General features: G+C 74.5%; 49 protein-coding genes and 1 tRNA gene (1 of these 50 only partly in view). 30 read left to right on the top strand and 20 right to left on the bottom strand.

Annotated elements, in window-relative coordinates:
• A protein-coding gene (locus tag IF45_RS0127245; protein ID WP_003950275.1) for a sodium:solute symporter family protein crosses the window boundary here: on the bottom strand, positions 1–1,392 show its 5' portion. Its footprint begins 282 nt before the window's first position; 1,392 of the gene's 1,674 nt are visible here — the first part of the coding sequence; it begins with the start codon at positions 1,390–1,392; its stop codon lies beyond the left edge, outside the window.
• A 229-nt stretch (positions 1,393–1,621) separates the two neighbouring features.
• On the opposite strand from IF45_RS0127245, the gene galT reads away from it, so the two are divergent.
• The 4 genes from galT (at position 1,622) to IF45_RS0127225 (ending at position 5,999) form a co-directional block, all read left to right on the top strand.
• Positions 1,622–2,689 carry a galactose-1-phosphate uridylyltransferase gene (gene galT, locus IF45_RS0127240; protein ID WP_018471542.1) on the top strand — a complete coding sequence of 356 codons (1,068 nt, stop codon included), beginning with the start codon at positions 1,622–1,624 and terminating at the stop codon, positions 2,687–2,689.
• Positions 2,686–3,690 carry a UDP-glucose 4-epimerase GalE gene (galE, locus tag IF45_RS0127235; protein ID WP_003950277.1) on the top strand — a complete coding sequence of 335 codons (1,005 nt, stop codon included), beginning with the start codon at positions 2,686–2,688 and terminating at the stop codon, positions 3,688–3,690. Before galT ends, galE begins: the two co-directional genes overlap by 4 nt.
• Positions 3,687–4,895: a galactokinase gene (gene galK, locus IF45_RS0127230; RefSeq protein WP_030310087.1), complete on the top strand. Its 1,209-nt coding sequence runs from the start codon at positions 3,687–3,689 to the stop codon at positions 4,893–4,895. Before galE ends, galK begins: the two co-directional genes overlap by 4 nt.
• 330 nt (positions 4,896–5,225) lie before the next feature.
• Positions 5,226–5,999, top strand: coding sequence for a LuxR C-terminal-related transcriptional regulator (locus IF45_RS0127225; RefSeq protein WP_030310085.1), 774 nt, complete (start codon positions 5,226–5,228; stop codon positions 5,997–5,999).
• A 537-nt stretch (positions 6,000–6,536) separates the two neighbouring features.
• On the opposite strand, the gene IF45_RS0127220 is transcribed toward IF45_RS0127225, so the two are convergent.
• Positions 6,537–7,034, bottom strand: coding sequence for a MarR family winged helix-turn-helix transcriptional regulator (locus IF45_RS0127220; RefSeq protein ID WP_003950280.1), 498 nt, complete (start codon positions 7,032–7,034; stop codon positions 6,537–6,539).
• 116 nt (positions 7,035–7,150) lie between these two features.
• Here IF45_RS0127220 and IF45_RS0127215 point away from each other — a divergent pair, with 116 nt between their 5' ends.
• Both IF45_RS0127215 and IF45_RS0127210 read left to right on the top strand, forming a co-directional pair.
• Complete coding sequence (locus tag IF45_RS0127215) at positions 7,151–7,981, top strand: trans-aconitate 2-methyltransferase (protein ID WP_030310083.1); 831 nt, start codon at positions 7,151–7,153, stop codon at positions 7,979–7,981.
• Positions 7,981–8,355 carry a VOC family protein gene (locus tag IF45_RS0127210; RefSeq protein ID WP_003950282.1) on the top strand — a complete coding sequence of 125 codons (375 nt, stop codon included), beginning with the start codon at positions 7,981–7,983 and terminating at the stop codon, positions 8,353–8,355. The genes IF45_RS0127215 and IF45_RS0127210 overlap by 1 nt, the downstream gene beginning before the upstream one ends.
• Before the next feature lie 77 nt (positions 8,356–8,432).
• Here the strand turns inward: IF45_RS0127210 and IF45_RS0127205 are convergent, their stop codons facing one another.
• Positions 8,433–9,110, bottom strand: a complete 678-nt coding sequence (locus IF45_RS0127205; protein ID WP_008415217.1) for a TetR/AcrR family transcriptional regulator — start codon at positions 9,108–9,110, stop codon at positions 8,433–8,435.
• Positions 9,107–10,096: an acyl-CoA desaturase gene (locus IF45_RS0127200; RefSeq protein ID WP_003950284.1), complete on the bottom strand. Its 990-nt coding sequence runs from the start codon at positions 10,094–10,096 to the stop codon at positions 9,107–9,109. Before IF45_RS0127200 ends, IF45_RS0127205 begins: the two co-directional genes overlap by 4 nt.
• 351 nt (positions 10,097–10,447) lie before the next feature.
• Between IF45_RS0127200 and ppc the strand changes: the two genes are divergently transcribed.
• The gene (ppc, locus tag IF45_RS0127195) at positions 10,448–13,126 is read left to right on the top strand and encodes a phosphoenolpyruvate carboxylase (RefSeq protein ID WP_050777441.1); all 2,679 of its coding nucleotides are present in this window, start codon (positions 10,448–10,450) and stop codon (positions 13,124–13,126) included.
• An 88-nt stretch (positions 13,127–13,214) separates the two neighbouring features.
• Here the strand turns inward: ppc and IF45_RS0127190 are convergent, their stop codons facing one another.
• The 3 genes from IF45_RS0127190 to IF45_RS0127180 all read right to left on the bottom strand — a co-directional run bounded on the left by IF45_RS0127190 (position 13,215) and on the right by IF45_RS0127180 (position 15,156).
• Complete coding sequence (locus IF45_RS0127190; RefSeq protein ID WP_026235445.1) at positions 13,215–13,745, bottom strand: hypothetical protein; 531 nt, start codon at positions 13,743–13,745, stop codon at positions 13,215–13,217.
• 114 nt (positions 13,746–13,859) lie between these two features.
• Positions 13,860–14,447 carry an aminoacyl-tRNA hydrolase gene (gene pth / locus IF45_RS0127185; protein WP_003950287.1) on the bottom strand — a complete coding sequence of 196 codons (588 nt, stop codon included), beginning with the start codon at positions 14,445–14,447 and terminating at the stop codon, positions 13,860–13,862.
• 118 nt (positions 14,448–14,565) lie between these two features.
• Positions 14,566–15,156: a 50S ribosomal protein L25/general stress protein Ctc gene (locus IF45_RS0127180; RefSeq protein WP_030310082.1), complete on the bottom strand. Its 591-nt coding sequence runs from the start codon at positions 15,154–15,156 to the stop codon at positions 14,566–14,568.
• A 250-nt stretch (positions 15,157–15,406) separates the two neighbouring features.
• On the opposite strand from IF45_RS0127180, the gene kilB reads away from it, so the two are divergent.
• Positions 15,407–15,871 carry a plasmid transfer protein KilB gene (gene kilB / locus IF45_RS0127175; protein WP_030310081.1) on the top strand — a complete coding sequence of 155 codons (465 nt, stop codon included), beginning with the start codon at positions 15,407–15,409 and terminating at the stop codon, positions 15,869–15,871.
• A gap of 75 nt (positions 15,872–15,946) precedes the next feature.
• Here kilB and IF45_RS0127170 read toward each other — a convergent pair whose 3' ends face one another.
• From IF45_RS0127170 to IF45_RS0127150, 5 genes are all read right to left on the bottom strand, one after another.
• The gene (locus IF45_RS0127170; protein ID WP_003950290.1) at positions 15,947–17,068 is read right to left on the bottom strand and encodes a PP2C family protein-serine/threonine phosphatase; all 1,122 of its coding nucleotides are present in this window, start codon (positions 17,066–17,068) and stop codon (positions 15,947–15,949) included.
• Between the two features lie 344 nt (positions 17,069–17,412).
• On the bottom strand, positions 17,413–17,730 hold the full coding sequence (locus tag IF45_RS0127165) for a hypothetical protein (RefSeq protein ID WP_030310079.1): 318 nt from the start codon (positions 17,728–17,730) through the stop codon (positions 17,413–17,415).
• Positions 17,731–17,885: 155 nt separating this feature from the next.
• Entirely contained in the window at positions 17,886–18,860 is a 975-nt protein-coding gene (locus IF45_RS0127160) for a ribose-phosphate diphosphokinase (protein ID WP_003950293.1), read from the bottom strand.
• Positions 18,861–19,004: 144 nt separating this feature from the next.
• Positions 19,005–20,450 (bottom strand): bifunctional UDP-N-acetylglucosamine diphosphorylase/glucosamine-1-phosphate N-acetyltransferase GlmU, encoded by a 1,446-nt coding sequence (gene glmU / locus IF45_RS0127155; protein WP_008415233.1) that lies wholly within the window; start codon positions 20,448–20,450, stop codon positions 19,005–19,007.
• 142 nt (positions 20,451–20,592) lie between these two features.
• Positions 20,593–20,663: transfer RNA gene (locus IF45_RS0127150), tRNA-Gln, on the bottom strand.
• 238 nt (positions 20,664–20,901) lie between these two features.
• On the opposite strand from IF45_RS0127150, the gene IF45_RS0127145 reads away from it, so the two are divergent.
• Complete coding sequence (locus IF45_RS0127145; protein ID WP_030310077.1) at positions 20,902–22,230, top strand: sensor histidine kinase; 1,329 nt, start codon at positions 20,902–20,904, stop codon at positions 22,228–22,230.
• A 210-nt stretch (positions 22,231–22,440) separates the two neighbouring features.
• On the opposite strand, the gene IF45_RS0127140 is transcribed toward IF45_RS0127145, so the two are convergent.
• Positions 22,441–22,947, bottom strand: coding sequence for an SUKH-3 domain-containing protein (locus IF45_RS0127140; RefSeq protein WP_018895349.1), 507 nt, complete (start codon positions 22,945–22,947; stop codon positions 22,441–22,443).
• On the bottom strand, positions 22,947–23,777 hold the full coding sequence (locus IF45_RS34480; RefSeq protein ID WP_003950297.1) for a YwqJ-related putative deaminase: 831 nt from the start codon (positions 23,775–23,777) through the stop codon (positions 22,947–22,949). The genes IF45_RS0127140 and IF45_RS34480 overlap by 1 nt, the downstream gene beginning before the upstream one ends.
• A 509-nt stretch (positions 23,778–24,286) precedes the next feature.
• Between IF45_RS34480 and IF45_RS0127130 the strand changes: the two genes are divergently transcribed.
• The 3 genes from IF45_RS0127130 to IF45_RS0127120 all read left to right on the top strand — a co-directional run bounded on the left by IF45_RS0127130 (position 24,287) and on the right by IF45_RS0127120 (position 28,987).
• Positions 24,287–25,264, top strand: a complete 978-nt coding sequence (locus tag IF45_RS0127130; protein WP_010643041.1) for an SMI1/KNR4 family protein — start codon at positions 24,287–24,289, stop codon at positions 25,262–25,264.
• A 5-nt stretch (positions 25,265–25,269) separates the two neighbouring features.
• Positions 25,270–27,768 carry an SUKH-4 family immunity protein gene (locus IF45_RS0127125; RefSeq protein ID WP_030310074.1) on the top strand — a complete coding sequence of 833 codons (2,499 nt, stop codon included), beginning with the start codon at positions 25,270–25,272 and terminating at the stop codon, positions 27,766–27,768.
• A 118-nt stretch (positions 27,769–27,886) separates the two neighbouring features.
• The gene (locus IF45_RS0127120) at positions 27,887–28,987 is read left to right on the top strand and encodes a MerR family transcriptional regulator (RefSeq protein WP_030310070.1); all 1,101 of its coding nucleotides are present in this window, start codon (positions 27,887–27,889) and stop codon (positions 28,985–28,987) included.
• A 21-nt stretch (positions 28,988–29,008) separates the two neighbouring features.
• On the opposite strand, the gene IF45_RS0127115 is transcribed toward IF45_RS0127120, so the two are convergent.
• Positions 29,009–29,416 (bottom strand): nuclear transport factor 2 family protein, encoded by a 408-nt coding sequence (locus IF45_RS0127115; RefSeq protein WP_003950301.1) that lies wholly within the window; start codon positions 29,414–29,416, stop codon positions 29,009–29,011.
• Positions 29,413–30,363: a phosphotransferase gene (locus IF45_RS0127110; RefSeq protein ID WP_008412101.1), complete on the bottom strand. Its 951-nt coding sequence runs from the start codon at positions 30,361–30,363 to the stop codon at positions 29,413–29,415. Before IF45_RS0127110 ends, IF45_RS0127115 begins: the two co-directional genes overlap by 4 nt.
• Positions 30,364–30,436: 73 nt before the next feature.
• Between IF45_RS0127110 and IF45_RS0127105 the strand changes: the two genes are divergently transcribed.
• The 3 genes from IF45_RS0127105 (at position 30,437) to IF45_RS0127095 (ending at position 33,501) form a co-directional block, all read left to right on the top strand.
• Positions 30,437–31,222: an SDR family NAD(P)-dependent oxidoreductase gene (locus IF45_RS0127105; RefSeq protein WP_008412103.1), complete on the top strand. Its 786-nt coding sequence runs from the start codon at positions 30,437–30,439 to the stop codon at positions 31,220–31,222.
• Positions 31,223–31,417: 195 nt separating this feature from the next.
• Positions 31,418–32,371, top strand: coding sequence for an LCP family protein (locus IF45_RS0127100; protein WP_030310068.1), 954 nt, complete (start codon positions 31,418–31,420; stop codon positions 32,369–32,371).
• A gap of 137 nt (positions 32,372–32,508) precedes the next feature.
• Positions 32,509–33,501, top strand: coding sequence for a hypothetical protein (locus IF45_RS0127095; protein ID WP_015507263.1), 993 nt, complete (start codon positions 32,509–32,511; stop codon positions 33,499–33,501).
• Positions 33,502–33,611: 110 nt separating this feature from the next.
• On the opposite strand, the gene IF45_RS0127090 is transcribed toward IF45_RS0127095, so the two are convergent.
• Positions 33,612–34,463: an alpha/beta fold hydrolase gene (locus IF45_RS0127090; protein WP_030310066.1), complete on the bottom strand. Its 852-nt coding sequence runs from the start codon at positions 34,461–34,463 to the stop codon at positions 33,612–33,614.
• A 160-nt stretch (positions 34,464–34,623) separates the two neighbouring features.
• Between IF45_RS0127090 and IF45_RS0127085 the strand changes: the two genes are divergently transcribed.
• Positions 34,624–35,592, top strand: coding sequence for a hypothetical protein (locus tag IF45_RS0127085; protein WP_030310064.1), 969 nt, complete (start codon positions 34,624–34,626; stop codon positions 35,590–35,592).
• On the opposite strand, the gene IF45_RS0127080 is transcribed toward IF45_RS0127085, so the two are convergent.
• On the bottom strand, positions 35,589–36,221 hold the full coding sequence (locus IF45_RS0127080; protein WP_030310063.1) for a histidine phosphatase family protein: 633 nt from the start codon (positions 36,219–36,221) through the stop codon (positions 35,589–35,591). The genes IF45_RS0127085 and IF45_RS0127080 overlap by 4 nt on opposite strands.
• A 176-nt stretch (positions 36,222–36,397) precedes the next feature.
• On the opposite strand from IF45_RS0127080, the gene IF45_RS0127075 reads away from it, so the two are divergent.
• From IF45_RS0127075 to IF45_RS0127065, 3 genes are all read left to right on the top strand, one after another.
• Positions 36,398–37,165 (top strand): NPP1 family protein, encoded by a 768-nt coding sequence (locus IF45_RS0127075; protein ID WP_008412116.1) that lies wholly within the window; start codon positions 36,398–36,400, stop codon positions 37,163–37,165.
• Positions 37,166–37,489: 324 nt separating this feature from the next.
• A complete protein-coding gene (locus IF45_RS0127070) occupies positions 37,490–38,050 on the top strand; it encodes a hypothetical protein (protein WP_008412119.1) in 561 nt (186 codons plus the stop codon).
• Positions 38,051–38,075: 25 nt separating this feature from the next.
• Positions 38,076–38,675 carry a hypothetical protein gene (locus tag IF45_RS0127065; RefSeq protein WP_003950311.1) on the top strand — a complete coding sequence of 200 codons (600 nt, stop codon included), beginning with the start codon at positions 38,076–38,078 and terminating at the stop codon, positions 38,673–38,675.
• Between the two features lie 77 nt (positions 38,676–38,752).
• Here IF45_RS0127065 and IF45_RS0127060 read toward each other — a convergent pair whose 3' ends face one another.
• On the bottom strand, positions 38,753–39,310 hold the full coding sequence (locus IF45_RS0127060; RefSeq protein WP_030310061.1) for a GNAT family N-acetyltransferase: 558 nt from the start codon (positions 39,308–39,310) through the stop codon (positions 38,753–38,755).
• A 118-nt stretch (positions 39,311–39,428) separates the two neighbouring features.
• Between IF45_RS0127060 and IF45_RS0127055 the strand changes: the two genes are divergently transcribed.
• Positions 39,429–39,980, top strand: coding sequence for a TetR/AcrR family transcriptional regulator (locus tag IF45_RS0127055; RefSeq protein ID WP_015507257.1), 552 nt, complete (start codon positions 39,429–39,431; stop codon positions 39,978–39,980).
• Between the two features lie 19 nt (positions 39,981–39,999).
• Here IF45_RS0127055 and IF45_RS0127050 read toward each other — a convergent pair whose 3' ends face one another.
• A complete protein-coding gene (locus IF45_RS0127050; protein WP_030310059.1) occupies positions 40,000–41,595 on the bottom strand; it encodes an MFS transporter in 1,596 nt (531 codons plus the stop codon).
• Between the two features lie 475 nt (positions 41,596–42,070).
• Here IF45_RS0127050 and IF45_RS0127045 point away from each other — a divergent pair, with 475 nt between their 5' ends.
• The 10 genes from IF45_RS0127045 to IF45_RS0127000 are packed head-to-tail and all read left to right on the top strand — an operon-like array spanning position 42,071 to position 56,781.
• A complete protein-coding gene (locus IF45_RS0127045) occupies positions 42,071–42,304 on the top strand; it encodes a hypothetical protein (RefSeq protein ID WP_003950315.1) in 234 nt (77 codons plus the stop codon).
• Positions 42,305–42,312: 8 nt separating this feature from the next.
• Entirely contained in the window at positions 42,313–44,199 is a 1,887-nt protein-coding gene (locus tag IF45_RS0127040; protein WP_030310057.1) for an AfsR/SARP family transcriptional regulator, read from the top strand.
• A 6-nt stretch (positions 44,200–44,205) separates the two neighbouring features.
• Positions 44,206–46,428, top strand: a complete 2,223-nt coding sequence (locus IF45_RS0127035) for a TOMM precursor leader peptide-binding protein (RefSeq protein WP_030310054.1) — start codon at positions 44,206–44,208, stop codon at positions 46,426–46,428.
• Positions 46,418–48,370 (top strand): TOMM precursor leader peptide-binding protein, encoded by a 1,953-nt coding sequence (locus IF45_RS0127030; protein ID WP_030310052.1) that lies wholly within the window; start codon positions 46,418–46,420, stop codon positions 48,368–48,370. The genes IF45_RS0127035 and IF45_RS0127030 overlap by 11 nt, the downstream gene beginning before the upstream one ends.
• A 52-nt stretch (positions 48,371–48,422) precedes the next feature.
• Positions 48,423–50,030 carry a SagB family peptide dehydrogenase gene (locus tag IF45_RS0127025; protein ID WP_030310050.1) on the top strand — a complete coding sequence of 536 codons (1,608 nt, stop codon included), beginning with the start codon at positions 48,423–48,425 and terminating at the stop codon, positions 50,028–50,030.
• A 26-nt stretch (positions 50,031–50,056) separates the two neighbouring features.
• Positions 50,057–52,792, top strand: coding sequence for a lantibiotic dehydratase (locus IF45_RS0127020; protein WP_242536788.1), 2,736 nt, complete (start codon positions 50,057–50,059; stop codon positions 52,790–52,792).
• Positions 52,789–53,856, top strand: a complete 1,068-nt coding sequence (locus IF45_RS0127015) for a lantibiotic dehydratase C-terminal domain-containing protein (RefSeq protein WP_030310046.1) — start codon at positions 52,789–52,791, stop codon at positions 53,854–53,856. Before IF45_RS0127020 ends, IF45_RS0127015 begins: the two co-directional genes overlap by 4 nt.
• Complete coding sequence (locus IF45_RS0127010) at positions 53,853–54,980, top strand: metalloprotease (protein WP_030310044.1); 1,128 nt, start codon at positions 53,853–53,855, stop codon at positions 54,978–54,980. Before IF45_RS0127015 ends, IF45_RS0127010 begins: the two co-directional genes overlap by 4 nt.
• A gap of 51 nt (positions 54,981–55,031) precedes the next feature.
• The gene (locus tag IF45_RS0127005; protein ID WP_003950322.1) at positions 55,032–55,979 is read left to right on the top strand and encodes an ABC transporter ATP-binding protein; all 948 of its coding nucleotides are present in this window, start codon (positions 55,032–55,034) and stop codon (positions 55,977–55,979) included.
• 46 nt (positions 55,980–56,025) lie between these two features.
• Positions 56,026–56,781, top strand: a complete 756-nt coding sequence (locus IF45_RS0127000; protein WP_003950323.1) for an ABC transporter permease — start codon at positions 56,026–56,028, stop codon at positions 56,779–56,781.
• Positions 56,782–56,922 lie beyond the last annotated feature (141 nt).

Raw genomic sequence — 56,922 nt, 5'->3', positions numbered from 1 at the left:
CAGCCAGAAGTAGTTCACCATGGCGGCGGCCGTGCCGGAGAGCAGGCCCCAGAAGCCGGCGGCCGGGGTGGTGCGCTTCCAGAACATGCCGATGATGAAGACCACGAAGAGCGGGACGTTGAAGAACGAGAAGAGCGTCTGCAGGTAGTTCATGATGTTGCTGAACCCGGCCGCGATGAACGCGGTCCCCATGCCGATCAGCACACCCACGGCCGTGACGACCCGGCCGACCTTCAGGTAGTAGCCGTCCTCCCGGCCCTTCTTCAGGTACGCGGCCCAGATGTCGTTGGTGAAGACCGTGTTGAAGGAGGAGACGTTGGCCGCCATGCCCGCCATGAAGGCGGCGAGCAGACCGGTCACCGCGATGCCGAGGACACCGTTGGGCAGCAGGTCGCGCATGAGGACGGGGATGGCGTCGTTGTAGTCGAGCCCGCTGCCGGCCTGGCCGATGGTCGGCTCCATGACCAGCGCGATGAAGCCGGGCACCACGACGACCATCGGGATGAGGATCTTCGGGAAGGCGGCGATCAGCGGGGTGCGCTTGGCGGCCGACAGGTTCTTGGCGGAGAGCGCGCGCTGCACCTCGGCGAAGTTGGTCGTCCAGTAGCCGAAGCTCATGACGAAGCCGAGGCCGAGCACGATGGTCAGCCAGTTGGCGCCCAGCGGGTTGGCCTCGCCGATGCCGGTGCCGTCCCAGGCGGTGAGGAAGTCGCCGCCCTGGGAGGCGGAGAGCGAGGAGGTGATGCCGTCCCAGCCGCCGACCCGCTTGAGGCCGACGATGGTGAGCGGGATCAGCGCCGCCAGGATCACGAAGAACTGGAGGACCTCGTTGTAGATCGCCGAGGAGAGCCCGCCGATCGTGATGTAGGCGAGGACGAAGAAGCCGGCGACGACGATGGCGACCCACTCGGGCCAGCCGAGCAGCGCCTCCAGCACGATCGCCATGGCGTAGAGGTTGACGCCCGCGATCAGCACCGAGGAGACGGCGAAGATCACGGAGGAGAGGAGGTGCGAGGAGGGACCGAACCGGTGGAGCAGGAACTCGGGGACCGACCTGACCTTCGACCCGTAGTAGAACGGCATCATCACCAGGCCCAGGAAGACCATGGCGGGGATGGCGCCGATCCAGTACCAGTGCACGGTGTACGCGCCGTACTGCACGCCGTTGGCCGCCATGCCGAGGATCTCGGTGGCGCCGAGGTTGGCCGCGACGAACGCGAGCCCGGTCACCCAGGCCGGCAGGGAACGTCCCGACAGGAAGAAGTCGAGGCTGGTCTTGACGGAGCGCCTGGCGGCGAAGCCGATGCCCAGGACCACGGCGAAGTAGATCGCCAGGATCGTGTAATCGAGCCCGTTGGTCGGGAGCCGGAGCCCCTCGGCGAGATGGAGCATGGGGGGAACTCGCTTCGTTGCGCGAACTGAACGAGACGGGAACCTACGCGCTAAGCGTCAAGATCTGAACAGTTTTGTTGATTTTCTTTGTTTGATCGTGATGGAGCCGGGTGCTTCCTCCCGGTTTCGCGTGCTTTTCCGGCGGCGCCCGACGGGTTGACGGTGCTGTTGCGCTGTGATTGGTTGTGTTCGGTTATGTTGATTGATAGGGGTGTGTGAGGGTGCTCGCGTGAAGAAGACCTCGACCCGGCTGTCCGACGGCCGCGAGCTCGTCTACTACGACCGGGACGACAGCAGGGAGCGCGACGCCCCCGACCCGCGCCCGGCCGACCAGGTGGCCACCGCCTCCGAGGTCCGCCGGGACCCGCTGCTCGGCGACTTCGTCGCCATCGCCTCGCACCGCCAGGGCCGCACCCACCTGCCGCCCGCCGACGCCTGCCCGCTCTGCCCGGCCCGGCCCGGCGGCCACCAGGGCGAGATCCCGGACAGCGACTACGACGTGGTGGTCTTCGAGAACCGCTTCCCCTCGCTCTCCGGCCCCACCGGCCGCTGCGAGGTCGTCTGCTTCACCTCCGACCACGACACCTCCTTCGCCGGCCTCGACGAGGACTCCGCCCGCCTCGTCCTCGAAGCCTGGCGCGACCGCACCGCGGAGCTCTCCCGGCTGGAGGCGGTCCGCCAGGTCTACTGCTTTGAGAACCGGGGCGTCGAGATCGGCGTCACCCTCGGCCACCCGCACGGCCAGATCTACGGCTACCCCGAGGTCACCCCCCGGACCCGGCTCATGCTCCAGTCCCTCGCCGAGCACCGCGCCACCACCGGCCGCAACCTCTTCGACGACCTGGTCGCCCGCGAACGCAAGGACGGCGAGCGGATCGTCCTCGAAACTGAGCACTGGACCGCCTTCGTCCCGTACGCCGCCCACTGGCCCTACGAGATCCACCTCTACCCCCGCCGCCGGGTCCCCGACCTGGTCGCGCTGGACGAGGCAGCGCGGGCCGAGTTCCCCGGGGTCTACCTGGAGCTGCTGCGCCGCTTCGACCGGATCTTCGGTGAGGGGCGGCCGCCCACGCCGTACATCTCCGGCTGGCACCAGGCACCCTTCGGGGAGCCCCGGCCCGGCGAGCCGGACGTGGCGCGCGAGGAGTTCGCCCTCCACCTGGAACTCTTCACCGTGCGACGCACCGAGGGAAAGCTGAAGTTCCTCGCCGGTTCGGAGTCCGGCATGAGTGTGTTCATCAACGATGTGCCGCCGGAGGCCGCGGCGCGGCGACTGCGAGAGGTAGCGAGTTCATGAGCGTAGGGAAGTACCTGGTCACCGGAGGCGCCGGCTACGTCGGCAGCGTCGTCGCCCAGCACCTGCTGGAGGCCGGCCACCAGGTGGTCGTCCTGGACGACCTCTCCACCGGCTTCCGCGAAGGCGTCCCCGCGGGCGCCGAGTTCATCGAGGGCCGCATCCAGGACGCCGCCCGCTGGCTGGACCCCACCTACGACGGCGTGCTCCACTTCGCCGCCTTCTCCCAGGTCGGCGAGTCCGTCGTGGACCCCGAGAAGTACTGGGTCAACAACGTCGGCGGCACCACCGCCCTGCTCGCCGCCATGCGCGAGGCCGGGGTGCGCCGCCTGGTCTTCTCCTCCACCGCCGCCACCTACGGCGAGCCGGTCTCCGTCCCCCTGACCGAGACCGACCCGACCGCGCCGACCAGCCCCTACGGCGCCTCCAAGCTCGCCGTCGACCACATGATCAGCGGCGAGTGCCACGCCCACGGCCTGGCCGCCGCCTCGCTGCGGTACTTCAACGTGGCCGGCGCCTACGGCGGCTGCGGCGAGCGCCACGACCCCGAGTCGCACCTGATCCCGCTCGTCCTCCAGGTCGCCCAGGGCCGCCGCGAGGCCATCTCCGTCTACGGCGAGGACTACCCGACCCCCGACGGCACCTGCGTCCGCGACTACATCCACGTCGCCGACCTCGCCGAGGCCCACCTCCTCGCCCTGGACGCCGTCACCCCCGGCGACCACCTCGTCTGCAACCTCGGCAACGGCAACGGCTTCTCCGTCCGCGAGGTCATCGAGACGGTCCGAAAGGTCACCGGCCATCCCGTCCCCGAGGTGGCCGCCGCGCGCCGCGCCGGTGACCCGGCCGTCCTCGTCGCCTCCGCCGACGCCGCCCGCACCCGCCTCGGCTGGACGCCCACCCGCCCCGGCCTGGACCGCATCGTCCAGGACGCCTGGGACTTCGCCCGCCACGGCAGCGCCCGAGGCGCCGAGACGGTCACCGTCGCCGGGGGTGGAGCGTGAGCGCCGCCGCCCGCGCGGGGGCCGCCGCCGCGCCCGAGGACGAGACGCGCCGGGCCGAGGCCGTCGCCGAAGGGTTCCGCGCGCTGTACGGCCGCGACCCCGAGGGCGTCTGGGCCGCGCCGGGCCGGGTCAACCTCATCGGCGAGTACACCGACTTCAACGACGGCTTCGTCATGCCGCTCGCCCTCCCGCACACCGCCGTCGCCGCCGTCGCCCGCCGCGAGGACGGCGTCCTGCGCGTCCACTCCGCCGACCTCCCGTCCCCCGTCACCGAACTCCGCGTCGACGAACTGACCCCCGGCTGCGACACCTCCTGGGCCGCCTACCCGGCCGGGGTCGTGTACGCCCTGCGGACCGCCGGCCACGCCGTCGGCGGCGCCGACCTCCACCTCGCCTCCACCGTGCCGACCGGCGCCGGTCTCTCCTCCTCGGCGGCCCTGGAGGTGGTCACCGCCCTCGCCCTCAACGACCTGTACGACCTGGGGCTCGGCCGCGCCGAACTGGCCCGGCTCGCCCAGCGCGCCGAGAACGAGTTCGTCGGCGTCCCCTGCGGCGTCATGGACCAGATGGCCGCCGCCTGCTGCACCGAGGGCCACGCCCTCCACCTCGACACCCGCGACCTCTCCCTGCGCCAGGTCCCCTTCGCCCCCGCCGACGACGGCCTCGCCCTGCTCGTCGTCGACACCCGCGTGCAGCACGCGCTGGGCGACGGGGCGTACGCCGAGCGGCGCGCGGGATGCGAGGAGGGCGCGCGCCGCCTGGGCGTGAGCCACCTGCGGGACGTGCCGCACGCCGAACTCCCGGCCGCCCTGGAGCGGCTGGCCGACGCCGGCGAGCACGTCGTCCGCTACGTCCGCCACATCGTCACCGACAACCACCGCGTCGGCGAGGTCATCGACCTGCTCGACGCGGGCGACGTCCGCGCGGTCGGCCCCGTCCTCACCGAGGGCCACCACTCCCTCCGCGACGACCTGCGGGTCTCCTGCGCCGAACTCGACCTCGTGGTCGAATCCGCGCTCGCGGCGGGCGCGCTGGGTGCCCGGATGACCGGCGGCGGCTTCGGCGGCTCCGCCGTCGTCCTCACCGAGGCCGACGCGGCCGAACACACCGGCGACGCGATCCGCGCCGCCTTCGCCGCCGCCGGCCACCCCGAGCCGAGGATCTTCCCGGCGCTGCCCTCGGCGGGCGCGCGCCGCCTCAGCTGAGAAGGGCCCGGCGGGCCCAAAGGTGACCGGAGTGGGCGCACTCCGGTCCCTTCCGTCCCCCGGACCACACCCGTCCCGGTCTCCACCGGTCGGTTGGTGGCCAGTTCTGCAAATCCACTTCCGCCCCCGGGCCCCGTCCGTACTCTGAGAGCAGCGCCGGTGGGGGCCGGTGCCGTTCAGGGGGCGAGACCGATCGGGTCCGGCGCCCCGGAGCGGGACGGGGACCGGGCGGCGGCCGGGTGGCCCGCACCCCTCCGCCCACGGGCGGGGGCCGCGCCGGGCACCGCGACCGTGACCGTCCGTTCCCCCGGCCAGTGGGGGTATCGCAACGTGGTCCGTATCCGAGTCCTGGTCGTCGACGACCATCGCATCTTCGCCGAGTCCCTGGCGGCGGCGCTCACCGCCGAGCCCGACGTGGACGTCTCCGCCGCCGGCAGCGGCCCGGCCGCCCTGCGCTGCCTGGAACGTGGCGCCGCCGAGTCCCGCCCCTACGACGTGCTGCTGGTCGACGCCGACCTCGGCGCGGGCCGCCCGCCGCAGCCCGCGCCCCTGCGCGAGGCGGCGGCGGGCGTGGGGGCCCCTGTGGGGGCGCCTGTCGACGGGATCGCGCTGGTCGCGGGGGTGCGGGCGGTGCAGCCCGGGGTGCGGACCGTCGTCCTGGCCGAGCGGGACGATCCGCGACGGGCGGCGCTCGCCCTCCAGGCCGGGGCCGTCGGCTGGGTCGCCAAGGACTGTTCGCTCTCGCGGCTGCTCACTGTTGTGCGCGGGGTGCTGCGGGAGGAGACGCATCTGCCTCCGGCTCTGCTCACCGGGGTCCTGCGCGAGCTCACCGCTGCGCGGAAGCACCGCAGCGACAGTGAGCGCCTCGTCGAGTCGCTCACGCCGCGGGAGCGGGAAGTGCTGCGCTGCATGGTCGCCGGGCTCGGGCGCAAGGCTGTCGCCGAGCGTCTTTTCCTCTCCCCGCACACGGTCCGCACCCACATGCAGAACGTCCTCGGCAAGCTCGGCGTCCACTCCACCCTCGCCGCCGTGGCCCTGGCCCGCCGCGCCGGCGTCGGCCCCGCCGACCTGGCCCCACCCTCGAACGGGGTCCGCGCCGGCTGACCCACCCCGACTCCTGGGGCCCGCCCCGGCCGGGATGCGGCTGCGCCGCGACTTGGGGTGCCTTGTGCCCGTGCCCGGTCAGGGACTGGCCTCATGCGCCGGCCGGGCTGGGATGCGGGGGTACCTCCTCACAAACTGCCAGGTGCGGGGTCAGTCGCTTCAAGGCGGCCGAGCACGGCAGTTTGCTGCGGGGGCACCCCGGCACGACCCCGCCCTCCCGTCTCGTCGGCGTCGTCCCGCCGGACTGACCCCGCACCCTGCAGTTTGTGAGGAGGTACCCCGGCGCGGCCCCGCCCCACCCCCGTGCCGGAGGAACCGCGAACCTGACAGCCCGGCCGGCGATTGAGGCCAGTCTTTGACCGGCACGGTTGAGACGGAGCCGGGCACCCGACAGCCCGGCCGGCGATTGAGGCCATCAGTGACTCGGCACGGGCAAGACCGGCAGACGGCCGGACCAGCCCAGCCGAAAGGCAACCCCAGCCGAAAGGCACCCCCAGCCGCGAGGCAACCCCCGCCGAAAGGCGAGCCTCGTCCCGCTCAGCCGGGGATGTTGTCGAAGGGGGCCGTGAGCGCCCGAAGGAGACGGGCCAGTTCGGCGCGCTGGGTGGGCGCCAGCTCGGCCAGGATGGCCCGCTCCTGCGCGAGCAGCCCCGCCAGCGACCGGTCAGCCCGATCGCACCCCTCGTCGGTGAGACGCACAAGCACACCCCGCCGGTCACTGGGATCGGGCAACCGCTCGACAAGCCCCTTCTTGGCCAGCCGGTCGATCCGGTTGGTCATCGTCCCGGACGTGACCAACGTCTGCGTCAGCAACTGCCCGGGCGACAACTGATACGGCACCCCCGACCGCCGCAAGGCGGTCAGCACATCGAACTCCCAGGGTTCGAGCTGATGCTCCGCGAACGCGATCCTCCGGGCCCGGTCAAGATGCCGCGCCAGCCTGCTGACGCGGCTGAGCACTTCCAGCGGCTCCACGTCGAGGTCCGGGCGCTCCCGGCGCCACGCTGCGACCAGCCGATCGACCTCGTCCTCCATGCGGATCAGTGTAGTAGGTCTGTCGACGTGAAGTCTCTTGACGTCAAGATAAACGCGGGTGAGGATGGGCACGCCGGGGGAGGCCAGCCTCCCGAACCCCGCCGAGGAGGCACCCCATGCCCACCTGGGACCCCGCCCAGTACCTCCGCCACGCCGACCACCGCACCCGCGCCTTCGCCGACCTCCTGGCCCGGGTCCCGGAACCGCGGGTGCCGAAGGACCGCCCCCTGCGCGTCGCCGACCTCGGCTGCGGCCCGGGCAACTCCACCCGCCTGCTCACCGAGCGCTGGCCCGCGGCCCGCGTCACCGGCTACGACCACTCGGAGGCGATGCTGGCCCGCGCCCGCACCGACCTCGCGGACACCGGCGCCGACTTCGCCCACGCCGACCTCCGCACCTGGACGCCGGACGAGCCGTACGACGTCATCGCCTCCAACGCCACCCTCCAGTGGGTCCCCGGCCACCCGCACCGCCTGGCCGACTGGACCGCCGCCCTCGCCCCGGGCGGCACCCTCGCCTTCCAGGTCCCGGGCAACTTCGACGCCCCGAGCCATGCCCTGATGCGCCGCCTCGCCGCGAGCGAGGGACCGTGGCGGAAGCGGCTGGACGGCGTCCTGTGCGGCGCCGACGCCGTACTGGACCCGGCCGGCTACCTGCCGTACCTCACCGGGCCGGGCCGCACCACGGACCTGTGGGAGACCACCTACCTGCACCTGCTGACGGGCTCGGACGCCGTCCTGGACTGGGTGACCGGGACCGGTCTGCGGCCCGTCCTGGACGCCCTGGCCGACGACCGGGCAGCCCGTACCGCCTTCACCGACGCCTACCGCGACCTGCTGCGGGAGGCGTACCCGGTGACGGCGGACGGCACCACCCCGTTCCCCTTCCGCCGCGTCTTCGCGGTCACCACCGTGCCCACCACCCCTGCCGCCCAGGAGGGCCCCTGATGCTCGTAGCCGTCGACCACGTCCAGCTCGCCGCCCTGCCCGGCACCGAGGACACCCTGCGCCGCTTCTACGCCGACGCGCTCGGCATGACCGAGATCCCCAAGCCGCCGGTGCTCGCCGCGCGGGGCGGCTGCTGGTTCGCGGCCGGGGGCGTCCAGCTCCACCTGGGCGTCGACCCCGGTCACCGGCCCTCGCCCAAGGCCCACCCGGGCCTGCGTGTCGCCGGCATCGACGCGTTCGCCGCCCGCCTCGCCTCGCACGGCGTCGAGGTCACCTGGGACGACAACCTGCCGGGCCACCGCCGCTTCTACGCCCAGGACCCGGCCGGCAACCGTCTGGAGTTCCTGGAGCCCGACGCGGCGGCGGAGGCGTGAGCGGGGCGCGCCGTACGTGACGAGGGCGGGCGGGCACCGTGGGGTGCCCGCCCGCCCTCGTCACGTACGGCGGTGGTTCAGTTCTTGCGGTGGCCTATCAGGCGGGGCTTCTGCTCCATGCCGTCCAGGCCGTGCCAGGCCAGGTTCACCAGGTGGGCGGCGACCTCGGACTTCTTCGGCTTGCGGGCGTCCAGCCACCACTGGCCGGTCAGCGCCACCATCCCCACCAGCGCCTGCGCGTACAGCGGCGCCAGCTTCGCGTCGAAGCCGCGGTTCTTGAACTCGGTGCCGAGGATGTCCTCGACCTGGGTGGCGATGTCGCTGATGAGCGAGGCGAAGGTGCCCGTCGACTGGGCGACGGGGGAGTCCCGTACGAGGATGCGGAAGCCGTCGGTGTACACCTCGATGTAGTCGAGGAGGGCGAAAGCGGCCTGTTCGAGGAGTTCACGCGGGTGACCGGCGGTGAGCGCGCCCGTCACCATGTCGAGCAGCTGGCGCATCTCCCGGTCGACCACGACCGCGTACAGCCCCTCCTTGCCGCCGAAGTGCTCGTAGACCACCGGCTTGGAGACCCCGGCCTTCGCCGCGATCTCCTCCACCGAGGTGCCCTCGAAGCCCTTGGCGGCGAACAGCGTGCGACCGATGTCCAGCAGTTGCTCACGCCGCTCGGCGCCCGTCATCCGGGTCCGCCGGGTCCGGCGGGGTTTGTCACTGCTGGTACTGGTGCTCGAGTCGGTCGCCACGCCCTCCATCATGCCGCGTCGGCACTTTTCGGCTGACGGCGGGCGTCGATGCGCTCCGCCGAGGGCCACCGCACGTCGTAGGCCCACCCCAGCTGCTCGCACCAGCGGATGATCCGCGCCGAGGAGTCGATCTGGCCGCGCTGGACGCCGTGCCGGGCCGAGGTCGGGTCGGCGTGGTGCAGGTTGTGCCACGACTCGCCGCAGGAGAGGACGGCCAGCCACCAGACGTTGCCCGAGCGGTCCCGGGACTTGAACGGGCGCTTGCCGACCGCGTGGCAGATCGAGTTGATCGACCAGGTGACGTGGTGCAGCAGCGCCACCCGGACGAGGGACGCCCAGAAGAACGCCGTGAAGGCGCCCCACCACGACATCGTCACCAGGCCGCCGATCAGCGGCGGCAGCCCCAGCGAGACGAGCGTCCACAGCACGAACTGCCGCGAGATCCGGCGGATCGCCGGGTCCTTGATCAGGTCCGGCGCGTACTTCTGCTGCGGCGTCTGCTCCTCGTCGAACATCCACGCCATGTGCGCCCACCACAGGCCCTTCAGCAGAGCCGGCACCGTCTCCCCGTACTTCCACGGGCTGTGCGGGTCGCCCTCCGCGTCGGAGAAGCGGTGGTGCTTGCGGTGGTCGGCCACCCAGCGGACCAGCGGGCCCTCCACCGCCATCGACCCGGCGACGGCCAGCGCGATCCGCAGCGGGCGCTTCGCCTTGAAGGAGCCGTGGGTGAAGTACCGGTGGAAGCCGATGGTGATGCCGTGGCACCCCAGGAAGTAGAAGAAGACCATCAGCCCGAGATCCAGCCAGCTCACCCCCCAGCCCCAGGCCAGCGGCACCGCCGCCAGCAGCGCCACGAACGGCACCACGATGAACAGGAGGAGGGCGAGCTGCTCCACCGTGCCCTTGCGGTCGCCACCCAGCGTGGCGGAGGGGGTGGGAGCGGAATCCGGTGGGGAGGTCCGCGGCTCTTCGTCGATCATTTCGGAGGTCGAGGTCATGGGCGCCCCTGAGGGTTGAGGGAATGCGGTCGGTGGCCGAGGAACCGGGAAAGAGGAGGGCATCGGCCGCCTACGGTTCCGTAACCTACGGTGACGTAAGTATGGCAGCGACCGGCCCCTCGGCAAGAGGCCCCGAACGGGGGTGTCTCCTGCCGGCCGCGCGGCCGACCTATCCTTGACCGGTCGGACAGCGCGGTCCGCCACCTCCAGAACGTGCTCGACACACTGCAAGGAGCCGCACCTGTGAGCAGTGCCGACGCCCAGGCCACCACGACCAGCGCCACCGGCCGCCCTGGGCCCACCGAGACCCCTGAACCCGCCCGCACCACCAGCCCCGAACTCCGCGCCGACATCCGCCGGCTGGGTGATCTGCTGGGCGAGGCCCTGGTCCGCCAGGAGGGGCACGAACTCCTCGACCTCGTCGAGCGCGTCCGCGCGCTGACGCGTACGGACGGGGAAGCCGCCGCCGAACTCCTCGGCGGCCTCGAACTGGAGATCGCGGCCAAGCTGGTCCGCGCCTTCTCCACCTACTTCCACCTCGCCAACGTCACCGAGCAGGTCCACCGGGGCCGCGAGCTGCGCGCCCGCCGCGCCGAGGAGGGCGGGCTGCTGGCCCGCACCGCCGACCGGCTCAAGGACGCCGACCCCGAGCACCTGCGGGCCACCGTCCAGAACCTCAACGTGCGGCCGGTCTTCACCGCCCACCCCACCGAGGCCGCCCGCCGCTCGGTCCTCGGCAAGCTCCGCCGCATCGCCGAGCTGCTGGAGACCCCGGTCATCGAGGCCGACCGGCGCCGCCACGACACCCGGCTCGCCGAGAACATCGACCTCGTCTGGCAGACCGACGAACTCCGCGTGGTCCGCCCCGAACCGGCCGACGAGGCCCGCAACGCCGTCTACTACCTGGACGAGCTGCACGCCGGCGCCGTCGGCGACGTCCTGGAGGACCTCACCGCCGAGCTGGCCCGGGTCGGCTTCGAGCTGCCCGAGAACTCCCGCCCGCTGACCTTCGGCACCTGGATCGGCGGCGACCGCGACGGCAACCCGAACGTCACCCCCGAGGTCACCTGGGACGTGCTGATCCTCCAGCACGAGCACGGCATCAACGACGCCCTCGAAGTCGTCGACGAGCTGCGCGGATTCCTCTCCAACTCCATCCGCTACACCGGCGCCACCGAGGAACTCCTCGCCTCCCTCCAGGCCGACCTCGACCACCTCCCCGAGATCAGCCCCCGCTACAAGCGGCTCAACGCCGAGGAGCCCTACCGGCTCAAGGCCACCTGCGTCCGCCAGAAGCTGGAGAACACCAAGGAGCGGCTGGCCCAGGGCACCGCCCACCAGCCCGGCCGCGACTACCTCGGCACCGCCGAACTCCTCACCGACCTCACCCTCATCCAGGACTCGCTGCGCGAGCACCGCGGCGGCCTCTTCGCCGACGGCCGGATGAACCGCACCATCCGCACCCTGGCCGCCTTCGGCCTCCAGCTCGCCACCATGGACGTCCGCGAGCACGCCGACGCCCACCACCACGCCCTCGGCCAGCTCTTCGACCGGCTCGGCGAGGAGTCCTGGCGGTACGCGGACATGCCGCGCGACTACCGCACCCGGCTGCTGGCCAAGGAACTCCGCTCGCGCCGCCCGCTCGCCCCGAGCCCGGCCCCGCTCGACGCCGCCGGCGAGAAGACGCTGAACGTCTTCCACACGGTCAGGCGGGCGCTGGCCGTCTTCGGGCCCGAGGTCGTCGAGTCGTACATCATCTCGATGTGCCAGGGCGCCGACGACGTCTTCGCCGCCGCCGTCCTCGCCCGCGAGGCCGGGCTGATCGACCTGCACGCCGGCTGGGCCAAGATCGGCATCGTGCCGCTCCTGGAGACCACCGACGAGCTGCGCGCCGCCGACGTCATCCTCGACGAGATGCTCGCCGACCCCTCCTACCGCCTGCTCGTCTCGCTCCGCGGCGACGTCCAGGAGGTCATGCTCGGCTACTCCGACTCCTCGAAGTTCGGCGGCATCACCACCTCCCAGTGGGAGATCCACCGCGCCCAGCGCCGGCTGCGCGACGTCGCCCACCGGTACGGCGTACGGCTGCGGCTCTTCCACGGCCGCGGCGGCACCGTCGGCCGTGGCGGCGGCCCCTCGCACGACGCGATCCTCGCCCAGCCCTGGGGCACCCTGGAGGGCGAGATCAAGGTGACCGAGCAGGGCGAGGTCATCTCCGACAAGTACCTCGTTCCCTCCCTGGCCAGGGAGAACCTGGAGCTGACCGTCGCGGCCACCCTCCAGGCGTCCGCCCTGCACACCGCGCCCCGCCAGTCGGTCGAGGCGCTGGCCCGCTGGGACGCCGCCATGGACACGGTGAGCGAGGCGGCCCACACCGCCTACCGCAAGCTCGTCGAGGACCCGGACCTGCCCTCGTACTTCCTCGCGTCGACGCCCGTCGACCAGCTCGCCGAGCTGCACCTGGGCTCGCGTCCCTCGCGCCGCCCCGGCTCGGGCGTCTCGCTCGACGGGCTGCGCGCCATCCCGTGGGTCTTCGGCTGGACCCAGTCGCGGCAGATCGTGCCCGGCTGGTTCGGCGTCGGCTCCGGCCTGAAGGCGCTGCGCGAGGCCGGGCTGGACGGCGTGCTCAGCGAGATGTACGAGCACTGGCACTTCTTCCGCAACTTCGTCTCCAACGTCGAGATGACGCTGGCCAAGACCGACCTGCGGATCGCCCGCCACTACGTCGACACCCTCGTCCCCGACGAGCTGCGCCATGTCTTCGACCTCATCGAGGCCGAGCACGCGCTCACCGTCGCCGAGATCCTCCGCGTCACCGGCGGCGAGGAACTGCTCGACTCCAACCCCGTCCTCCAGCAGACCTTCGCCATCCGCGACGCCTACCTCGACCCCATCTCCTACCTCCAGGTCTCCCTCCTCGCCCGCCAGCGCGCCGCCGCCGAACGCGGCGAGGACCCCGACCCGCTCCTCTCCCGCGCCCTCCTCCTCACGGTCAACGGCGTGGCGGCGGGCCTCCGCAACACCGGCTGACGGCGGGACGTACCACGGACGACGGCGCCCGTCCCCTCCCGGTGCGGGTGGGGGCGGGCGCCGTCATGCGCAGGCGGGTGTACGCGGGTCACAGCAGCACGAACGCCCCCGTCAGCAGCAGCGCCCCCGCCCCCGCCAGCCCCCAGGCCGTGCGGCGCATGCGCATGCCGCCGGCGACGACCACGGAGGCGAGGAGGAGGGCGCCGCCGAGGGGGATCCAGGCGTGGAGGAGGCCGGGGAAGCCGGAGCGGACCACGGCGGTGGTGCCGGGCTTGAGGACGACGGGGAGTTCGGCGCCCTCGTCGGCGGCGACCGAGCGTTCGATGGTGACCTTGCTGCGGCGGGTGGCGTTGTCGGAGACCGGCGCGAACGGGCCCGTGCAGTGTTCCGCCCCGCACCGGGCGACGGTCATCGTGCCGTGCTCGCGGCTCTGCGGGAACATCACGTGCTGGGCGGCGGGCCACGAGGCCCAGGCCCCCGCGACCAGCAGCAGCAGGGCGAGGAGGCCCATCAGGGCCCGCCCGCCGAGCAGCATCAGCCCGTAGGCGCTCTCCCCGGCACGGCGCGTACGGCTGCGCCGGGGCTTCTTCGCGGACGGGGCCTTGGCTGACGAGGGCATGGCGGGATACTGGGCCGTAGCCCCCGGGCCGGTCAATCTTCCGGCCAACCTTCGCCCCTGTGGACGTTCGGTGACGACCGGGGAGGTACGCGACAGGCGCGGCTGCGGGCGGTCCTACGCGTTGTAGGAGCTCTGCGCGCGCTCCAGGCCCGCCACCACCAGGGCCTCCACGGCGTCGGCGGCGCGGTCCACGAAGTAGTCCAGCTCCTTGCGCTCGGTGGAGGAGAAGTCCTTCAGCACGAAGTCGGCGACCTGCATCCGCCCGGGCGGCCGGCCGATGCCGAACCGCACCCGGTGGTAGTCGGGGCCGAGCGACTTGGTCATCGACTTGAGGCCGTTGTGCCCGTTGTCGCCGCCGCCGAGCTTGAGCCGCAGCGCGCCGTAGTCGATGTCCAGCTCGTCGTGGACCGCGACGATCCGCTCGGTGGGCACCTTGTAGAAGTCCCGGAGCGCGGTGACCGGGCCGCCGGAGAGGTTCATGTACGACTGGGGCTTCGCCAGGACGATCCGGCGGCTGCCGGGGCCGGGCGCGCCGATCCGCGCCTCCAGCACCTGCGCGCGGGACTTGTGCGCCTTGAACTTGCCGCCCGCCCGCGAGGCGAGCAGATCGGCGACCATGAAGCCGACGTTGTGGCGGTTGGCCGCGTACTCGGGGCCCGGGTTGCCGAGGCCCACCACGAGCCAGGGGCTGTCGTCCGTCACTGACGTTCTCCTCGGAGCGGGGGAGGGGCGGGATGCCGTACAGCGAACCGCCGTCCCGGCGCGGCGGGCGCGCGGGACGGCGGTGCGGTGCTGCGGGGTACTGCGGTGCCGGAAGGGCTCAGGCCTCGGCGCCTTCCTCGGCGCCCTCGGCGTCGGCGGCGGGCTCCTCGGCCTGCGCGGCCAGGACCTGGAGGACGACGGTGTCGTCCTCGACGTCCAGGGAGACACCCTTGGGGAGCTTGATGTCCTTGGCGAGGACGGAGTCGCCCGCGTCCAGACCGGCGACGGAGACGGTCAGCGACTCGGGGATGTTGGTGGCCTCGGCCTCGACCGGCAGGGCGGAGAGGACGTGCTCCAGCAGGTTGGCGCCCGGGGCGAGGTCACCCTCGGCGACGACCGGGATCTCGACCTGGACCTTCTCGCCGCGCTTGACGGTGAGCAGGTCGATGTGGACCAGGTGGCCCTTGAGCGCGTCACGCTGGACGGCCTTGGGGATGACCAGCTCGGACTTGCCGTCGAGGTCGAGCGAGATCAGGACGTTGGACGTCTTGAGCGCCATCATCAGCTCGTGGCCGGGCAGGACGATGTGCGCGGGCTCGGCGCCGTGGCCGTAGACCACACCGGGAACCTTGGACTCACGACGGATCCGGCGGGCGGCACCCTTGCCGAACTCGGAACGGGTCTCCGCGGAGATCTTCACCTCGGACATGTGCACTCCTCGTATAGCGGTACGGACGGTGGTGGTCACTCGGCCACGACTGACACGACCGGCCTGCTACGAAGAGCGCGTCGATAACGGACCACGAGCCGGAGAACCGGGCTGGCGTCCCTCGCCGAGCAACGTGGGGGAGTGTACCCGGGGGCGGGGAACCGGCGGAAATCGATCACCGGGCGGCCTGATCGGGCCAGGACGGGGGCGGACCGGCGACAGGGCGCCGCAACTGTGATCGTCTGTCCGGCTGGAATCCGTCATCGCCAGCGCAATAGCCGTCCTGGGCACGCTACTTGGCTCCGTCGCCACCCTCGCCATCCAGCGCGGCACCGCCGAACGCGGCCACCGCTTCACCCGCGACGAAAAGCTCCGCCAGGAACGCCTCGACGCCTACGTCACCTACGCCGGTGCCCTGGTCGACTACCGCCGCTGCCTCATCCACCTCTGGTTCTGCCTCCACGAGTCCCCACCCCCGGAGAACCCCGACGAGGTCCGCATCCGCAGCTACGACCTGCGCACCCGCGCCCAGGAGTCCCTCTTCCGCGTCCAGATGCTCACGGCGGACGAGGCACTGGGCCGGGCCGGCTCCCGCCTCCTGGACGAGGTCTCCGAACTGCACAAGGCGGAGAGCCGGGCGGAGCTGGACGAGGGGCGGGAGCGGACACGGGAGGGGATAGCCGGGCTGGTGCGGGAGGCCAAGGGGGCGTTGTGAGGGAGATCTCCGGGCCGGGGAGGCCGGGGAACGTGGCACGGCCGACGCCGTGACGGCGTACGGTCCGCACCGTGCTCAGGGGCTCGTGGGCCCGTGGGCGGCGCAGGGGGCCCCGGGGAAGTGAGCCACGAGGGCGGTGGTGTCGTCACGTACCGTCGTCCCCCGCACGTGCGCCCGCAGCTGTTCGTCCAGCCGCTCGACCAGCGTCTCCGCGGGCAGCCCCAGCCGGGCGAGTTCGGCCAGCCGCTCGGAGAGCGGGAAGAAGGCGCCGGTACGGTCGCGGGCCTCGTCCACGCCGTCGGTGACCAGCAGGTAGGCGTCCTGGCGCCGGTAGGTGTCGCGGACGGTGACACGCGGGGTGTCGTCCAGGGTGCCCAGTCCCAGCGGCAGGCCGGGCTCGGTGGCGGCCAGTTCGGTCACCCGGCCGTCCCGCAGGCGGTAGAAGGGGACGTGTCCGGCGGACAGGTAGTCGAAGGTGCCGTCCGCGTGGCCCTCGATGAGCAGCGCGGTGGCGAAGGCCGGCAGGTCACTGCTCTGCTCGTCCCGCCGGGACCGCGCGTTGTCCCGCAGCAGGGCCTGCTCCATGCGGTACGCGACCTCGGGAAGGCTCTCGGCGTAGTGGGCCGCCTCGTGGAACGCGGCGGCGATCTGGCGGCTGGCGGAGATCGCCGGGAGCCCCTTGCCCTGCACGTCCCCGATCATGACGCGGTAGCCGTACGGGGTGGGGACCGCGTCGTAGAAGTCGCCGCCGATGCGCCCGCCCTCGGTGGCGGCCACGTAGAAGCCGCAGATCCGCACGCCCTCGTCTTCGATGGGCAGGTGGGGCTGCACGGCCCGGGTGAGCGTCTCGGCGAAGTCGGCGGTGGAGTGCTCGGCGTCGCGGGAGACGCGCAGGTAGTGGTTGAGCAGGAGCGCCGCGGTGGCCAGGACCAGACCGCCGAAGATCCCCACGCCCGCGACCGGGGCGATGTAGTCGTGGGGGCCGAGGTAGTTCAGCAGGATGTTGGCGAGGTACACGCCGGTGACCGCCCACGTCCAGCCCCGCGTGGTGTAGAGCCCGGCGAAGACGGGCGCCGCGCCGCTGAGCAGGGTGAGGCGGACGTCTTCGGGAGTGACGGCGTTGGCGGTGCCGACGGCCACGATGAACGCGATCAGAAGCGTGCCGAGCAGGGTGCTGTGCGTGGACGGTGACGGCATCTCCGGCTCCCGGGGCGGACGCGAATTCTTCCCTTTTAGTACGATCTGGGCGTAACCGGCGCTCTGCCGGCGGCGCACCGGGCCGCCAGGTGGCCCCCGTGCGCGGCTCCGCTCGCGCCGTGGAGCCGTCCCGTTCACCCGGGTGGGGCATCGACGTCCGCAGCCCCTGACCCTGCCTGCTCTCGTCCCTCGGCGAGCCGGATGCCGTCGCGGTCGCCTCCGTGCGGGAGGGGGCAGGCCGTCGCGCATCGGGGTGGGCGCGGAGGGCGGTCGGGGTGGCGCCGACGGGATCAGGGCGGGGCGGGCCAGAGCACCGCTCTCCTAAAGCGGGTGTCGCACCCCGCTCACCCGGCCCAGACGCGCCCGAACTCCTCGGCCGTGACGGTCTCGACGGGGTCTTCGGCGGGGTCGATCGGCTGGTCCGTCAGGAAGCCGTGTGCGTCCTCCAGGTGTTGCCAGCTGTAGCGGAGGAGGCGGCCGGACCCGGTGACCTCCGCCTGCTTGATCACGACCAGTTCGTCGCGGTCGGGGACGGCCTCGAAGTACCAGTGGTTGCCGTCCTCGTCGGAGTGGCGGAAGTGGTGGCGGTGGGTGGCGTGTTCGTCCAGGGAGCGGAAGTAGGCCACGGTCCGCGACCAGGCGCGTCGGGCGTCGTCGTCCACGGGGTCGTCCTCGTAGCAGGGGGGGCGGGCGGACAGGCGTAAGGCCCGGTACCTGGGGAGGTGCCGGGCCTTACGCGGGTGTGCTGCGGGTGCAGAAGCGTTCCTGCGGGGCTTCCCGCGTGGTGCGGGGTGGATCGCCTCCGCGTGAGGAGTGGTTACTCCTCCTCGAACAGGCTGGTGACCGAGCCGTCCTCGAAGACCTCGCGGACCGCGCGGGCGATCATCGGGGCGATGGAGAGGACGGTGATCTTGTCCAGTTCCAGCTCGTTGGGGGTGGGGAGGGTGTTGGTGAGGACGAACTCGCTGACCTTGGAGTTCTTGAGGCGGTCGGCGGCGGGGCCGGAGAGGACGCCGTGGGTGGCGGTGACGATGACGTCCTCGGCGCCGTGCGCGTACAGGGCGTCGGCGGCGGCGCAGATGGTGCCGCCGGTGTCGATCATGTCGTCGACCAGGACGCAGACGCGGCCCTCGACGTCACCGACGACCTCGTGGACGGTGACCTGGTTGGCCACGTCCTTGTCGCGCCGCTTGTGGACGATGGCCAGCGGGGCGCCGAGCCGGTCGCACCAGCGGTCGGCCACGCGGACGCGGCCGGCGTCGGGGGAGACGATGGTGAGCTTGGAGCGGTCGACCTTGGCGCCCACGTAGTCCGCGAGGATGGGGAGGGCGAAGAGGTGGTCGACGGGGCCGTTGAAGAAGCCCTGGATCTGGTCGGTGTGCAGGTCGACGGTGAGGATGCGGTCGGCACCCGCCGTCTTCAGCAGGTCCGCGACGAGGCGGGCCGAGATGGGCTCGCGGCCGCGGTGCTTCTTGTCCTGGCGGGCGTAGCCGTAGAACGGGACGATCACGGTGATGCTCCGGGCGGAGGCCCGCTTCAGAGCATCGATCATGATCAGCTGTTCCATGATCCACTTGTTGATCGGGGCGGTGTGGCTCTGCATCAGGAAGCAGTCCGCGCCGCGCGCCGACTCCTGGAACCGCACGTAGATCTCACCGTTGGCGAAATCGAATGCCTTGGTCGGTACGAGACCGACCCCCAGCTGGTGGGCGACCTCCTCGGCAAGCTCGGGGTGGGCGCGGCCGGAGAAGAGCATCAGCTTCTTCTCGCCGGTCGTCTTGATCCCGGTCACAGCACTTGTCTCCTCAGACGAATCTTCCGCCGCTGCACCCGCCCCGGTTCCGGACACCCCTGACGTGCCAGACCTTGGAACAGCGAGCCAGCCAAATCGCGTGCATCTATCACGGTACGCCGTGTCCGGCGCAGCCGTTTCCGGTCAGCTTTCGGCCGGTGCCTCCTCCGAGCCGCTCTCCGCGGCCTTCGCGGCGGCGCTTCCGGGTCGCTTGCGGGCCACCCAGCCGTCGATATTCCTTTGCTGGCCCCGGGCTACGGCGAGAGCGCCCGACGGCACGTCCTTGGTGATCACCGAGCCGGCGGCGGTGTAGACCCCGTCCCCGAGCGTGACCGGTGCCACAAACATGTTGTCCGATCCGGTGCGGCAGTGGCTGCCGATCGTGGTGTGGTGCTTGTTGACCCCGTCGTAGTTGACGAAGACGCTGGCGGCGCCGATGTTGCTGTGGTCGCCGATGGTGGCGTCGCCCACGTAGCTCAGGTGGGGGACCTTGGTGCCCTCGCCGATCGTGGCGTTCTTCATCTCCACGTACGTACCGGCCTTCGCGGCGCGGCCCAGGCGGGTGCCGGGGCGGAGGTAGGCGAAGGGGCCGACGGTGGCCTCGGGGCCGATCTCGGCCTTCAGGGCGACCGTGTTGTCGACGCGGGCGCCCTCGCCGACGGCGGTGTCGGTCAGCCGGGAGTTCGGGCCGACCTCGGCGCCCTCGGCGACGTGGGTGGTGCCCAGCAGCTGGGTGCCCGGGTGGACCAGGGCGTCCTGGCCGAAAGTGACCGTCGCGTCGATCAGGGTGGAGGCCGGGTCGACGACCGTGACGCCGGCCAGCATGGCCTGCTCCAGCAGGCGGTCGTTGAGGACGCGGCGGGCGGCGGCGAGCTGCACGCGGTTGTTGATGCCGGCGATCTCGCGGTGGTCGGCGGCGAGCGAGGCGCCCACCCGGTGGCCCGCGCCGCGCAGGATGCCGAGGACGTCGGTGAGGTACTCCTCGCCCTGGCTGTTGTCGGTGCGTACGGCGGCCAGGGCCTCGGCGAGGAGGCGGCCGTCGAAGGCGAAGACGCCGGAGTTGATCTCGCGGAGGGCGCGCTGCTCGGGGGTGGCGTCCTTGTGCTCGACGATCGCGGTGACCGCGTCGTCGGCGTCCCGGACGATCCGGCCGTAGCCGGTGGCGTCGGGGACCTCGGCGGTCAGCACGGTGACGGCGTTCTGGTCCTTGGCGTGGCCCTCGGCCAGCGCGGTCAGCGTGGCGCCGGTGAGCAGCGGGGTGTCGCCGCAGACCACGACCACGGTGCCGTCGACGGAGCCGCCGAGCTCGGCGAGGGCGGTACGGACGGCGTGGCCGGTGCCGTTCTGCTCCTGCTGGTGGGCGGTGCGGACGCCGGGGTGGGCCTCGGCGAGGTGGGCGGTGACCCGCTCGCGGGCGTGGCCGACGACGACGACCAGCTCGGCCGGGTCCAGCTCGCGGGCGGCGGTCAGCACATGGCCCACCAGGGAACGGCCGGAGATCTCGTGCAGGACCTTGGGGGTGGCCGACTTCATACGGGTGCCTTCACCCGCTGCGAGGACGATGACGGCTGCCGGGCGGATGGCGCTCACGGATGTGCCCTTCGGCTTCGGGTGATGGTCACCCGAAGGATACCGGGGAGCCCTCAGGGCGGCCGGGCGGGCCGAACGCGCAGCGGGTCCCGGCCGAGGTGGCCGGGACCCGCTGGGGTGCTCCGAGGGCGGAGCCGACGTGCTCCCGGGGAAGGAATCGAACCCTCATTCAATGGACCAAAACCATTTGTCCTGCCATTAGACGACCCGGGAAGGTACGCCCGCACGAGGGCCCATCCATGATCGGCCCCTTGACGCGCGACACCACTATGCCCCAACGTCCGGCCTCGGCGCGACGATCCGCCCGAGCCGGGCGCCGCCGCCGGTACGCGGCGGCCCCGCGGGCCCGCCGGGAGGGCCGGGTGCCGCCCGGGGCCGGGGTGGCGCGGGTGCGGCGCGGGGCGCGGCACTCGCCGGAATTGTCGCAGGCCGCACCCGTACGCTGGTGCGTATGACCACGACGGGGGAAGAGCACCGCGCGGCCGGGGGGCCGTGGTGGTGGGAGCGGCGGCGAAGCGCCGTGCTGGACGGGGGGCTGGCCCTGGGGTCGGCCCTGGAGTGCGCAGTCGAGGGGGTGGGGTTCGCCGAGGGCGCCGGGCTGCCGGTGGGGATCGGGGTGCTGCTCGGCGTCGTCGCCGGGTCGGTGCTGGTGGTCCGGCGGCGGTGGCCCGTGGCGGTGGTGCTGGTCGCCATCGCGATCACCCCGGCCGAGATGGGGTTCCTGCTGGCGACGGTCGGCCTCTACACCCTGGCCGCCTCGCAGGTGCCGCGCCGGATCATCGGCGTCACCACCGGCATGTCGCTGGCCGCGACGCTGATCGTCACGCTGATGCGGACCCACCAGGGCGTGGGCGACATCGCCGGCTCCCGGATCGACGTGTGGTTCCTGCCGCTGATGTCCGTACTGGCCTCGGTGGCGATGACCGCGCCGCCCGTGCTGCTCGGGCTGTACGTGGGGGCGCGGCGCCGGCTGATGGAGAGCCTGCGGGACCGGGCGGACAGCCTGGAGACCGAGTTGCAGCTGCTGGCCGAGCGGGCCGAGGAGCGGGCCGACTGGGCGCGCGGCGAGGAGCGGACCCGGATCGCCCGCGAGATGCACGACGTGGTGGCCCACCGGGTCAGCCTCATGGTGGTGCACGCCGCCGCCGTGCAGGCGGTCGCGCTCAAGGACCCGCAGAAGGCCGTGAAGAACGCCGCGCTCGTCGGGGACATGGGGCGCCAGGCCCTCACCGAGCTGCGCGAGATGCTCGGGGTGCTGCGGGCCGGGGAGGCGCTCGGCAACTCCGTACGGGGCGCCGTGCCGCTGGCCGCCGTCGGGGTGGCCGCCGCCGCCGCCGCGACGCGGGCCGGGGCCGCCGAGGACGGGCCCTCGCTCGCCGAGCTGGAGGAGCTGCTGGGGCAGTCGCGGGCCGCCGGGATGAAGGTCGAGCTGTCCGTCCAGGGGGAGGCGCGGGGGTACGCGCCGGAGGTCGAGCAGACCGCCTACCGGGTGGTGCAGGAGGCGTTGACCAACGTGCACAAGCACGCCGCCGGGGCCGGGGCGATGGTGCGTGTGGCGCACCGGGAAGGGGAGGTGGCCATGCAGGTGGAGAACGGGGCGCCGCCTGTGCGGGGTGGGGGTGCGATGTTGCCCAGTGGGGGCAACGGGCTGGTGGGGATGCGGGAGCGGGTGTTGGCGCTCGGTGGGGTGTTCGTCTCCGGGGAGACCGAGGCTGGGGGGTTCCGGGTTTCGGCTGTGCTGCCGGCGCAGCCTGGGCCCTCAGGCGCCGGGCGGGCTTGATCGGCCTCGGGCGCGGCCGGGCTTTGTCGGCCTCAGGCGCCGGCCGGGCTGAAGTGTGTCCTCACGCCGGACGGGGAGTGTCCTCAAGCGCCGGACGGGCTGGATTTGGGCTGGGGCTCGGCGCGAACGTCTCCGTTACTGATTGGCCTCAAGCGCCGGCCGGGCTGCCGTATGGGTCGGCCAGGCTGCGTTTGGGCTGGGGGTGACCCCTCATCCCGCTGTCAGTCGTATCGGGGGTGCTCCCGAGAGCAGGGTGGTGAGGGCGGCGTCGATGTCGGGGCCCAGGTACCAGTCGCCGGTGTGGTCGATGGCGTAGACGCGGCCCTCGGTGTCGATGGCGAGGAGGGACTGGGGGGCGGTGGTGTCGGCGGTGGTCTCCTCGCCGAGGGGGCAGAGTTCGGTTTCCAGGGCGCGGCCGAGGTCGGCGAGGGTGCGGGCCATGTGGAGGCCGGCCAGGGGGTCGATGCGGAAGGTGCTGGGGGTGAGCTGGCGGCCGGGGCCCTTGGGGGCGATGCGCAGGCCGCCGAACTCCGCCCAGGACTCGACGGCGGCGGGGGAGACGGTGTGCTCGTGGCCGCCGGGGGTGGTGTGGGCGCGGAGGGTGTCGGCCCAGATCTCGGCCTGCTTGATGTCCCAGCGGCCGGGCTGCCAGCCGGCGGCGCGCAGGGCGGCGTCCACGGTGATCGGGAACCGGGTCGTGGAGGTGCGGTTCGGCATCAGGGCTGGTCCGGGGTGGGGTCGACGACGTGGACGCCGAAGTGCGCGGCGAGCGCGGCGCAGCTGCGGCAGGGCGGGGCGAAGGCGCCGTGCTGGGGATCGCCGTCCTCGCGGATGCGGCGGGTGGTGAGTTTGGCGTGCTTGAGGGCCTTGCGGGCCTCGCCGACCGTCATCGGCTTACGGGCGGCCCGCTTGGAGCGCGTCTCGTCGGCGCCGGTGATGCGGCGCGAGATGAGGATCGTTTCAGCACACCGTCCGGTGAACCGTTCCCGCCGGTCGCTGGTGAGGGTGGCGAGGAAGTCCTCGACCAGCGGGTGCAGCTCGGGGGCCCGGTCGGCGCGGCCCGCCGTCGCCGTCAGGGTGAGTCCGCGGCAGGAGAGCGCGGCGGCGACCGCGGGCAGGATGCCGTCCCTGCGGTGGCGCAGGACCGGGACCGGCGCGGTGCTGCTCCAGCCGACCCGGGGGTCGCCCGACGCCTCCGGGGAGGGCGCCGGGGCCGGGACGCCGGGGGCGCCGGCGGCCGGTTCGGCGGCGGTGCCGGCGGTGAGGGTGAGGGTGGGGCCGCCGGCCGGGGGCGTGGCCGGGTCCCCGGTGCCGCCGCCGAAGCGGGCGGCCGGGCGGACCGGTGCCGGGGCGGTGAAGCCGAAGGGCCGGTCGGTGGTGCGGGGGCGGGTGGCCGCGCCGGGGTTCGGGGGCGCGGCGAGGTGGCCGGTGTGCCCGGGGCGTACGCCGGTGTGGTCGAGGCCCGGTGTGCGGCCGGGGGCCGGGCCGGGTCTGCCGGTCCGGCCGGCCGGTGTCTGGTCGTCGGTACTGCGCCTAGCGGTACGCATCGTGCTGCTCGTCCCTCCCGTGCCCGTGGTCGCCGCCACGGGTGTCACGCCCCCGGTTTGCGGGTCCAGCCTGCCAAATCGGGGGGCCCGGGGCGAAGCTGGGGCCGGGTTGCGGCGTACGTGTCGCGAGGTTGTGGCGGTGCGGGGACACGCCGCGCGCTCGGGGCGCACGACCGGTCCGCGGTCAAGAGGCGTACGCGGATCGGGTGTTGGTGCTGGTTGGGGCGGTGATGTGGCTTTCGTGGGGAGGTGGGTGGATGGGGTGGGGGAGGGGTGCGCGGGTCCCACGGAGGGAGGTGGGGGCGCAAGCGCGTACGAAGGGGGTGCAACCGGTGTCAGGAGGGTGGGCGTCGCACTCAGGGGTGGTCCCCGCGCGGGTGGGCGGGGGCTGCCGTGACGGCCGTGCCACCGCTTGTGACGGGGGCGGGCGGCCGGTGACCCGGCCCGGTACCACCGCATAGGCTGTCGCTGTCCGCGAATCAAACACAGTGCCGCAGGGGGCAACCGCCATGACGACAGGTCGGCTCGGGCAGCAGGCCGCGCCGCCGAACGCGGCCTACGCCGGGCAGGTCGTGCACTTCCCGGACCCGGTCCGCGCGAAGCGCCACCCCGCCGGGGTACGCGTCGACGGTGACGGCTACCCGGACTTCACGCCGTACGCGCGTGCGGCCGTGGAGATCGCCGATCCGCCCGAGGGCTTCGGCGTGGACGAACTGCGACTGACGGACTACGTGTCGGCCAACGCGGCACTCGCCGCCGCCGGTCACGAACTGTGGGAGACCCTGCCGGCCGTCGCCACCCCGCACGGCTGGACCTGGCACCACGTCGCGCGCACCCGGCGCCTCCAGCTGGTCCCGGTCGAGGTCAAGGCGCTGCTGCGGCACCACGCGGGGCTCGCCACCACCGCCGTCGACCACGGCAAGCGCGGCACCCGCCCGCTCCAGGAGACCCGGCCCGCCCACTTCGCCCTGCCCAAGGGGGCCACGGCCGTCAGCGAGCAGCAGGTGCTGGCCGCCGAGGAGGACCTCGGCTACCGGCTGCCCGGCGCCTACCGCGACTTCCTCAAGGCGGCGGGCGGCTGCGCCCCCGCCGGGGTGGCGCTCGACGCGGAGCTGGGTCTCCTCGTCGACCAGCCCTTCCTGACCCTGCGCGACCAGGCCGCCGCCAACGACCTGGTGTACGCCAACAAGTGCCTGCGCGACCACCTCACCAAGGACTACCTGGGCGTCGCCTTCGTCCAGGGCGGCCTGCTCGCGGTGAAGGTGCGCGGGGAGCGCACCGGTTCGGTGTGGTTCTGCGCCTACGACGACGCACGCGACCAGGACGGCTGGTCGGTGCAGGACCGTGTGGAGCGGCTGCTGCTGCCCTGCGGTGACGACTTCGACGCGTTCCTGGACCGGCTGGCGGGCAGCCCGCCGGAGCTGGAGACCGTGGCCAACCTGATGGTGGACGGCGGCTTCGCCGAGGCCGTCCCGGTGGAGGGGTGAGCCCGATGGTGACCTTCGCACAGGCGCAGGAGCGCGCCGACGCATGGATCAACGCCGACCTGCCCGCGTACCAGCACCGCGAGGTCCAGGTCCGCGAGTTCGACCTGGGGTTCGTGGTGTGGGCCGAGGACCGCGCGGGCGGGCCCGTCTCGGACGGCGGCCGCCAGCGCCTGGTCATCGCCCGCGACAGCGGCGACACCACCCTCTGGCCGGGCCTGCCGGTCGGCGAGGTGATCCGCCGCTACGAGGAGGAGTACGGCCGCGCCGGACAGGCCGACGAGCCGCCCGCCCCGCCGCGCAGCAACGACCTCGAACAGACCTCCTTCCTGCTGAGCCCGCCCGAATGGCTCCAGGAGGCCGCCGACAAGCTCGGCATCCCGGACCACCGCGCGGAGTCCGCCGGCACGGGCGGGGGTTCGGGCACGGGCACGGGTGCGGGCGTTCCCGCCGCGCCCCCCGCTCCCCAGCCGCCCGCCGAGCCCGCCCCGCCCGGGGGCACGCCGGGTGGCGGTACGCCGTGGCCCGCCGCCGCCCAGGTGGACGGTGCGTCCGCCGAGGCGACCCCGTGGGCCGGTACGGACACCAGTGAGGCCGACGACGACCGGGCCGTGCCCGCGCCCGCCACCGTCTTCGCCCCGCCGCTCAGCGGCGACGACGACGAGCGCACCCCGCCGCCCGGGGTCTCCCCGGAGGCCAAGACGGCGCTGATCTCCGGCGGCTCCGCCCTGCCGTCCACCGCCGTCGTCCCCGCCCAGGACATCCCGGCCGCCCCGCCGGCCGGCGTCCCCTCGGCGCCCGCCGCCCCGCCCGCGCCCGAGCCGGGCCGCCCGGTCCCGCCCGGCGCCGAGGACATCGCGGACGCCGCCACCAGCAAGGCCCAGGCCGCCCCGCGCGGCCCCCGCAACACCGGTGCCACCCCGCCCCCGCCGCCCGGCCCGCCCGGCGCCCCCGGTGCGCAGGGCGGAGCCGAGTCGCAGGGCGGCGGCGCGGCCTACCTGCCGACGCAACTCGCCTCCCAGCTGCCGGAGTCGGCCGCCTCCGGCACGTCCGGCGGCCCCGGCACCCCGCCGCCCCCGGCCCCGCCCGGCGCCCCGGGCACGCCTCCGGGCGGCGTCCACCACGCGGCGACGATGCTGGCCGGGCCCAACCCGGGCCAGGGCGGCAATGTGCCGCAGCCGCCCGGCCCGCCCGGAGCCCCCGGCACCGGCACCCCGCCGCCCCCGCCCGGCGCCCCGGGCACCCCGCCCGGCGGGGTCCACCACGCCGCGACGATGCTGGCCGGCCCCAACCCGGGCCAGAGCGGCAACGTCCCGCAGCCTCCAGGCCCGCCCGGGGCCCCCGGTACCGGCACCCCGCCGCCCCCGGCCGCCCCCGGCACCCCGCCCGGCGGGGTCCACCACGCCGCGACGATGCTGGCCGGGCCCAACCCGGGCCAGGGCGGCAACGTCCCGCAGCCCCCCGGCCCGCCCGGACCCCCGCCGCAGGCTCCCGGCGCCGGCTACGGCTACCCCCAGCAGCCCGTCGGCCTGCCCACCGTGGGCCCCGGCTACCAGGCGGTGCTGCGCTACCGCGCCCAGGACGGTTCCGAGCAGCAGCTCATCCGCCGCTCCGCGCCCGGCACCCCGCACCCCGAGTGGCAGATGCTGCACGAGCTGCGGGCGATGGGCGTACCGCCGCAGCAGGTGCTGGAGCTCCACACCGAGCTGGAGTCCTGCGAACTGCCCGGCGCCTACTGCGCCCGGATGATCCGCGAGACCTTCCCGCAGGCCCGGATCACCTCCATCGCCCCGTACGGCCGCGACCACGCCTCCCGCCAGGAAGGTATGCGTCAACTGCTGGAGCACCAGGGGGAGTTGCACCAGGTCGCGGACGGTCCCGCGCGTCCGGCGCCGGTGCGTGCGCCGCTGCCGCCGGTGCCGCCGGCGCCGCAGGTCGGCCCGGACGTCATCGCCCAGGAGCTGGCCGGTGCCCTCGGCCCGCAGGGCGTCTTCCGCTTCGACCAGCACGCCGTCTCCCGGCAGGGCGTCCCGGACGTCGTCGCGCACACCCTGGTCTGGGCGGGGCTGCCGCTGGACCTCGGCCCGTTCTTCTGGGCCCAGGCCCAGCCCGGCCGCCCCGTCCCGACTCTCGCCGAACTGGCCCAGGAGCGCGGCGTGCAGCCCGCCTCCGACGCCGGGTCGTACCTGGTGATGGGGAGCGACTTCGGCAAGGCGCTCTGCGTCCAGTACGGCACCGCGCACATCGTGGCGGTGCCGGTGGAGGCGGGGCCCGGCGGGGCGCCCGTGCCGCCGCAGTTCGTCAACACCGGGCTGCCTGAGTTCGTCCGCTGCCTGGCCCTGCTGGCCCGCATGTGGCGGCTGCGCTTCGGCCTCAACCAGGAACAGGCCGGCCGCTGGACGGTCGACTTCCAGGCCCAGCTGGCCGCCCTCGACCCGGCGGCGCTCGGCTCGCCGGAGAACTGGTGGTCGGTGGTCCTGGAGCAGATGTGGGACGGGCTCTTCTGACCCCGGCCCGCCGCTGAACCCGCCCAGGCCCCCGTACGCGCACCGCGTACGGGGGCCCGCGCTTGACCCTGACGTGACGTCAGGCGGCACCGTGGCAGGCGTGGAGGAACACTGGACCGTGGGACGCGTCGCCGAGCTGGCCGGCGTGAGCGTCCGCACGCTGCATCACTACGACAGGATCGGACTCGTCCGTCCCTCGGCGCGGACCCCGGCCGGGTACCGGGCCTACCGGGCGGGCGACATGGAGCGGCTGCGGGAGGTGCTGGCCTACCGGCGGCTGGGGTTCGGGCTGCGGGAGGTCGCGGAACTGGTCGACGACCCGTCCGCCGACGCCCTCGCCCACCTGCGCCGCCTGCGGGGCCTGCTGCGGGAGCGGCGCGACCTCGCCGACGCCATGGTGACCGCCATCGACCGGGAGATCGCGGCGCGGGCGGAGGGCGTGACGGTGACCCCCGAGGAGCAACTGGGTCTGCTGGGAGCCCGGCTGTACGACGCGATCGGCGGCGCCTACCTGGCGACCCGGCGTACTGAGCCGAGGTTCGCCGCGCAGATCGGGGAGGCGCTGGGGGACGCCCGGACGGTGGTGAACGTCGGGGCCGGCACCGGCTCCTACGAGCCCGCCGGCCGGGAGGTGACGGCGGTGGAGCCCTCGGCGGTCATGCGCGCGCAGCGGCCCGCCGGTTCGGCGCCGTGCGTGGCCGCCGCCGCGGAGCGCCTGCCGTTCGCCGACCACGCCTTCGATGTCGCGATGGCCGTCTCCACCGTGCACCACTGGGAGGACCCGGTGGCGGGGCTGCGCGAGATGCGGCGCGTGGCCCGGCGCGTGGTGGTGCTGACCTTCGAGACCGACGAGCCGGGGTGGCGGGACCGGTTCTGGCTCACCCGGGACTACCTGCCCGAGTTCGCCGCCGTGCTCGCGGACTTCCCCTCGCTGCGCGGGATGGCCGAGGCGATCGGCGGCGCCCGGGCCGAGCCGGTGCCCGTCCCGTGGGACTGCGCCGACGGCCTCTTCGAGGCGTACTGGCGCCGCCCCGAGGCGTACCTGGAGGAGCGTGTACGCCGGGCGGTGTCGGTGTGGACGAGGGTCGGGCCCGAGGCCGAGCGGCGGGCGGTGCGGCGCCTCGGGGACGACCTGCGGTCCGGCCGGTGGGCCGAGCGCAACGGCGACCTCGCCTCCCTCGACGCGGCCGATCTCGGCCTCCGCCTGCTCGTGGCCTGAGGGGGGCGGCCGCGTCCGGCCTCAGGTGTCCGAGGCCGGTGTGCCCTGGTGGAAGTACATCCGCCAGCGCTCCCCGTCCTCCGCCAGCCGCCACAGCGAGGTGCGCCGGGCCCGGCGCTGCCCGCGCACCGTCACGAACCGGAGCTGGACCCAGCCGGGGGCGAGCAGCGTGCCGGTCATCTCCAGGACCTCGGCGCCCGGGGTGCCGGCGTCCTCGAAGGTGGGCAGGGCGGCCAGGACGGCGTCGCGGGTCCAGAGGGTGCCGGAGGCGCCGATCTCGGTGAACTCGGGGTCGAGGAGGCGGGCCGCCTCGGCGGGATCGGCGCGGACCCCGGGCGTGAGCAGGGCGAGTTCGCCCTCGACGGCGGCGGCGACGGAGTCGCCGGGGGACCAGCTCCGGCGAGCCGTCGGCTGCCCGGAGCCCGTCATCGCTCCACCCCGCCCGCGAACGGCGTCTGCCGCCACGTCTCCACCAGCGGTGTCAGGTACTCCACCAGCACGGGAAGCCGGGGCGCCAGGGCCAGCGCCGTGATCTCGCGCAGCCGGCCCACGGCGTCGGCGAAGCGCAGCACCCGCTCGTCGAGGCGGCGGATACCCGCCTCCGCCGCGCCTTGGTCGTACGCCGCGCAGAGTTCGGGGCCGAGCGTGGCCAGGTCCCACTCCACCGGGCCCAGGGTGAGGAGTTCGAAGTCGGCGTACAGGTCTCCGGCGGTGCCGTGGAAGAGGTTGGCGGGCGGGCAGTCGCCGTGGACCGGCTGGAGTTCGATGCCGGGGAAGGCGGCCTCGAAGGCGGTGCGGGAGCGGACCAGGGGTTCCAGGAGCTGCCATTCGCGGCGGGCGCGGTCCACGTCGTCCGGGGCGAGGAGGTCGGGGCGGGTGGCGAGGAGGCCGAGGGAGGCGGAGAGGGAGTCGGGGTCGGCGGTGGAGAGGAAGGAGAGGTCGCCGGGGTAGGTCCGCAGCGCGGCGTGGAGGGCGGCGGTGCGGTGGGAGTTGGCGGCGTAGTCGGGGACCCGGTCGCGGTCCTCCTCGACGTACTGCCAGAAGGTGAGGGGGAAGCCGTCGCGGGTGACGGGGCGGCGCGGGACGAGCGGGCTGGGCGGGATGACCGGGGTGCCCTGGGCGTCGAGCCAGTGGGCCACGTCGAGTTCCGCCTGCTGGCGGCGGGCGAGCGCTTCCGGTGTCTCGGCCGGCGGCAGGACGACGGGGACGCGGGCGACGACGGGCGAGGGGGCGAGGTGGACGACGACCGAGAAGAGGTCGTGCAGAACCCTCGGCCCGGTCACGGTCAGGCCGAGGGCGCGGCCCGCGGCGACGGCGGCGTCCACGGCGGAGGCGGTGCGGCGGGCGAGCTCTTCAGGGGTGGCGAAGCCGGTCATGGTGACACCGTTCCACGAGGGGCGCCCGCGGCGGAAACGGATAAGGGCGCCGGAGGTGGGTAGCCCCCGGCCCATGAGGCGATTCGAGGGATACGGGGCGCTGGTCACCGGCGCCGGACAGGGGATCGGGGAGGCCGTCGCGCGGCGGCTGGCCGGTGAGGGCGCGCGGGTGCTCGTCACCGACCGGGACGGCGAGCGGGCCCGGAAGGTGGCGGCCGCACTGCGCGGGGAGGGAGGCCAGGCGCGGGCACTCGCCTGCGACGTCGCGGACCGGACGGCGGTCGAGGCGGCCGTGGCGTACGCGGTCGAGAGCTTCGGCGGGCTCGACGTGCTGGTCAACAACGCCTGCTCGGCCGGGCAGGACACCCCGCTCTTCGAGGACGGCAGCGACGAGGTCTGGGAACGGGACCTGGACATCACCCTCACCGGCGCCTACCGCTGCGCCCGCGCCGCCCTGCCCCACCTCGCGGCCGCCCCGGACGGGCGCGGGGCCGTGGTCAGTATCGGCTCGGTCAACGGGGAGCAGGACTTCGGCGGCCACGCGTACAGCGCCGCCAAGGCCGGGCTCGCCGGCCTGACCCGGACGCTGGCGGGGCACGCGGGACCGCGCGGGGTGCGGGTCAACCTGGTCGCCCCGGGGACGATCGCCACCCCGGCGTGGGCCGGGCGGGAGGCGTCCCTCGAAGCGGCGGCGGGGCACTATCCGCTGGGCCGGATCGGCCGGCCCGAGGACGTCGCGGCGGCCGTGGCCTTCCTCGCCTCGCGGGACGCCGCCTGGATCACCGGGATCACGCTGCCCGTGGACGGCGGCATCCTCCACAGCAACCAGGGGCTGGCCCGGGTGCTGCGGGGGACGTGACCCGGCGCGGCGGCGCGGGGGCGGGCGTAGGCCATCTGCCCGTCCCGCCCTGCGCCCCACCCCGGGCCGCCGGATCATGCCGACATGACGGGCGCTGGTGAGGCAGGAGCGGGAGCGGCGGGCGGCTGGTCCCCGCCCACCACGCACGGGCCGGGGCCGGGCGGCGGGCGCGGGCGACGGCGGCGGTGGCCGTGGGTGGTGCTGTGGACGGTGGTGGCGCTGGCCGTGGTGGTGGCCGGGGCGGGGACGGCGGTGTACTTCTGGGCCGACGGGCGGGTGCGGACCACGGAGGCCTTCGGGGAGTACGCGGGACGGCCGAAGGCCGGGAAGGGCACCGACTGGCTGCTGATCGGCTCGGACAGCCGCGCCACACTCACCCCGGAGCAGCGCCGCGAGCTGCACGTCGGCTCGAACGAGGTGCGCAACACCGACACCCTCATGATCGTCCACCAGGGGGACCGCGGCACGACCATGGTCTCGCTGCCCCGCGACTCCTACGTGGCGATCCCCGGGCACGGGCAGGGCAAGATCAACTCGGCCTTCGCGCTGGGCGGGCCGAAGCTGCTGACCCGCACCGTCGAGCAGGCGACGGGGCTGCGGCTGGACCACTTCGCCGAGGTCGACTTCCTCGGCTTCGTCGACGTGGTGGACGCGCTCGGCGGGGTGCGGATCTGCGTACCGGCGGGCGGGCAGCGCGACGAGCGGTCGGGGGCGGACTTCACGGCCGGCTGCCAGGAGATGGACGGCGTCCAGGCGCTCTCCTACGTACGGGCCCGCTACAGCGACCCCGAAGGCGACCTCGGCCGGGTGCGGCGCCAGCGGCAGCTGGTCTCGGCCGTGGCCGAGAAGGCGTCGAGCCCGGCGGTGGCGCTCAACCCGTGGCGGGCCGGCCCCTTCCTCTCCGCCTCCCTCGACGCCGTCACCGTCGACCGTGGGGCCGACGTGCGCGACCTCTTCCGGCTCGGGCGGGGGCTGCGGGGCGCGGCCGACGGCCCCGAGGGCACAGGGCGGGCGCTGACCGTCCCGCTCCAGTCCGAGGGGGAGGTCCCGGGCGCCGGGGACGTGGTCGTCTGGGACCGCCGGAGAGCCGGGGAGCTCTTCGCGGCACTCCGCGAAGATCGCCCGATTCCGACTTCTGACCTGAAATGACGCATCCTTGAGCGAAAGGATGTGGATACGGTGCCCACGGTGGTGCCGTGGCCGTCGCGCGGCGGCCGGCCCGGGAGGCCGGGCGGGCGGCGCGGCGTGGCACGAGCGGTTCCGGGCGGACCGGGAGGAATCGGACGATGAGCAGTACACCGGCGTCGCCGCACGGCTTCGCGACGGTACGGGGACGCGGCTACCGCCCGGCCCAGGCCGACCAGTACGTCGCCGCCCTGGAACGGGAGCGCGACGAGGCGTACGCGGAGGCCGAACGGCTCACCGCCCTCGCCGAAGGGCTCGGCGCCGAGGCCGCCACCCTCGCCGAGACCGTCGCCACCCTCCCCGAACCCACCTACGACAACCTCGGCGAGCGCGCCCAGCGCCTCTACGCCCTCGTCCAGGAGCAGTCCGAGGCCCTGGACGCGGCCGGCCGGGCCGAGGCCGCCGCCCTCACCGCCGCCGCCGAGCAGGCCGCCGCCGACCTGCGCGAGGCCGCCCGCCGGTACGCCGCCGAGACCCGCGCCGAGGCCGAGCGGCAGGCCGACGACCGCCTCGCCGCCGCCCGCGCCGAGGCCCACCAGCTGCTCACCGACGCCCGCGCCGAGGCCCAGGCCGAGCGGGCGGCGGCGGAAGCCGCCCTCGACGAGGCCCGGCAGCTGACCGCCCGTACCCTCGCCGGCCAGGAGCGCGACCTCGCCGCCCGGGAGGCCGAGGCCGAGCGCGAGCTGGACGAGCGGGACACCGTGGCACGCGGCCACGAGGGCGCCCTCGACGACCACGGCGACGCCGTCCTCGCCGACGCCCGCCGCCGCCACGCCGAGGCCGAGGAAACGGTACGCCGCACCGACCAGGAGGCCCAGACCCAGGCCGCCGAACTCCTCCAGCGGGCCCAGGCCACCGCCGACCGCGTCGCCACCGAGGCCGAACGCCTCGTCCGCGACCACGAGGAGCAGCGCGAGGCACTCCGCGCCCGCATGGAACACATCCGGACAGCCCTGGCCGCCCTCACCGGGCGCGGCGTCGTCGGGCTGCCGGCGGCTCCGGAGACCGAGGACGCCACCTCCGACGCCCCGCCCGTGCTCCCCGGGGCACGGCGCGAGCAGCCGGGCGACGGGGCGGAGCCGGACGTGGCGTGAGGCGGGGCGGGGCAGGGGCAGGGGCCCTGAGTCCCCCCCTGCCCTGAGCGGCTCGCCGCCCCGTAGCGTGCGGCGGCGGGGCGGGTGACCCGGGAGGCCGTGCCGCCGGTTCAGGACGCGCGCCGCCCCAGGAACCCCGCCACCGCCGAGGCGAACCCCCGCGGATCGTCCACCCACGGGAAGTGGCTGACCCCCGGCAGGACCGTCAGCCGGGCGTCCGGGAAGAGGGCGGCGTACGAAGTGACGGCCTCGGGGGGCGAGTTCAGGTCGAGTTCGCCCGCGACGAGGAGGGCCGGGCGGGCGAAGGCGGCCAGGGCGGCGCGGGTGGCCGGCGGGTCGAAGGCGCCCTCGGAGCCGTAGGTGGCGGCGGCCTCGGTGCCGCGCCAGGGGGTGCCGAGGGCGCGGTGGGCGCGGGCCTCGTCGTCCCAGCGGGCGTACATGAACGGTGCCATGGCCTCCCAGGACGCGGAGGTGGCGCGACCCGCCGCCACCTCCTGCAGCGCCGCGTACGCCTCCGGGAACCACGGCTCGCCCTCGCGCAGCCGGGCCGTCTTCGCGCGTACGGGCCCGGGGACGTCCACGTCGACCGCGAAGGTGCTCGGGGTGACCAGGACCAGCCGGTCGACGCGGTCCGGGTGCCGCTCGGCGTAGCGGACGGCCAGGTTGGCCCCGGCGGAGTGCCCCAGCAGGTCGACCCGGTCCACACCGAGGTGGCGCCGGAGCGCCTCCACGTCCGCGACGAGCCGGTCACAGCGGTACGAGCCGGGATCGGCCGGAACCCCGGAGGCGCCGGTGCCGCGCAGGTCCAGCCCGGTCAGCCGCCGGCGGGCGGTGAGCCCGCCGAGGTCACCGAGGTAGGCGGCCGGGTGGAACGGCCCGCCGGGCAGGCAGACGAGGGGCGGACCCTCACCAGCGGCGTGGTAGGCGAGAGGGGTGCCGTCGGGGGCGGTGAAGGTGGGCATGGGGTGGGATTGTGCCATCGCTCCTGCCCCGGCGTTCCTGGCTGTGGGCGTGCCCGGCCTTGGAGGGGCGGCCGGCGCCGGGGAGCGGAACAATCCGGTTGGCCGGGGCCCCGCGCTTGGCAAGAATGCGCGCAGCGCGCGGCGGCGGGAGGGGCAGGGGTTGGACGTCTTCGTCTGTGCGGGGTGCGAAGCCGTGCTGTCGGCGCCCGTGGCGCGGGTGGCGTTGCCCGTCCACGCCCGGCAGCGGTGGGGGCACTCGCTGATGCCGGTGCTGATGGAGTCCGGTACGTACGCCGTGGACCCGGAGCCGGGCGGTCCGGCCGGCGCGGCGGTGCTCGCCCCCGGTGATCTGCGCGGGACCGTGCTGCTCCCCGAACGCTGCGACGGCTGCTGCGGTTCGGCCGGCGGTGACGGCCCCAACCTGGCCTGCGCGCGCTGCGGGCTGCCGGTGGCCACCCGGGTCGACGACTGCGGGTACTGGCAGGAGGTGTGGTGCGATCCGGGGGCCACCCGGGTCGTCCCGGGGGCGGACGCCGAAGTCCCCTCACGCTGGGCGGATTTGGCCGAGGAGTGTGCGCCGCTGCCGCCCGTCGCGCCGGAAGGATGGTGGGACCCGCGCTGGGCCGCGGCGGTCGGGGCCGCGCTGGCCGGGGTGGTGGCGCTGTCCGGCGGCAGGCCCGTGGCCGTGGAGCCCGGGCCGCTCGCGGTGACCCTCGGCCGTGCGGTGGACGCCCTGCTGCCGCCGGGCCCGCCCGGACGGACCGTGCTCCCGGCCGGGCCCGGGCTGCCGGTGCCGGAGGACCCGCGCGCCCTGGCCCTCGTACCGGTCCATCCCCGGACCGGCGAGGTGTGGCCCTGTCCCGGCGGGGTCGACGGGGTGCCGCTGGACGCGGCGGTCTGGCTCCACGTGGCGCAGGGGCCGGACGAACTGCCTCACCCTGCGGCCGGGCGGGTCCCCGCCGGGGTCCACCGGGACGAGCCGCTGCCCCTGCGGCCCCTGACGCTCTTCCGGGCCGACCTCGACGTCTTCCTGCGGACCCTGTCCCGGCTGCCCGCCTTCCACGAACCCTGGCTGCGGCGGATCCACGAGGAGGTGCGGGGGCGGGGGTACGCGGGGGCGCCGTTCTAGGGGATGTCCAGGTGGCGGGTGTCGCCCAGGGCGGCCAGGCGGCGGTTGTGGAAGTAGTCGTCCTCGTGGAGCGTCGTGATGCTGCCGGGAGCCGCGCCGAAAGCGGCGTGACCGGCCGCTTCGAGGGGGAACTTGATCCAGGCGGTCACCACGAAGGTCAGGGAGCCGCCGTGGGTCACGATGATCTGGTGCTCGGCGGGGCTGCTCAGGATGTCGTCCATGGCCGCGTGGACGCGCCGGGCACAGGCCGCCTTGGTCTCCGCGCCCGGTACGCCCTCGTCGTGGTCCATCCGTTCCCCGGTGGCCGGGGGCGGGACGAAGCGCCGGTCCAGCCACGCCTGCGGCCTGCCCTCCGCCTCGCCGTAGGACTTCTCCCGCAGGCGCGAATCCCAGACCGGTCGCAGGCCGAGGAGTGAGGCCACCGGCTCGGCGGTCTGCCGGCAGCGTCGCAGGTCCGAGGAGTACAGCTCGACCTCGGCCTCCGGGGGAATCCGGGAGCGCAGGGCGCGGGCGGCGCGGGCTGCCGCACGGGTGCCCGCACCGGTCAACTCCGAGTCGTGCCAGCCGCCGACGACGCCTTCGACGTGGTGGGTCGCCTCCGGGTGGGTGACGACGTACAGAGTGCGCACGGGACCGGCCTCCTGCGAGTTCTCTTTTGTCGGGGGACTTCCCATCTTCCCTTCCCGCACGCCCAGTTGTGTCCCTCCGGTCACCCCCCGCTCCCGTGGTTCGGGGAGGGTGAGTTGGGCATGTCAAAGCTGCTTGTGTCCGTGTGTCATCCCCCCACCGTCCTCAGGAGGACGTCTTGAATACGGGTTCCCGCATCCGCAGAGCCGCGTTCACCCTCACCGCCGCCACCGGGCTCGTCCTCGCCCTGGCCGGCAGCGCGCACGCCGACCCGCCCGCCGCACTGCCGGCCAGTGCCGACGCGCTGGAGCAGACGTACCAGCCGGCCTACGACTACGACACCGACGGCTGCTACGCCACCCCCGCCATCGGCCCCGACGGCACCCTCAACGGCGGCCTCAACCCCTCCGGCGCCCTCAACGGGCAGTGCCGGGACGCCTGGGACCTCGACAACACCAACACCTACTCCCGCGCCAAGTGCGACGGCGACTGGTGCGCGATCCTCTACGGCTCGTACTTCGAGAAGGACCAGGCGGTCGCGGGGAGCGGGCTCGGCGGGCACCGGCACGACTGGGAGCACGTGGTGGTCTGGGTCAACGGCGGCGAGGCCCGGTACGTGGCCACCTCGGCGCACGGCGGCTTCACGGTGCACGACCGCGACGCGATCCGCTGGGACGGCAGCCACCCGAAGATCGTCTACCACAAGGACGGCGCCAGCACCCACTGCTTCCGCGCCGCCAACGGCAACGACGAGCCGCCGGAGAACCACCAGGGCACCTGGCAGTACCCGGCCCTCGTCGGCTGGGAGGGCTACCCCGCCGGGCTGCGCGACAAGCTGAGCCAGCACGACTGGGGCAGCGCCAACTTCGGCCTGAAGGACGCCAGTTTCGGCTCCCACCTGGAGAAGGCGAAGCCCTCGGGGATCGACTTCGACCCGTACGCCTGAGGGGGCGCCTGCTGCCGCGTCCGGCACTCGGTGATGCGCGCCGGGTGTCGGACGCGGCAGGCGCGCATGGGTCGCGTGGCTTCTCTCAGCAGGCGTCCGCCGAGAGAAGGCGGCGGAAAGAGGCAAATGCGAAATGCTGGTGCAGGGTCGAGTAATTTCCCTCATGTGCTCATCGCCAGCTCAAATGAAGCTCAGTGGTCCCGGGATTGCTTGACCTTGCGTGTGGTCCGCACGTAGTTTTTCGAGTAACGAACGGCCTGCCTGACCAGTGGGCTGATGAGATCCGGGGGAAATGTGAATCGCGTAATAAAGTCCTGCTCGCTCATGGGTGCTGCGGCAATTCTGCTCGCGGGTGCCGGAATCGCGTCTGCCGCGCCGGGGTCCGTGCCCTCTGACGCGAAGCCCTCCGGCTATGTTCCGGACGGGTTCTTCAAGCCCGCGGAGAGCACCGTGGTGATGCGGTCCGGTGGGGAGACGCCACTGCCTGAGCAGCCGGGTGAGATCGGCCCCGCGGCGAGCGGGTACGCCTTGAAGAATGTCAGTGGTCCAGGCGAAGTCTGCGGGACGACCAAGCTGCAGAAGACCAGTGGGGCCGGTAAGACGACCCTGGTGATGACCGTCTCGAAGTCCGTTTCCGCCGAGTTGAGCGCCGAGGTGTCCGTCGATGCGAAGTTCGTTTCCGGGAAGCTCGGATTCAAGGTGACCAGCACCTACGGCGTCGAGGATCAGACGCGGTATGAAGTTCCCAAGGGGAAGTACGGGTACATCGAGGCATACCCCCTTTACGACATGTGGACCTTCAATGTCTACAAGGACGGAAAGAACAAGGGGGCCAGCTGGGCCATGAAGCCGGTCGGCGTATGCTTCAACCAGTGGACGGAATAAGGGCGACGAGATCAGAGGGAAGCTGATGGCCCGGATGATGCGGCTCCTGGCCGCCGGTGTCACGCTGGGTCTGGCGTGTGCGGCTTGTGCGACGCCCGAGGCGGAACCTGTCCGTTCCTCCAGTGCTGCCGATCCCGGCGAGCTGGCGCGACTGCCCGAGGTCGATGTGGCGGGTGATCCCTTCTCGGGAATGGATGTCACCACGCCTGAACCCGCCAGGCGCATCATCGGCGAGGTGATCGCCGACGGGGAGAGGATCATCCTCTACACCCAAGGGCGCAAGTGCGGCCTGGTGGCTCTCCCCGAGAAGGAAGCGGAGGCGGGGCAGGTGTCGCTGCAGCTTCTGAGCGCATGGCCGAAGGCCGAAGGCGAGGGGAGTGGCGTGCTGCCGGGCGGGCCCTACATGAGGACGTCGGGGTACGGCTCGGGTGAAGACCGCGCGTGGGCGGAGCTTTCCTGCGGGAAGGATGTCGCCGCCGTCCGGTATCTGCCCGCCGGTGCGGCCGAAGGCGTGCGGCACGAGGGGGCGGTGTCCGTGCGGGTGAGCGGTACGGACGGGCGCCTTTCGATCGCGGCCGGCTCGGCCGCGAACCGGAGCAAGGTGTTGTCCGCCCTCGCTTCGTGAGGCGAAGCGGATCGGGGGGCGTCGCTGAGGCGGCGCCCCCCGGCTCTTTCGGTCCGCTCTCTGCTCGGCGTGCATCGTCAGTGCGTTCCCGCCCGCGCCTCCCACTCCCACGCCAGCACCGACCACACCTCGATGTCGAGGCGCTCCCCCCGGTACGAGGAGCTTTCGCGCAGCGTGCCGTCGAGGGTCATGCCGAGGCGCTGGGCGGCGGCGCGGCTGCGGGTGTTGCGGGGGGTGGTCCTCCATTCCGCGCGGTGCAGGCCGCGGGTGGTGAAGGCGTGGGCCAGGAGGTGGCGGGCGGCGGCGGTGACGAGGCCGTGGCCCTCGCCCGCCGGCTCCGACCAGACGCCGATCTCGCAGGTGCCGGCGGCGGCGTCGAAGTGGACGAACATCACGCCGCCGACCAGGGTCCCCTCGCGCCAGATGCCGAAGATGCGGCCCCGGTCCGCCGCCTGCTTGTCGGCGTACGACTGGAGGGTGGCGCGGGCCGAGTCGAGGTCGGTGGAGTAGGTGGCCCAGGGGATCCACGGGTCGGTGTGGGCGCGGGCCCGGTCGATGTGGGCCAGGAACTCGGGGGCCTGCCAGGGTTCCAGGGGGCGCAGCTCGGCGCCGGGGGCGAGGGGTATGGCGTACACGGCGGGTCCTGGGGCTAGGGGGCGAGTGGTACGTAACAAGCGTTGGGTATGTACCGTACCGGGTATGACGCCAGCTCGTGGGGACCATGACGCACGCCGGGAGGATGTTTCCGAGGCGGTGTGGCGGGTGCTGGCCGCGCGGGGGTTCGGGGGGCTGACGCTGCGGGCGGTGGCGGGCGAGATGGGGGCCACGACGGGGCTGGTCACGCATTACTTCCCGAGCAAGCGGGCGCTGGTGCGGCACGCGCTGGAGGTGCTGGACCGGCGGTCGGCCGGGCGGCCGCGTCCGGCGGAGGAGCGGGTGGGACAGGCGTCGGGGCTGGTGCGGCTGCGGGCGGTGCTGCTCGACGTGCTGCCGCTCGACGGGCCGGGGGCGGCGAACAACCGGATCTGGGTCGGCTCCTGGGATGTGGCACTGGCCGATCCGGAGCTGGCGGCGGAGCACGCGGCGCGGTACCGGCGGGCCCGGGAGCGGATGGCCGGGTACGTCGCCGAGGCCCAGCGGGCGGGGGAGCTGCCCGCCGGGCCGGACGCCGGGGACGTGGCGGCGGCCGCGCAGAGTTTCGTGCTGGGGCTGGTCGTGCAGGCCCTGTTCGCGCCGGAGGAGTTCCCGCCCGTCCGGCAGGTCGCGCTGGTCGACGGCTACCTGGCGGGGCTGGCGGCCGGCTGACCGGACGGGCGGGCGGGGGTCAGGCCCGTTCGGCGGAGGCGGGGCCGGTGTGCTCCTCGCGTACCGGGAAGCGGCGCGGGGCCAGGGTGAGCAGGAGGACGAAGGCGGCGGCGCCCGCGCAGGCCGCGCCGAGGTGGACCGTCTCGACGGCCGAGGCGACGGCGCGGCGCAGGGTGTCGGCGGTCGCGGCGTCCATGGCGCCCGGCTCGTCCAGGGCGCGGGCGACCGCGTCGAGGTCGCCGGAGGAGTTGCCGAGGCGGGCGGTGAGGACGGCGTTGGCGACGGCGCCGAAGAGGGCGGCGCCGAGGGTCTGGCCGATCTGGCGGCAGAAGAGGACCGAGGCGGTGGTGGTGCCGCGCTCCTCCCAGCCCACGGTGGACTGGACGCCGACGATCAGCGGCAGCTGGAAGAGGCCGAGGGCGGCGCCGAGCGCCAGCATCAGCAGGGCGGGCTGCCAGCCGCTGCCCGGGTACGGCAGCAGCGGGAAGGCCAGCAGGACGAGGGTGGCCCCGCCGACGCCGACGAGGGCGGTGTCGCGGAAGCCGATGCGCCGGTAGACGTGCTGGCTGAGGGCGGCCGCCAGCGGCCAGGAGAGCGTCATCACGGAGAGGACGAACCCGGCGGCGACCGGCGCGAGGCCGAGGACGGACTGGGCGTACGTCGGGAGGAAGACGGTCGGGGCGACCATCAGCAGGCCGAGGCAGCCGAGGGCGAGGTTGACGGCGGCGATGGTGCGGCGGCGCCAGACCCAGCCGGGGAGGACCGGGTCGGCGGCCCGGCGTTCGATCAGGACCGTGGCGGCGGCCAGCACGGCTCCGGTACCGAAGAGGGCGAGGGAGGGCGGCGAGAGCCAGCCCCAGGCGACGCCGCCCTGGACCAGCGCGGTGAGCAGCACGGCGCCGCAGCAGAAGATGGAGAGCGCGCCCGCCCAGTCGATCCGGGGGCGCGGCCCGGTCCGCTCGCGGAGGGGTTCGTGCAGGTGGCGGACGATGAGCCAGAGGGCGACGGCGCCGACGGGCAGGTTGACGAGGAAGATCCACCGCCAGTCGGCGTAGGTGGCGAGGAGCCCGCCGAGGCCGGGGCCCGCGACGGCGGAGAGCGCCCAGACGGTGGAGAGCCGCGCCTGGATCTTGGGGCGTTCCTTGAGCGGGTACAGGTCGGCGGCGAGGGTCTGCACCGTGCCCTGGAGGGCGCCGCCGCCCAGCCCCTGGACGACGCGGAAGGCGATCAGCGAGGTCATGTCCCAGGCGAGCGCGCAGAGCAGCGAGCCGAGGAGGAAGAGGACCGAGCCCATGATGAGGACCGGCTTGCGGCCGAGGGTGTCGGAGAGCTTGCCGTAGACCGGGAGGGTCACGGTGACGGCGAGCAGGTAGCCGGCGAAGAGCCAGGAGAAGTACGAGAAGCCGCCGAGGTCGCCGACGATCTGCGGGACGGCGGTGGAGACGATGGTGCCGTCCAGCGCCGCCAGCGCCATGGAGAGCATGAGGGCGGCGACGACGGCGCCGCGCCGGGCGTCCGGGGCCGGGGCTGCGGGCGGAGTGGCCCCGGGCTCCCCGGGGCGGGGGCCGCGCGGGCGGGGCAGGTCGGGCGTGCCGGATGCGGGGCCCTCGTTCACGGTCGTCCTCTCCTCACGTGCGGGAGGCGGCGACTCCGTTCCCCCTACACCGATTCCGGGACACCTTCTCATCGGCGGGGCGCCGGCGGGGAGGGCGTCCGGCAGGCGGGCAGGCGCCCGAACGGGCGCGGGGCGGCGCCGGACGGAGCCGGTTCGGGCGGAACGCGCCGAATGCCGATCCTGGTTGCACGATGCTGCCGGAGCGGCTGCAACAAGCTGTCAACGCGCGTCCACCACGGCAGAAGTCAATGCTGGCATGGTCGGGTCAACACCGCCCGACGGCCCGTCAGGCGGGCGCCCGTGACCACGGCGTCCCGCCCCGCTTCGTACAGAGCCACGCCCCACCGCCGTACCGAGCCACCCCCCACCCTTTCCCCTCTCTCTCCGGCCCAGCCCCGGGGCGCCGTGCCGCACACCGGCGAGCCCTGTTCGCGCAGTTGCCCATGAGCCATGACCAGACTCTCCAGGGAGAACCGTGTCCGGGAACCGTAACGCCCACTGTCCGCACCCCGCCTCCTCCGTCCGCCCCCGCCGGGCGAGGGCGGTCGCCGCCCTCGCCGGGGCCGTCGCCGTGCTCGCCCTCGGGGCCGGGCAGGCCGTCGCCCAGGCGCCGGAGGCCGCTCCCGTTCCGGTGAGCCCGCTGGTCAACGGCTGGGACAGCGCTCCCGCCGATCCCGGGTACGGCAAGCTGGTCAACGGCTGGGACTAGGCGCCGGCATGCGGTTCCAGCTGCTCGGCCCGCTCTCGCTGCACGACGGCCCCGAGTCGGTCGTCCTCCAGCCCGCCAAGCCCACCGTCCTGCTGACCGCGCTGCTCCTGCACGCCAACTCCGTGGTCTCCGCCGACTACCTCCAGCGGGCCATCTGGGGGGAGGAGCAGCCGGCCACCGCCAAGGCCGCCCTCCAGACCTGTGTCCTCAGGCTCCGGCGGCTCTTCACCAAGCACGGGGTCACCGAGACACCGATCGAGGCCGTCCCCGGCGGCTACCGCATCACCGCCGGTCCGCACACCCTGGACCTCATCGGGTTCCGGGAGCGGGTCCGGCGGGCCGCCGCCCTCACCCACGACCCGCAGGCCGAACTGGCCGCCCTGCGCGACGCGCTGGCGCTCTGGCAGGGCCCGCTCCTCGCCAACGTCCGCTCCGACCTGCTCCACCGCGACGAGGTGCCCCGCCTCGCCGAGGAACGGCTGCGCGCCGTGGAACGGCTCTGCGGCCTCCACCTGCGGCTCGGGCGGTGCGGGGAGGCGCTGGGCGACCTGTGGGAGGTGACCCGCGCCCACCCCGGCCACGAGCGGTTCCACGAGCAGCTGGTCGAGGCGCTGTACCGGACCGGCCGCCAGGCCGAGGCGCTCGCCGAGTACCGGCGCGTCAAGGAGTACCTGCTCCAGGAACTCGGGGTCGACCCGGGCGCCGCCCTCCAGCGGCTCGAACTGGCCATCCTGCGCGGCGACACCCTCGACGCCGGGCCCGCCGGGGAGGAGGACGGCCGCCCGGCCGCGCTCCCGGAGGCGCCCGCCGCGCCCGGACCCGAGGAGCCCGGCCTGGTCACCCCGCTCACCCCGGTCCCCGACTTCACCGGGCGCGCCGCCGAGGTGGCCGCGCTCACCTCCCACCTCACCGCCGACACCGCCCACCGGCCCGGCGGCCCGCTCACCGTCGTCCTCTCCGGCGCCCCCGGCATCGGCAAGTCGGCGCTGGCCCGGCACGTCGCCACCCAGCTCGCCGACCGCTTCCCCGGCGGCCGGCTGCTGATCCGCCTGACCGGCCCGGACGGGCGTCCCTACGACCCGCAGACCGTCGCCGGACAGCTCACCCGCGCCCTGGCGGACCGCCCGCCCGGCAGCCCCACCCTGCTGGTCCTGGACGACGCGGCCGGCGCCGACCAGGTACGGCCGCTGCTCGCCGCCTGTACGGGCGGGGCCGTCGTGGTCACCAGCCGGCGCGGCCTCGCCGGGCTGGTCGCCACCCACGGCGGGCGCGTGGTGCGGCTCGGGCCGTTCCGCCCGGCCGAGTCGCACGCCCTGCTCCGCTCCGTCCTCGGCGCCGAACGCGTCGACGCCGAACCGGACGAGGCCCGCCGTATCGCCGAGGGGTGCGGCCACCACCCGCTGGCCCTGCGCATCATGACGGCCCGGCTGCTGACCCGCCCCGGGCTCGGCCTCGCCGACTCCGCCCGCTGGCTCGGCCCCGACCAGGCCGGACGGCTCGCCCTCACCGACGCCCCCGGGCTCTCCGTGCCCGAGGTGCTGGGGGAGGCGCTGGCCCGGCTCGACCCCCCGCTCGCCGACGCCTTCCCGCGGGTCGCCGCGCTCGGGCCGGCCTGCGGGGCCGAGGAGGCCGCACCCGCGCTCGGGCTCGGTGAGGCCGAGACCGAACAGCTCCTCGACCGGCTCGCCGACGCCGGGTTCCTGGAGGAGGGACCGCCCGGCCCGTACCGCACGCTGCCGCTGCTGCGGGCCTGGGCGCGCGGGCGGGGCCGCGCCCCCACCACGTCCGCCTCGCACCCGCAAAGCCCCGACCCCGCCCACACCGGGCGGTGCCCCCACTGCCGTACCGCCCGCGCGCACCGCCCTGAACTCCCGCGCCCCGCAGAGAAGGTGTGACCCCTGATGGCCGACTCCACCACCGAACCCGCCCCGGCGACCGCCCCCGCCGCCGACGCCTTCGACGCGCTCGCCGCCACCCGGCCCCGGGTCCGCCGCGACGTGCTCTTCACCCAGACCCCCGGCGGGGTCCTCTTCCACAACGCCGACGGCGGCTTCCACCTCACCGGCCGCACCGCCTACCGGTTCGCCGCCCTCGTCCTGCCGCACCTGACCGGGCGCCACCGGCTCGACGAGGTGTGCGCCGGGTTCGGCCCGGCCCAGCGGGCGATGGCCGCCGAACTGGTCCGCACCCTCTACGCCCGCGACTTCGCCCGCGACATCCCCGAGGCCGACGCGCTGAGACCGGCGCCGGAGGACGCCGCCGGGCAGCGGTTCGCCGCGCAGATCGCCTACATCGACCACTACACCGACGCGGCCCCCGACCGGTTCGCCCGCTACCGGGCCGCCCGCGTCGCCGTCCTCGGCACCGACGAGACCGCCCGCTGGGTCGCCCTCGGCCTGGTCCGCAACGGCTGCGGAACGGTCGGGCTGGCCGCCGACTTCCCCGACGTGACCGGTGAGGCCGACCAACTCGCCGAAGAGGGCTGCCCGGTGAGCCTGAACCGGCTGCCCGACCCCGCCGAGGGGCCCGGCTGGGCGGCGCTGGACGGGTACGAGGTCGTCGTGGTCACCGGACCCGGCGCGGCCGGGCTCACCCACCGCCTGCTCACCGAGGGCGTCCCCGAGGGCCGCACCCTGCTGCCGGCCTGGGCCTTCGGCGAGCGGCTGGTCATGGGCCCGCTCACCACCGGCGCCGACGCCGCGAGCGCCACCGGCGGCTGCTGGTCCTGTGCACTGCTCCGCCTCGGCGCGAACGTCGACGCGGGCACCGCCGCCGCCCTGTGGAGCGAGGTGGCGGGCGGCGCCCGGAGCCTGGACGCGGGCGCGCCGGGGCCGCTGACCGGGCCGGTCGCCGCGATGGCCGGCAACCTCCTCGCGTACGAGGTGTTCCGGCTGACCAGCGGGGTGCAGCCGGCCGAGACGCGCGGGCAGGTGCTCATCCAGGACCTCTCCTCGCTGGACGTCCTCGCCGAACCCGTGCCCCCGCACCCGCGCTGCCGCCACTGCGCCCCCTCCGGAGTCCCGGTGACCTCGCCCGGGACCCCGGAGGTCCCCCGTACGCCGAGTGTGGCCGGGGCCGAGGAGGCCCAGGAGGTGGTGGACGCGCTCAACGCCACCGCGAGCGCGCTGGTCCGCCCGCACACCGGGGTCTTCACCCGCTTCGACGACGACGACCTCACCCAGACCCCGCTCAAGGTCAGCCGCGTCGAACTCGCCCTGCCCGACGGCACGGTGCGCGCCGTGACCGCCGCCGACATCCACCACCTCGCCGGGGCCCGGACCCGCGCCCTGCACCGGGCCGCCGTCCTGTACGTCGACCACACCGTGCCGGCGCCGCCGGCGGGGGAGGAGCACGGCGCACCCGTCGCACCGGCCTCCCTCGCCACCTTCGGCGGGACCGACGCCACCCCGGCCACCGCCTGGACCCCCGCGCTCTCGCTGCGTACCGGTGAGCCGCACCGCGTGCCCGTCCCGGCCGCCCGGCCCTTCGGCCCGCACAACCGGCTCCGGACGCACCTGGCCGCCACCGCCGGTGCGGGCGCCGGGAGTTCGGCCGCCGAGGCGGCCGGGGCCGCGCTGCTCGCCGCCCTCGCCCACACCGCCGTGCTGGACGCCGTCCGGGGCAGGGCGGCCGTGCCGCTCGCCCAGGACGCGGCGGGCGACGCCGAGCTGGAGTTCCTGCACAAGACCGCCGCCGCGCTCGGCCTCGGCGTGGAACTGCTCGACCTGACCGGCGACGGGCCCGCCCCCGTCGTCCTCGCCCGCGAGCCCGGCGGCCGCTGGGCCGTCGCCGCCGACCTCACCCGGCGCGAGGCGGCCCGCGCCGCCCTGCGCGACCTGCTGGGCGACGCCCAGCTCGCCGCCGAGACCGGCCAGGAGCCCGACTCCGGCGACCCCTTCGTCACCGACCTGGCGCCCGCCGCGCTCGCCCTCGCCGGGGAGCCGGGCGGCCCGCTCGACGCCGCCACCACCTTCCCCGAGATCCTGGCCCGCCTCGGGGAGGCCGGCCGGGATGCCCTGTACCTGGACACCACCCCGGCCGACCTCGCCACCGGCCGGCTTGCCACCGCCCGGGTCCTGCTGACCGTGGCCGCCCCCGCCGAGGACGGCACCGATGCCCGCTGACACCCTCGACCAGGCGGCCGGAGCGCCCGGCCACGCCGCCGCCGACCCGGTCGCCGCCTTCGCCGCCCGGCTGCACCGGGCGCTGGCCGCCCACGCCACGCCCGTCCCCCTCGACCTCGCCCCGCTCGGCGTCCACGACGCCTTCCGGGCGCCGCTCGCCGCGTCCGAGGCGGGGGCCGTGCCGGTGCGGCTCTACGGGCGGCAGGCCGTGGTCGGGCCCTTCCCCGGGGAGTGGGAACAGCCCTGCGCCCGCTGCCTGGAGCGGCGGTGGCAGGCGGTGCGCAGTGTGACGCTGCGGGAGGCGCTGGAGCTGGGGTCCGGGACGCGGGCGGCGGGGGAGAACCCGTACCTGACGGTGTTCGGGGCCGAGGCGGTGGCCGGGCTGATCGCGGCCCGGCTCGGCGGGCGCGGACCGGAGACGGGGGCGTTCGCCGCCGTGCACCTGGTCGACCTCCAGACGCTGCGGACCCGGCACTACCCGCTCGTCCCCGACCCGGAGTGCCCGCGCTGCTCGGTCGCCGAGGAGGACACCGCCGAGGCAGCCACGCTCACCCTGGGGCCCGCGCCCAAGCACCGGCCCGGCAGCTTCCGCGTCCGCGACCTCGCCACCTACGAGCTGCCGATCCAGCCGTACGCCAACCCGCTCTGCGGCTCGCTCGGGCCCTCCGTCGTGCAGGACGTCTCCTCCGGGTCGACCTCCGCCACGGTGGGCTGCTTCTCGATGCGCTCCGGCGACTACCTCCGCGAGACCTTCTGGGGCGGCCACGCCGACACCTTCGGGCAGAGCCTGCGCATCGGCGTCCTGGAGGGCCTGGAGCGGTACGCCGGGATGCGGTCGCGGGCGAAGAAGGCCGAGGTCCGGGCCTCGCTCGACCAGCTCGTGGCACGCGGGGAGCAGGTGGTGGACCCGCGCGTGGTGGGGCTGTACGACGAGGCGTTCCACGCCGCCAACCCGCACGTGCCGCCCTTCACCACCGGCCGCGAGATCCCCTGGGTGTGGGGGTACTCGCTGCGCGACGAACGCCCGGTCCTCGTCCCCGAGGTGCTCACCTACTACCACGCCCCCGGGCTGGAGAACCGGTTCGTCCAGGAGTCCTCCAACGGCTGCGCCACCGGCGGCTGCCTGGAGGAGGCCGTCTACTGCGGGCTCATGGAGGTCGTCGAGCGGGACGCCTTCCTGCTCGCCTGGTACGGGCGGGCCGCCCTGCCCGAGATCGACCCCGCGACCAGCACCAGCGCCGCCACCCGGCACATGGTCGACCGGCTCGCGATGTACGGCTACGAGGCCCGGTTCTTCGACACCCGGATCACCTTCCCGATCCCGGTCGTCACCGGCGTCGCCGTCCGCCCCGACGGCGGGCCGGGCCGGATGTGCTTCGGCGCGGGGGCCGGGCTCGACCCCGAGGCGGCCGTCGCGGGCGCCCTCTGCGAGATCGCCACCGACGCCGTCAACCTGCCCGGCCGCACCCGGCGCGACGAGGCCCGGCTGCGCGCCATGGCCACCGACTTCCACCGCGTCGAGGCGCTCCACGACCACCCGCTCGCCTACGGCATCCCCGAGATGGGCGACCACGCCGACTTCCTCCTCGGCGCCCCCGGCACCCCGCGCCCGCCGAAGCGCTCCGTCGCCGAGCTGTACGGCGACGGCTCGCTGCCGCCCGTCTCCGACGACCTGCGGGACGACCTCGCCCGGTGCGTGGACGCCGTCACCGGCGCCGGCTTCGACGTGGTCGTCGTCGACCAGACCATGCCCGAACAGCGGGCGCTGGGCCTGAGGACCGTCAGCGTCCTCGTCCCCGGCCTGCTCCCCATCGACTTCGGCTGGACCCGCCAGCGCGCCCTCGGCATGCCCCGCCTGCGCACCGCCCTGCGCGAGGCGGGCCTCGCCGGCCGCGACCTCACCGACGCCGACCTCAACCCCGCCCCGCACCCCTTCCCCTGACCGGGAACCCGACGCCACCAGCCAGCCGCCCCGACAAGCCAGGGAGCCTTCCGTGGGGTACGCCTACGACTACGCCGCCGCCATCATGCGGCGCGGCCGGGTCCACATGGAGCCGGTCGACCACGTGCCGAACTGGGCCGACGGCCCGCGCAAGACCAAGCACTACCCGGACACCGACCTGCTGCCGCTGCCCGACTCCGGCTACCCGGCGGACGCCGCCCTCGACCAGGGCCTGGACCCCGAACCCCTCGACGGGCCGGGCCACTTCGACCTCGCCGCGCTCTCCGGGATGCTCCGCGACTCCTACGGCCTGACCGGCCGCCGCCTCGGCGTCCAGGCCAACACCGACCTCGACGCCCTCCCGCACTACCCGCTCGCCAACTTCTCCCGCGGCTCGGCCTCCGGCGGCGGCCTCTACCCGGTCAGCGTCTACTGGGTCTCCGGCCCCTCCGCGCCCCTGCCGCCCGGCGTCCACCACTACGCCACCCGCCACCACGCCATGCGCCGCCTGCTCACCGGCGACGCCACCGGCGAGGTCCGCGCCGCCCTGGACGCCGCCGGGCCGGGCGCGCCGGACGGGGCCGACGCCACCGACCAGTACCTGGTCCTCTCCATCAAGTACTGGCAGAACGCCTTCAAGTACAACAGCTTCTCCTTCCACGCCGTCTCCATGGACCTCGGTGCCTGCGTGCAGACCTGGCGGCTGTGGGCCCGGGCGCGCGGGCTCGACGTGGAGCCCGCGCTCTGGTTCGACGAGGAGCGCCTCGCGCGGCTGCTCGGGGTGCGGACCGAGGAGGAGGGGATCTTCGCCGTGGTGCCACTGCGGTGGCAGGGGGCCACCGGGGCCGCCGCGGCCCCGGCCACCCCGTTCGCCGTGCGCCACCGGGACGTGGAGCGCTCCCGCACCGTCCTCACCTTCGAGGCCGTCACCGCCATGCAGGCCGCCACCGCCGAAGGCGCCCTCGACCGGCCCGCCCCCGGCGCCCTCGCCCCGGCCGCCGCCCACCCGGCCGGCCCGGCCCTGCCCGAGGCGCCGCTGCCGGCCGCGACCCCGCTCACCACCGACGTGCGGACCGCCCTGCGCCGGCGCCGCAGCAGCTTCGGCCGGTTCGACGCCTCCCGCCCGCTCGCCGCCGCCGACCTCGCCGCCCTCTGCCGGGCCGCCACCGACGGTTCGTACCTCGGCGGGGACACCGGCACCGGCGCCGGGGGCGAACGCCTCGCCGGGCTGTACGTCTTCGTCAACCACGCCGAGGACGTCGCCCCCGGCGCGTACGCCTACGACCCCGGGGCGGGCACCCTGCGCCTGGTCAAGGAGGGCGCCCCCGGGCCCTTCCTCCAGAAGAACTACTTCCTCTCCAACTACAACCTGGAGCAGGCCGGGGTGGTGCTGGTGCCGACCGTGCGCACCACCGCCGTGCTCGACGCGGTCGGCGACCGGGGGTACCGGCTGGTCAACGCCACCATCGGCGCCGTCGCCCAGTCCGTCTACACCGCCGCCGCCGCGCTCGACGTGGGCTGCGGGGTGGCGCTCGGCTTCGACAACATCTCGTACATCGAGGAACTGGGCCTGGAGGCCACCGGCGAGGCCCCGCTGCTGATCATGATGGCCGGCCACGAACGGCCCGCCCCCGCCGACTACCGCCACGAGCTGACGTGACCTCCGGAAGGGGCACCCCCGCCGTCATGCCCGCACCCGACGCCCCCGGCCCGCGCCCCGGCCGCCCCAGGGAAGCCTTCGTCCTGCGCACCGCCGGGCTGCCCGTCGAGACGGTCCGCCCGCTGCGCGCCCCGGGCGCCCGCCGCTGGGCCGACGACGTGCTCGACGCCGCCGCCCGCCTCACCGCCGACGGCGAGGCCCTCGGCGACCTTCTCCACCCGCTGATCGGCGGGCTGGAGGACGAGGCCGAACGCCGGGCCCTGCTGAAACTCCGCCGCGAGGTCTTCAACAACCGGCTCCCCAAGGACCCCGAGGCCGCCCGCGCCCTGGTCGCCGCCCGCGACCCGCGCGCCGCCGAGGCGCTGGCCGGCTGGCTGGAGCGGCGGGCCGCGCTGGCCGCCCGCGAGGCCGAGGGCGCCGGGCTGCTCGCCTCCGAGACGGCCCGCGCCCGCGCCGCCCTCTGCGCGGCGGCCGGCCAGGACCGGCTCCGCAGGGGCCTGCTGCTCGCCTCGCCGACCCTGGACGCCGGGCTCGACGCATACGTCCGGCGCACCGCCGCCGACCCGGCCGCCACCCCGGACAAGAAGCACCGCAAGATCGAACGGTCGCTGCTGTCCTACCTGTACCGGACCGCCTGCAAGACGAGCCCCTTCTCCACCTTCACCGGGGTCGGGCTCGGCACCTTCACCGACGGGGAGCCGCACGCGGGCCCCGGCGCCTTCCCGCTGGCCGTCGCCGACGCCTGGCCGACCGCCGCCCGGCTCAACACCGCCGCCGTCGGCCGGCTCGCCGCCACCGTCCTGGCCGACCCGGGCCGCCGCGCCGACCTGCCCGTCACCGTCGCCTCCGGGTGGGGGCGCGAGGCCGACCGGGTGCGGTACGTGCGGCGCTGGGTCACCGAGGGCGACGAGGCCACCGCCGTCACCTTCGACTCCGTCAAGGACCGCCTCTTCTACCTCCGCCGCAGCGGCACCCTCGACCGCCTCCTCGGCCACTTCGAGGAGCACGGCACCCTGCGGTACGGCGCCCTCTCCGCCTGGCTCGCCGCCGACCGGGACGCCACCGAGGCCGACGTCGCCCAGTACCTGGACGCGCTGCTCGCCCTCGGCCTGGTCCGGGTGCCCTGCCTCGACGTCACCGTCCACGACACCGACCCGCTGCGCGCCTTCCAGTCGGCCCTGCGCGGCGTGGGCCGCCCGTGGGCCGACCGCCTCGCCGACCGGCTGGAGCCCGCCGCGGCCTGCGTCGACAAGTTCGCCGCCGCCGAACCGGACCGCAGACGGCTCCTCCTGGAACAGCTGAGGGGCGAACTCGCCGCCGTGCAGCGGTCGCTCGGCGCCGAGCAGCACCGCGTCCCGCAGACCGTGCTCTACGAGGACTGCGCGGTCCCGGCCGACGGGCCCACCGGCCTCACCCTCTCCGCCGACCGCTGGGCCGAGGTGGCCGGGGAGCCGCTCTCCCGGCTGGAGCGGGTGCTGCCCGCCTTCGACCTGACCCTGCCGCACCGGCTTACCTTCAAGGGGTTCTTCACCGCCCGGTTCGGGCGCGGCGGGCGCTGCGACGACCTGGTCAAGCTGGTCCACGACTTCCACGAGGACTTCTTCGACCAGTACCTCTCCTTCACCGCCCAGCGCCCCGCCTTCGGCCCCGACGGCGACCCCAACCCCGAGGAGAACTGGCTCGGCCTGCCCGAGCTGAAGTCCCTGGACGCCGCCCGCGCCACCTTCCTGGCCGGGATGCGGGAACGCTGGGGCGCCCACGAGGGCGACGGCGACCTCGTCCTCGACGACGCCCTCCTCGACGCCACCGCCGCCCCGCTCGCCCCCCTCGCGCCCGCCTTCGCTCCGATGAGCCACCACGTCCAGCTCGCCGACCGCCCCGAAGGCCCGCTCGCCGTCCTCAACCGCTCCTACGGCGGCCTCTCCTTCCCCTTCAGCCGCTTCACCCACCTCTTCGAGGGCCTGGACGAGCGGCTGCTCGCCGCCGGGGCCCAGGCCGCGCCGCCCGGCGCCGTCCTCGCCGAGGTCACCGGCGGCCCCGTCACCTCCAACCTCAACCTGCACGCCCGCCTCACCGAGTACGAGATCGTCGGCCCCGGCGAGGCCGGCACCCTGGAGCCGGAGTTCCGGCTCGGCCTGGACGACCTCTTCCTCGTCCACGACGAGGAGCAGGACCGCCTCGTCCTGCGCTCCGCCCGCCTGGAGCGCGAGGTGATCCCGGTCTACCTCGGCTACCTCGTCCCGCTCGCCCTGCCCGAACTCCCGCGCACCCTGCTGCTGCTCTCCCCGACCTCCATGTCCCCGCTCAACGTCTGGGGCGGCGTCCCCGACCGCCCGCCCGTCGACGGGGTCACCCACCGGCCCCGGGTCCGCCACGGCAGCCTGGTCCTCGCCCGCCGCAGCTGGGGCGTGGACGCCCGCGACCTGCCGTTGCGCGCGCCCGGCACCGACGAGGCCGCCTGGTTCCTCGGCTGGCACCGCTTCCGCCGGGCCCACGGCCTGCCCGCGAGGGTCTACGCCACCGTCTCCGACAGCGGGGCGCGCGGCGCGACCGGCGCCAAGCCGAGCTACCTCGACCTCGACAGCCCGCTCTCGCTCGCCGCCTTCGAGGCGCTGCTCCGTACCGACAAGGCCCGCGCCGTCTTCCGTGAGGCGCTGCCCGACGAGGACGGGCTGCACGCCGCCTCGCCGCGCGGCCGGCACGTCACCGAACTGGCCGTGGAGACCCTGCCCGCCCCGACCCCCGCGAGGACCGCGCCATGACCGACCTGACCCTCACCGGCACCCGGGCCGCCACCAAGTCCGGCGCCTGGCAGGCCACCCACGTCTTCTACGCCGCCAACCCCCGCCCGTTCCTGCTCACCTGCGTGCGCCCGCTCGTCGCCGAGCTGGAGGCACAGGGGCTGATCAGCGGCTACTTCTTCATCAACTACTGGCTGGAGGGCCCGCACGTCCGGCTCCGCCTCAAGCCCGCCACCCCCCAGGCGGAGGCCGAGGTCCGCCGCCGCACCGAGGAGGCCGTCGACACCTTCCTGCGCGAACGCCCCGCGCTCTACGAGGTGGACGCCGGCTTCCTCAACGACTTCTACAACACCCTCTTCGACATCGAGTTCCCCGGCGCCGAACGCGGCCACTACACCGGCGCCGACGGCCGGATGAACATCCGCCCCAACAACAGCCGCAGCGCCGAACCGTACGAGCCCGAGTACGGCAAGTACGGCGGGCCCGCCGGGATCGAGCTGGCCGAGTGGCACTTCCGGCACTCCTCCGACCTGGTCATCGACGCCTTCGCCACCATCAACCTCCACCTGCGCACCGTGCTGCTCGGCACCTCCGCCCAGCTGATGATGGTGATGGCCGCGACCTTCCTCCCGGACAAGGCCGAACTCAACGGCTACCTCGACAGCTACTACGAGTTCTGGCACCGCGCCTTCCCCGGCACCAACTTCATCGGCACCGACGAGTACGACCGCAACTACGCCGCCCTCGCCCCCGGCCTGGGGGAGCGCTTCGCCCGCGTCCGCGCCGCCACCGACCCCGCCACCGAGGAGGCCGACAAGCCCCGGCTGCCCGGCTTCCTCGCGGGCTGGGCCGAGCACTGCGCCGAACTCAGGGAGAATGCGGAGAGGCTGACGCTCGACGGGGACCTGGTCTTCCGCTCCTGGGACGGCACCCGGGACGAGCAGGTCACCGACCCGGCCGTCGCACTGCCGCTGCTGCTCTCCCCGTACATGCACATGACCAACAACCGGCTGCACGTCACCATCCGCGACGAGGCGTACCTCTCGCACGTGCTGGGCCGGGTGCTGCGCGAGGGCGCCGCGTGAGCGCGCCCGCCGAACGGGCCGCCGTCCCCGGCTCCTACCGGCCCGCCCTGCGCGCGGGCGTGCTCGTCGGCGGGCCCCTGTACGACGGCCCGGCCACCGTCCACCTGGTTAAGGACACCGGCACCGGCCACGCCTTCAAGGTCGGCCCGCGCGAGGCGTTCCTGCTGGCCCGGATGGACGGCACCCGCGCCCTGGACGAGCTGGGCACCGAGTACGCCGCCGCCCACGGCAAGCGGCTCGGCGAGGCCCAGTGGCGCCAGCTCCTCGCCCTGCTCGGCACCCGCGGCCTGCTCGACGGCGCGCCCCGCCCGGCCGCCGCCGAGGCCGCGGCCTCGGCGGCGGCCGGGCCGCGCACCCTGTGGCGCGGCACCCTGCGCCTGGTGGCCGACGCCGACGCCACCACCGCCCGGCTCCACCGGGTGCTGCGCCCCCTGCTCCACCCGGCCGCGCTCGTCCCGCTGCTCCTGCTGGTCCTCGCGCTCCAGGCGGCCCTGGTGGTGCGCGCCGGGGAGGCGCTCGACGCCACCTGGGCGCTCTTCCGCAACCCGGTGCTCCTGGTCGCCGCCGCCACCCTGCTCTGGCTCTCCACCGCCCTGCACGAACTGGCCCACGGCGTGGTGGCCCGCCACTACGGCGGCACGGTGGCCGAGATCGGACTGCGGTGGCGGCTGCCCGTGGTCATCATGTACTGCACAGTCGACAACTACCCGTACCTTCCGACCCGTTGGGCCCGCATCGCGACGGCCGTCGCCGGAGCCGTCATGAACCTGCTCTTCCTGCTGCCGTTCGGCGCGCTCTGGCTCCTCGCCCCGCCCGACGACGCCACCCGCGACGCCTGCGCCGCCCTCGTCCTGCTCGGCACCGTGCAGGCCCTCGCCATGCTGATCCCGCTGCCGCCGCTCGACGGGTACCAGATCGCCGGGCAGCTCACCCGCACCCTGGGCCTGTTCACCGCCAGCCGCACCTATCTCGGGCTCGCCCTGCGCCGCGATGCGGCCGCCCGCGCCTACCCCGCCCCGGCCTGCCGCGCCTATGTGGCGTATCCGGCGGCCGTGCTGCTGGTCCTCGCGGGGATCGGCCTGGCCCTGTGGGCCGCCGCCCGCCATCTGCTGACCGGGAGCTGACCCCCAGCCTCCCGGACGTACACCCCGCACACCCCGATCGAGGAGCACCACATGACCCCCCAGCCCACCGACCACGACGGCGCCGTCGTCCTCGACGGTGTCCGCAAGACGTACGGGCGGACCGAGGCCGTCGCCGGGGTGACGCTCACCGTCGCCCGTGGCGAGTTCTTCGGGCTGCTCGGGCCCAACGGCGCCGGCAAGACCACCCTCGTGGAGATCATGGAGGGCCAGCGCAAGGCCGACGCCGGGACGGTCACCGTGCTCGGCCACCACCCCTGGCCCCGGGACACCGCGCTGCTCCCGCGCATCGGCGTGCAGACCCAGTCCAGCGCCTTCTTCGTCCGCCTCACCGCCCGCGAACACCTCACCACCGTCGCCGCCCTCTACCGGGTCGGCCGCGAGGCCGCCGAGAAGGCGCTCGCCCTGGTCGGCCTCACCGACCACGGCGACGTGCGGGTCGACGACCTCTCCGGCGGCCAGCGCCAGCGCCTGGCCATCGCCTCGGCCCTCGTCCACGAGCCCGAGCTGATCTTCCTGGACGAGCCGACCGCCGCCCTCGACCCGCAGGCCCGCCGCGACCTGTGGAAGGTGCTCCGGGACCTCAAGGGCGCGGGCCGCACCATCGTCTACACCACCCACCACCTGGACGAGGCCGAGGCGCTCTGCGACCGGGTCGCCATCCTGGTCGGCGGCGCCGTCCGCGCCCTCGACAGCCCCGGCCGCCTGATCGCCGCCAGCAGCGGCACCACCCGCCTGCTGGTCCCCGCCGACCGGCTCACCCCCGAACAGGGCGCCGCCCTGCCCGGCGTGCTGCGCGCCACCGCCGACGGCGACATGACGGTCCTGGAGACCGAGGACTCCGGCCCGGTCCTCGCCGCCGTCGACGCCCAGGGCGGCCTGCACGGCGTGCAGACCCGCACCCCCAGCCTGGAGGACGTCTACCTCTCCCTCACCGGCGAGGCGTCCCCCGCCCCCGACCCGGCCCCCGCCGAGAGCTGACCGGCCCCGCGCCCCCCCACCCCGCACCACACCCACGGAGAACCCCATGAGCGCCTACGCCGCCCTCAGCCAGGCCGGATACCGGGCCTACACCCGCGACAAGACCACCCTCTTCTTCACCTTCGCCTTCCCGCTGATCTTCCTCGTCGTCTTCGGCCTCATCTTCAGCGGCCAGGAGGTCGAGCAGTCCGGCCGCCCCTACATCAGCTACATCGCCCCCGGCGTCCTCTCCTGGGGCCTGGGCAACGCGGCCGTCTTCGGCGTCGGCTTCGTCCTCATGCAGTGGCGGCGCGACGACATCCTCCGCCTCATCCGGATGACCCCCACCCCCACCTCCGCCGTGCTGGCCTCCCGTTACGTGCTGGCGCTCGGCATCGGCGCCGTCCAGGCGGTTCTCTTCGTCGCCGTCGCCATGCTGCCGCCGTTCGGCCTGGAACTCTCCTCCGGCTGGCCGTACGCCTTCCTCATGCTGGTCGTCGGCGTCACCGCCTTCCTCGCCCTCGGCGTCATCGTCGGCTCCTTCACCCGCACCCCGGAGGCGGTCGCCGCCGTCGCCAACTGCGTGATGCTGCCGATGGCCTTCCTCTCCGGCTCCTTCTTCCCGCTCGACGCCATGCCCGACTGGATGCAGGCCATCTCCCGTGTCCTGCCGCTGCGTTACCTCAACGACGGTGTCTCGGCCTCCCTCACCGGCTCCGGCACCACCGGCGACATCCTGTTCTCCTGCGCCGTCCTCGCGGGCTTCGCCGTCGTCTTCACGGCCGTCGCGCTGAAGACCTTCCGCTGGTCCGACCGCACCTGACCGCCGCGCAGGCACCGGTCCTCCCGGTCCGGGCGGGGAGCGTACGCGCCCCCGCCCCGGCCCCGTGTTCCTCCCCGCCCCGGCCCGTCAGGAGCCCGCCATGCCCGCCACCCCCGCACCCGCCACCATCCCGCCCGCCCC

The organism is Streptomyces albidoflavus (assembly GCF_000719955.1).
In the GTDB taxonomy this organism is placed as follows: Bacteria; Actinomycetota; Actinomycetes; order Streptomycetales; family Streptomycetaceae; genus Streptomyces; species Streptomyces albidoflavus.
This window is presented reverse-complemented; position numbering and strand designations above follow the sequence as displayed.

Excerpts from the sequence above, each read along its gene's own strand:
- galE (WP_003950277.1), top strand. The coding sequence starts at position 2,686 with ATGAGCGTAGGGAAGTACCTGGTCACCGGAGGCGCCGGCTACGTCGGC.
- IF45_RS0127220 (WP_003950280.1), bottom strand. The coding sequence starts at position 7,034 with ATGGAGGACGAGGTCGATCGGCTGGTCGCAGCGTGGCGCCGGGAGCGC.
- IF45_RS0127215 (WP_030310083.1), top strand. The coding sequence starts at position 7,151 with ATGCCCACCTGGGACCCCGCCCAGTACCTCCGCCACGCCGACCACCGC.
- IF45_RS0127210 (WP_003950282.1), top strand. The coding sequence starts at position 7,981 with ATGCTCGTAGCCGTCGACCACGTCCAGCTCGCCGCCCTGCCCGGCACC.
- IF45_RS0127205 (WP_008415217.1), bottom strand. The coding sequence starts at position 9,110 with ATGATGGAGGGCGTGGCGACCGACTCGAGCACCAGTACCAGCAGTGAC.
- IF45_RS0127200 (WP_003950284.1), bottom strand. The coding sequence starts at position 10,096 with ATGACCTCGACCTCCGAAATGATCGACGAAGAGCCGCGGACCTCCCCA.
- IF45_RS0127190 (WP_026235445.1), bottom strand. The coding sequence starts at position 13,745 with ATGCCCTCGTCAGCCAAGGCCCCGTCCGCGAAGAAGCCCCGGCGCAGC.
- IF45_RS0127180 (WP_030310082.1), bottom strand. The coding sequence starts at position 15,156 with ATGTCCGAGGTGAAGATCTCCGCGGAGACCCGTTCCGAGTTCGGCAAG.
- IF45_RS0127170 (WP_003950290.1), bottom strand. The coding sequence starts at position 17,068 with ATGCCGTCACCGTCCACGCACAGCACCCTGCTCGGCACGCTTCTGATC.
- IF45_RS0127145 (WP_030310077.1), top strand. The coding sequence starts at position 20,902 with ATGACCACGACGGGGGAAGAGCACCGCGCGGCCGGGGGGCCGTGGTGG.
- IF45_RS0127140 (WP_018895349.1), bottom strand. The coding sequence starts at position 22,947 with ATGCCGAACCGCACCTCCACGACCCGGTTCCCGATCACCGTGGACGCC.
- IF45_RS34480 (WP_003950297.1), bottom strand. The coding sequence starts at position 23,777 with ATGCGTACCGCTAGGCGCAGTACCGACGACCAGACACCGGCCGGCCGG.
- IF45_RS0127130 (WP_010643041.1), top strand. The coding sequence starts at position 24,287 with ATGACGACAGGTCGGCTCGGGCAGCAGGCCGCGCCGCCGAACGCGGCC.
- IF45_RS0127125 (WP_030310074.1), top strand. The coding sequence starts at position 25,270 with ATGGTGACCTTCGCACAGGCGCAGGAGCGCGCCGACGCATGGATCAAC.
- IF45_RS0127115 (WP_003950301.1), bottom strand. The coding sequence starts at position 29,416 with ATGACGGGCTCCGGGCAGCCGACGGCTCGCCGGAGCTGGTCCCCCGGC.
- IF45_RS0127110 (WP_008412101.1), bottom strand. The coding sequence starts at position 30,363 with ATGACCGGCTTCGCCACCCCTGAAGAGCTCGCCCGCCGCACCGCCTCC.
- IF45_RS0127105 (WP_008412103.1), top strand. The coding sequence starts at position 30,437 with ATGAGGCGATTCGAGGGATACGGGGCGCTGGTCACCGGCGCCGGACAG.
- IF45_RS0127095 (WP_015507263.1), top strand. The coding sequence starts at position 32,509 with ATGAGCAGTACACCGGCGTCGCCGCACGGCTTCGCGACGGTACGGGGA.
- IF45_RS0127090 (WP_030310066.1), bottom strand. The coding sequence starts at position 34,463 with ATGCCCACCTTCACCGCCCCCGACGGCACCCCTCTCGCCTACCACGCC.
- IF45_RS0127070 (WP_008412119.1), top strand. The coding sequence starts at position 37,490 with ATGGGTGCTGCGGCAATTCTGCTCGCGGGTGCCGGAATCGCGTCTGCC.
- IF45_RS0127065 (WP_003950311.1), top strand. The coding sequence starts at position 38,076 with ATGGCCCGGATGATGCGGCTCCTGGCCGCCGGTGTCACGCTGGGTCTG.
- IF45_RS0127040 (WP_030310057.1), top strand. The coding sequence starts at position 42,313 with ATGCGGTTCCAGCTGCTCGGCCCGCTCTCGCTGCACGACGGCCCCGAG.
- IF45_RS0127035 (WP_030310054.1), top strand. The coding sequence starts at position 44,206 with ATGGCCGACTCCACCACCGAACCCGCCCCGGCGACCGCCCCCGCCGCC.
- IF45_RS0127030 (WP_030310052.1), top strand. The coding sequence starts at position 46,418 with ATGCCCGCTGACACCCTCGACCAGGCGGCCGGAGCGCCCGGCCACGCC.
- IF45_RS0127020 (WP_242536788.1), top strand. The coding sequence starts at position 50,057 with ATGCCCGCACCCGACGCCCCCGGCCCGCGCCCCGGCCGCCCCAGGGAA.
- IF45_RS0127015 (WP_030310046.1), top strand. The coding sequence starts at position 52,789 with ATGACCGACCTGACCCTCACCGGCACCCGGGCCGCCACCAAGTCCGGC.
- IF45_RS0127005 (WP_003950322.1), top strand. The coding sequence starts at position 55,032 with ATGACCCCCCAGCCCACCGACCACGACGGCGCCGTCGTCCTCGACGGT.
- IF45_RS0127000 (WP_003950323.1), top strand. The coding sequence starts at position 56,026 with ATGAGCGCCTACGCCGCCCTCAGCCAGGCCGGATACCGGGCCTACACC.